Raw genomic sequence first — 54583 nt, 5'->3', positions numbered from 1 at the left:
ACTTTCTGGGCTTTGTCGGACAAATTCGCTGTCTTTTCAGTTGCTGAGGCCTCAAGTCGGCCTTAGACTGCCGCCCCTCGTAAATTGAGTGCCGGGTGGCGCTTGGAATTAGACGGCGCCTTTCCGATGACCAACGCAGGTCCGCCGGAACGCTCCCTTATTCGCCTTAATGCACGTTTTTTTATAGAGATATCAATGACAAAGGACAAGTTGCTGGCCATGCCGGCGGATGACTACATGAATGCCGAGCAACATGCTTTTTTCTCTGAGCTGTTGCAGAACATGAAAGTCGAAACCCATGAGCGCATCGAACAGAACCGCATCGCCATCGAAAGCCTGGACACCCCGGCTGATCCGGCTGACGCTGCCTCTGTTGAAGAAGAGCGCACCTGGCTGGTGAACGCGATCGATCGCGACCAGCGCATGCTGCCTCAGTTGGAGCAGGCTCTGGAACGCATCAAGGAAGACAGCTTTGGCTGGTGCGACGACAGCGGCGAGGCCATTGGCCTGAAGCGCCTGCTGATCAGCCCGACCACCAAGTACTGCATCGAAGCTCAAGAGCGTCACGAACAGATCGACAAGCACCAGCGTCAGGCCTGATTTCGTAATGCCCGCATCGCGGGCAAGTCTTGCTCCTACAGGAGCAGGGGGGGCGCCTAGCCCTTGCCCGCGATGCTTTTTTTCGTCTGCGAAAAACCCGTGCACTTCTATTGATCTGCTGCAACGCCCACTACTAATGGACCATAGATAATGGCCTTGTAGTGGCGTTTAATGCCGATACAACAATTAGAATTATTCGTGGGGTGACGAAGATGACGCGAGACGGATCGCTGGTTGCGGCAGTGCCTGCACCCGTGCTTTTGCCAAAAAACCTTTGGCTGACGCCGACCCTGCAAAGCATCGCCCTGATGCTTTTGTTGTTCGGTATGACGCTGGGGGGCTGGTCGCTTTACCTTGGCCTGCCATTGGCCGTGTTGATGATCTGGCTACCTCGCTTGCGCTCGCGCGCCATCCCGCAGGCAACCCCCGTCGACAGCGCCAGCGCGATTGCCGAGTTGACTCGCGATCTTTCCTATACAACCAGTCATAACGCTTTGTCCGCCGCCGGTGTGGCCTTTTCGGTCAAGCAACTGGCCGACAAACTGCAATCGCAGCTCGGTGCCGCGGCGCAGATCGTCAGCAACGCCGAAGTGATGATCGCTACCGAACAAGCCACCTCGAAGCTCAGCCGGGAAGCCCTCAGTGCGGCCAGCGAGGCTCATCAGAGCAGCGCGGCAGGGCGTACGGAGTTGATTGAGTCCATCGCCCGTATGCATCAACTCAGTCAGCGCGCCAGTAACAGCCGTGAATTGATCGAAGCCCTGAGCCTGCGCAGTGACGATATCCAACGGGTAACCCTGGTCATCCAGTCCATCGCCAGCCAGACCAATCTGCTGGCATTGAACGCGGCTATCGAGGCGGCGCGGGCCGGGGAGCATGGTCGCGGATTTGCGGTGGTGGCCGATGAGGTTCGCGGTCTGGCCGCGCGCACGGCGACGGCTACCGGTGAAGTGGGGGAAATGGTCGCGGATATTCAGCAGCGCACCGCGCAAGTGGTGGAGCAGATCCGTCAACTGTCCAGCGACCTCGACACCGGGGTCAAGCAGGTCGAGCACACCGGTGAGCACCTGGAGAACATTGCGCGTCTGGCCGCTGGCGTCGAAAGCCAGGTCGGGGAAATCGCCAGGGGTGCTGACACCAACCGCGAACAACTCGATAGCCTGTTTCACGCCATCGAACAGATGCGCAGCGACCTGGCAATCAGTGACCAACAGACGCAGCGTCTGGCCCAGGCCGCGGTGCAAATGGAAGGTCAGGCCGAAACCATCAGCGAACGCCTCGCGGAAGTCGGACTGGATGACTATCACCAGCGGGTTTATGACCTGGCCCGCGAAGGCGCGAGTCAGATTACGGCGCGCTTTGAAGCGGATATCGACGAGGGCCGCGTCAGCCTCGATGACCTGTTTGATCGCAATTACCAGGCCATTCCCAACACCAGCCCGGCCAAGTACCAGACTCGCTTTGATCGCTACGCCGATCAGGTCTTGCCGGCGATCCAGGAACCGTTGTTGCCGCGCCATGAAGGCCTGGTGTTCGCCATCGCCTGCACGCAGCAGGGCTATGTGCCGACCCACAACAAAGTCTTCAGCCAACCACTGACCGGTGATGCGCAGGTCGATACCTTGCAAAACCGCACCAAACGCAAATTCGCCGACCGCACCGGGATCCGCTGTGGCAGCCATCAGCAGGCCGTACTGCTGCAAACCTACACCCGCGACACCGGTGAACTGATGCACGACCTCTCGGTGCCGATCATGCTCAAGGGCCGGCATTGGGGTGGTTTGCGATTGGGCTATAAACCCGAGAATCCTCACTAGACGCGTGATGCCGGCTTTTGTAGCGAGGGGATTTATCCCCGTTGGGTCGCGAAGCGGCCCCAAAACATGGGCCTGCTACGCAGTCCAACGGGGATAAATCCCCTCGCCACAGTCAAGATATTTGGGCTAGTGGATCTGATGCATTCGCAAGTTCAGGTCGTCGACCACCCGTGCCCAATCGGCGTCTTCGCGCAATTGTTCTTTCAGGAAGCCGGCTTGCTGCGGGGTCCAGAACTCGGCATCAATGAGTTTCTTGTCGTCGGCCAGGGGGGAATGACGGGCAATAAAATCGTCGATGGCCTTCTCGCTGGAGTCCAGACCGAGTTGGTCGAACAAGCCTTTCAAGTCGTGTGTAGGTGAATCCATGTTCATCTCCTTGCGGGTCGCGTCGAGTGCGAGATCTGAGGGGCGGCTTCAACACATCTGAGGGACCGCGCTTCAGGAGTTCGATGGCGATGTTCGAAAGCAGAAGTGAGCATAGACTGCAAACCGACTATCAGGCTTTCAATGCCCCTTCATCGACCGCAAGCTTCAGCGCCTTGGCGGCTTCCTGGGCGGCAATGGCGGCGACGTCCGAGGTCTTGAACCAGCGATCCTTCTCGACCTGGTGATACGTCACGGTGGTCAGCGGTGGTTTGGCGCGCATGACAATGACTGCCTGGAATTCGCCTTCGATTTCTCTGGCTTCGCCCCGGATAAAAAATTCGCCGATATCAAATTCCGTCACGTTGCAGCCTTCCCTTGGAAATATTCTGTTGTTTTGAACGCCGCCCGCCCTGGGGACGGGTTTCATTGGTCGGGCAGTATGGCAGTAGTTGCATGCCGGCGGCTGAGATAAGTCGCCGGCATGACGAAGCGTCTATAGAAACGAATTCAGCGGGACCGTCAACTGCGTAACTCGAGAGAGCGGGCAAGGGCGCAGGCTTCGTTATGCTTGCTGCGGAAACCTCTGACGCGGCCGGTGGAAATTTCCTTGATATGGAAGAAGGCATTGCCGGCCAAAAACACCTGAAAGCGTGGCCGGGCGGGCTCTTCAGGGTGGTATTCATGCGGTTGAAACATCACCGAGTGCAGGGTCAGCGAGCAGTTTGTGTAAGGTGCCGGGGGGTGAGCGAAGTGTGTCAGCGTGCACATAGGAAGTCCTTTTCGTTGTTTTACCGACGTGTGTACGTCGTTTTGGGTAGTCTCGATGAGCATCGCTGCTCTAGAATCACCACCACTGGTTGGCGATTGATGCTTATCTAAAGCAATTTTCTGCGAGCGATATGTAGGAAAAGTGCTTTTATTAAAGAGTTTGCTCCCTAAGGTTGGTAGTCCGGTTTTATCTGGCCGTTAGAAGGGCGTTTTCCTTCAACCTCTGACGAATACCAGGCAAGACGACGTGAGTGACGTTCCAGTAGTCTTCTTAAACCTCGCGATGAATGAGTGCTCTGCTCGTTTCAGGATTTCAACCCGGGTCATTTGGCTACACCTTCGGCATTGCCGCTTTTTTCTGCTGTGCGCTATTTTCCTGCGTGCAGCATCATTTTCAGATGTGGGGATGTTTCCTTGGCAGTAAGTAATCTCGATATGCATGCATTGTTCGTGCTGGGTGATTTGCGCGCAAAGCTGGTTAAACAGTTCCAGTCACGTTTTGTTTACATCACCGAACAGAACGCTGAAGGCATCTACATTGCCGAGATCGACACCGAAGAAGCGCTGGTGGTTGATGACAAACCTGGGCTTAAACTCAAGGTCGGTGATCATTTCAGCGCCTCTGTATTGCCCAGTCGCGAAGGCGGCAAGCTGGACATCAAGTTTCGCGAAATCAAACTCACGGTTTACGGCCTGGGTGATTACGCGTTCGTCACCACCGCTGATGGCCACGGGATCGTGTTCAAGGAAGGTCATAGCGTGGTGATGGTGTTCGCCGCTCACCAACAGTTGCAGGAAGGCCTGACCAAAACCCTGAAAGCCGTTACCGCCAAGGCTGCCAAGTGGCGCAAAGGTGAACTGATCACCTTCAAGGCCAGCGAGTAATGACCCTGACCCGCGCCGACTTCCACGTACAGAACCAGGCCAGCGCGCAAGTCGAGGCTCGACGGCTGTTCGACCAGAAGGCTGTTTTGCAAGGTGCATGGCTCGGTTGGGTGGCGTCACAGATCTATACGTTGCGTCCGGCGGAGTACGCCAGCATGGTACGAAGAGAGCTGGCGCGCTTGCAGGAAACTTCCGAAAATTAGTTGACACCCCTCGAAAGCAGGAACCTCTACTACAGTCAGTTGACTGAGTATTCAGAGGCTTTGCGGTCTTCTGCCAGGCCATCCTGCTATTGCTGCGAACAGCACGAGGTGCAAAAGCATGAACGGATTTCGACGGTTGCTGGTCGCTACCCTGGCCACTTTCGGTTTGCTGGCTTCACCCGTTCCGGTGTTCGCTGCCCAGGCGCCGATCCACTTCGCCGACCTGAACTGGGAAAGCGGCAGCCTGATCACCGATATCCTGCGGATCATCGTCGAGAAGGGCTACGGGCTGCCGACCGATACCTTGCCGGGGACGACCATCACCCTGGAGACCGCACTGGCCAACAATGACATTCAGGTGATTGGCGAAGAGTGGGCCGGTCGCAGTCCGGTCTGGGTCAAGGCCGAGGCCGAAGGTAAAGTCGTGAGCCTCGGCGATACGGTCAAGGGCGCCACCGAAGGCTGGTGGGTGCCCGAGTATGTGATCAAGGGCGATCCTGCGAAAGGCATCAAGCCGCTGGCGCCGGACTTGCGCAGTGTCAGCGACCTGCCGCGCTACAAGGGGGTATTCAGTGATCCGGAAACCCCGGGCAAGGGGCGCTTCCTCAACAGCCCGATCGGCTGGACGTCGGAGGTGGTCAACAAACAGAAGCTCAAGGCGTATGGGCTGGACGACAGCTATGTGAATTTCCGCAGTGGTTCGGGGGCGGCACTGGATGCGGAGATCAGTTCTTCGATTCGTCGCGGCAAACCGGTGTTGTTCTATTACTGGTCGCCTACGCCATTGCTCGGCCGCTTCAAACTGATTCAGCTCGAAGAGCCGCCGTTCGACGCCGAAGCCTGGAAGACCCTGACCGACGCCGACAACCCGAATCCGAAACCGACGCGCTCACTGGCCTCGAAGTTGTCCATCGGCGTGTCCACGCCATTCCAGAAACAGTATCCGCAGATTGCCGAATTCTTCAGCAAGGTCGACTTGCCAATCGGTCCGCTGAACAAGGCGCTGGCCGAGATGAGCGAAAAACACACCCCGCCACGGCAGGCGGCAGAGGCGTTCATGAAGGCGCACCCGGACGTTTGGCAGGCCTGGGTGCCCAAGGATGTGGCGGATAAGGTGTCTGCCAAGTTGAAATGATGCGGTGAGTTTGATGGCCCCTTCGCGAGCAAGTCGGATCGCCGCACCGCCGCGTGCGATCAGTTCGGGCGAGTTTCATGGGGCGGCACTTTATCATTGCCGATGACGAATACCCTTACAAAATCGTTCAAGGAAGTTCATCCTGCTGCGACATTTCACGCTGGAAGTCCGAACATGAGCCTATTGATCGCGCAATGGATGGCTGCCATCTTCCTGTTGATCAGCCTGATCCACCTGTACTGGGCGGCGGGTGGAAAGTTGGGTAGCGAGGCGGCGATCCCGCGAATATCCACGGAGGGCGGCGGGGAATCCAGACCGGCCTTCAAACCTTCAGGCTTTGCCACGTTATTGGTGGCGGTCGGGTTGCTGCTGATTGCGATGCTAGTGTGCTTGCGGGTCGGCCTGTATTTGCCGACGGTGCATCACTCGTCGCTGCAATGGTTGATCAGCGCCATTGCGATGCTGATGTTCGCCAGGGCGATCGGCGATTCGAATCTGATTGGGTTCTTCAAACAGGTGAAGGATTCGAAGTTTGCACAGCTCGACACCTGGGCCTATTCGCCGTTGTGTGTGGTGCTGGGGGCGGGGTTGTTGGCCGTTGCCTGGATTTGATCTGAGGTAAAGCAAGGTCAAAAGATCGCTGCTTTCGGCTGCGATCTTTTTTTGCGTCTAACGCTCGCTCTCGGTGCGCCGACTACTCACCTCGGCCGGCACATCATCCCCCGCCATGCGCTTGCGAAACAGCGCCGCCCGCGCCAGCAGCAACGTGGTCACCGGCACCGTAATCGACAACAGGATCGGAATCAGCCAGGCATGCAACACCGGCCCGGACTGGAGTGCTGAAAAGTAAATGATCGAGGCCAACGCCACGCACCAGGCACCCAATGTCGACGCCAGCGCCGGCGGGTGCATGCGCTGGAAGTAATCTTTCATCCGCACCAGGCCAACGGCGCCGATCAGTGCAAACAGACTGCTGAGCAGCAGCAGGACCGCCACCGGAATTTCCACCCACAGAGACAGTTCAGCGTTCATTCGATCACCTCGCCACGCAACAGGAATTTCGCCAGGGCAAACGAGCCGACGAAACCGAACAGCGCAATCAACAGCGCTGCCTCGAAGTAAGTGTCACTGGCATAACGAATGCCCAACGCCAGCATCATCAGCATCGCAATGATGTACAGGTAATCCAGCGCCAGAACCCGGTCCTGGGCCGACGGCCCCTTGAACAGCCGGATCAGCGTCAGAATCATCGCCAGCGAAAAGATGAACAGGCTCAGCAGGATTGCGTTCGACAGCAATGCGCTCATTCGAAGATCTCCATCAAGGGGCGCTCGTAGGTCGCCTTGAAGTGCTGGATGAACAGCGCTTCGTCATCCAGATCGAAGACGTGCAGCAACAGAATGCTGCGGTCCAGTGCCAGTTCCGACCACACGGTGCCGGGAACCACCGTGCAGATCATCGACAGCGCGGCCAGGCCGTTGGCGTCACGCAAGTCCAGCGGCACCTTGATGAAGCGCGAACGCGGTGGACGGCGACCGGCGTTGAGCGCGCCCCAGGCCACGGCGAGGTTGGACACCACCACATCGCGACCGACCAGAAAGAACAAACGCACCATCACGCCCGGCCGACGAATGCGGATCGGCAGCGGTCGCAGCTTGCGCATCATCAACGGCGCGCAGAACCCCAGCACGGCGCCCAGCAGCAGATTGCCGGGGCTCATCGACAGGTTCAGCACCAGCCACAACAACCACAGCGCCAGCGACAACCACGGGGCCGGAAACAGACGCTTCATGGTTTGACCTCCGCGATCGCGGCTTTGGCTTCCGGGCTTGGAATCGCACGGGCACCGAGCACTGCCATCACGTATTGCTGCGGGTTGTTCAAGGCTTGGGCGGCCGCCTGGGTGTAGCGCAGCAGCGGTTCGGCCTTGAAAGTGAGCGCAATGCTCAGACCCAGCAACGCGATGATCGGCACACATTCGAATCGTCGCAACAATGGCGACGGCCGCTCCTCCGGAGTCCAGAAGCGCTGGATGCCCAAGCGCGAGAAGGCAATCAACGACGCCAGCCCGGAGAGGATCAACAACGCGAGCAAGCCCCACGCCGTGTTCGAAACCGGCTCATCGCTGCCATTACCCAGGCCCAACGGATTGAGCAGGGCGCTGAGTAAGCCAAGTTTGCCAATGAATCCTGAAAGCGGCGGCATGCCGATGATCAGCAGCGCGCAGGCAATGAAGCTCAATCCGAGGAACGCCATGGTCCAGGGAATCACTTGGCCGACCACGGCTTTCTGCTCGTCATCGAGGTTGATGCCTTTGGGTGGCTGCAAGGATTCCATCGGACGCGGGAGCAGATCGCTGTCATCGAACAACGGCATTTCATTCGCCGAACGCGAACGCTCGATCAACTCGGCCAACAGGAACAACGCGCTCAACGCCAGGGTCGAGCTGACCAGATAGAACAATGCCGCGCCGATCAGGTTTGGCTGGGCGAAACCGATGGCCGACAGCAGAATCCCGGCGGACACCAGAATGCTCAGGCTGGCCAGACGCTCCAGTCGTTGTGCGGCGAGAATCGCCACGGCGGCGCAGACAATGGTCGCCATGCCACCGTAGATCAGCCAGTCGCCGCCAAAATACGCCGAGGCGCCGGCCTGACCGGAGAACAGCAGGGTCCACAAGCGCAGCAAGGTGTAGACGCCGACCTTGGTCATGATTGCGAACATCGCCGCCACCGGCGCGCTCGCCGAGGAGTACGCCGGCACCAGCCAGAAGTTCAGCGGCCACATCCCGGCTTTGGCCAAAAACGCCACGGCCAGAATTCCCGCGCCGGCATGCAATAGGCCGCGATCGGCTTCCGGCACCAGCGGGATTTTCAGCGCCAGGTCGGCCATGTTCAGGGTGCCGGTGACGCCGTAGATCAGCGCCGCGCCGATCAGGAACAGCGACGAGGCCAGCAGGTTGATCGAGATGTAATGCAGCCCCGACGACACCCGCGACCGACCCGAACCGTGGAGCATCAGGCCGTAAGAGGCCGCCAGCAGCACTTCAAAAAAAACGAACAGGTTGAACAGGTCCGCCGTCAGGAACGCGCCGTAAAGACCCATCATCTGGATCTGGAACAGCGCGTGGAAACTTGAACCTGCGCCGTCCCAACGGGCCATGGCGAACAGCAGGGCGCAGACGCCGATGATCCCGGTCAGCACCAGCATCAGCGCCGACAGTCGATCGACCACCAGCACGATACCGAACGGCACTTGCCAGTTGCCCGGCAGGTACACGCCGATGGAGCCGGGGACGCCAGTCTCCTGAGTCCATTGCAGCAACAGCACGGCAATGCCCAGCCCCAGCAGACTGGAGAGGAGGTTGATCTTGGCTTTTAACGGCCGGTGTTTCTCGCCCAGCATCAGCATCACGGCGGCGGTCAGCAGCGGCAGCAGAATCGGTGCAGCGATCAGGTGCGGCATCAAATTCATTCTTTAGGCTCCCGGCCATCCACATGGTCGGTACCGGTCAGGCCCCGGGAGGCCAGAAGCACCACCAGAAACAGCGCAGTCATGGCGAAGCTGATGACGATCGCGGTCAGCACCAGCGCTTGCGGCAGCGGATCGGTGTAGTGCAACAGGTCTTGCGGCACGCCGTCCTTGATGATCGGCTCCTTGCCGATAAACAGGCTGCCCATGCTGAAGATAAACAGGTTGACGCCGTAGGACAGCAGGCACAGGCCCATCACCACCTGAAACGTTCGTGGCCGCAGGATCAGCCAGACCCCGGACGCCGCCAATACGCCGATGGCGATTGCGATGACTTCTTCCATCAGACGGCTCCTTTCGTGGCGACGGATCTAGGCAGGGCAGCGGTCTTGTGACCGCGTACCGATTGGTGAGCGAGGGCGGTGAGGATCAACAGGGTCGAACCGACCACCACGGCGTACACGCCGATGTCGAAGAACAGCGCACTGGCGATGTGAATATCGCCCAACACCGGCAGGTCCAGATGCCAGGTGTGGGTGGTCAGGAACGGATAACCGACCGCCATCGCCCCAAGCCCGGTGACCGTGGCGAAAAGCAACCCGGTGCCCATCCAGCGCAGTGGCCGCAGGCTCATTTGCGCCTCGACCCACTGGGTGCCGGCGACCATGTATTGCAGGATAAACGCTACTGACATCACCAAACCTGCGACAAAGCCGCCGCCCGGTTGATTGTGGCCGCGCATGAACAGGTAGACCGATACCACAAACGCAATCGGCAACAGCAGGCGCACCAGCACCGCCGGCACCATCATGAAACCGAGCGCGGTGTCGCTGGCCTGCCGCGGATTGACCAGGTCGGTGACCACGTCGGGTGCCAGCAGACGTTGCTGGGCGGGCAATTGCAGGCTTTCTTTCGGCGGTCGGAAGCGTCGGAGCAGGGCGAATACGGTCAGGGCCACGGCCGCCAACACGGTAATTTCACCGAGCGTATCGAAACCACGGAAGTCCACCAGCATCACGTTGACCACGTTGCTGCCGCCGCCTTCGGGCAGGGCACGGCTGAGGTAGAACGAAGAAATGTGGTTCGGCGTCTGACGCGTCAGCATGGCGTAGGACAGCAGCGCCATGCCGCCGCCGACCACGGTCGACAACAGCAAGTCGCGGATACGGCGGATGCGTGCCTTGCGCAGGGTGCTCGGCAGCGGCGATACCTCTTCGATCCGGCGCGGCAACCAGCGCAGACCGAGGAGGATCAGCACCGTGGTCACCACTTCGACCGCCAGTTGCGTCAGCGCAAGATCGGGCGCCGAGAACCAGACGAAGGTCACGCACGTCATCAGGCCGCAGACGCTAACCATGGTCAGGGCTGCGAGCCGGTGATACTTGGCCTGCCACGCCGCGCCGAGGGCACAGGCAATCGCCAGCAGCCAGAGGGTCACGAACACGATCGAGCCGGGAATCTTCGGCCGGTCGCCCCAGCTCAGGCTGCTGTGGAGCATCGGGATCAACCCGGCCAGCACCGCCGCCAGTACCACCAGGAACAATTGGGTTTGCAGGCGCTTGGTGCTGATCCGCCGCTCGAGACGACGGGCCAGGCGCATCATGATCACCAGGCTGCGTTCGAACAGGCGCTTGCCGTTGAACCGGCCAATGAGCGGCGGGTACTTGAAACGCCCGCGTTTGAGCTGATTACGTAGCAGCAGATAAAGCACGATGCCGCCGGACATGGCGATCAGGCTCATGATCATCGGGGCGTTCCAGCCGTGCCAGATCGCCAGGCTGTATTCAGGCAAAGTTCCGCCCACCACCGGCAGGGCAGCAGCGGCCAGCAACGGGCCGACCACCTGCGCTGGGAAAATCCCCACGACCAGGCAGGCGAATACCAGCAGTTCCACCGGCGCGCGCATCCAGCGTGGCGGTTCGTGCGGGGTGTGCGGCAGGTCGGTGGCGGTCGGGCCGAAGAACACGTCGACGGTAAAGCGCAGCGAGTAGGCGACGCTGAAAGTCCCGGCGATGGTCGCGACGATCGGCAGGGTCATCTCGATCCACGCTGTCGCGTTGATGAACACCGTTTCGGCGAAGAACATCTCTTTCGAGAGGAAGCCGTTGAGCAGCGGCACCCCGGCCATCGAGGCACTGGCGACCATGGCCAGGGTGGCGGTGAACGGGATCAGCTTGATCAGGCCGCTGAGCTTGCGAATGTCCCGGGTGCCGCTTTCGTGGTCGATGATCCCGGCGGCCATGAACAGCGAGGCCTTGAAGGTCGCGTGGTTGAGAATGTGGAACACCGCGGCCACGGCGGCCAGCGGGCTGTTCAGGCCCAGCAGCAGGGTGATCAGGCCCAGGTGGCTGATGGTCGAGTAGGCCAGCAGACCCTTGAGGTCGTTCTGGAACATCGCGCAGTACGCGCCCAGCAACAGGGTGCAGGCGCCGGCGCCGCTGACGATGTAGAACCATTCTTCACTGCCCGACAGCGACGGCCACAGTCGTGCGAGTAGAAACACTCCGGCCTTGACCATGGTCGCCGAGTGCAGGTAGGCCGAAACCGGTGTCGGCGCCGCCATCGCGTGGGGCAGCCAGAAGTGGAAGGGGAATTGTGCACTTTTGCTCAGGGCGCCGATCAGGATCAGGGGGAGCAGAATAGGGTAGAGGGCGTGCGCGCGAATCAGATCGCCGGCGCCCAGGACCTTGTCCAGGTCATAGCTGCCGACCACATGGCCGAGCAGCATGACCCCCGCCAGCAAGCACAAACCGCCTGCGCCGGTGACCATCAACGCCATATAAGCACCGCGTCGCGCATCAGCGCGGTGGTGCCAGTAGCCGATCAGCAGGAACGAGAAGAGGCTGGTCAGCTCCCAGAAAAACACGATCTGGATCAGGTTGCCGGAGATCACCAGCCCGAGCATGGCCCCCATGAACGCCAGGAAAAACGCGAAGAACCGCGGCACCGGATCGTCCGGCGACATGTAGTAGCGGGCGTACAACGAAACCAGCGTGCCGATGCCCAGCACCAGCATCGAGAACAGCCAGGCGAAACCGTCCATGCGCAGGACGAAGTTCAAGCCCAGGCTCGGTAGCCAGAAGAATTCTTCGCGGATCACGCCGCCATGGGCGATTTGCGGGTACAAGAGGGCGACCTGAACGGTGCCTATCAAGGCAACCAGACCCGCTAACAAAGATTCGGTGTTACGCGCGTTGTGCGGCAGCAAGGCTGCCAGACAGCTGCCGATAAAAGGCAGAAGCAGTAGAACTATCAGGGACATAGGCTTCTAATCTGCGGAAGTTTGTGAAGCATCATACGTGCCAGTTCCCGGATCGCCAAACGCCAAGCTGTCGCAGAATCCTACAAGGTAGACGGAAAAACCCTGATTCACATTGTTTCAGGAAGTGCGATTTCGCCTGTGCTGGCCCCATCGCGGGCAAGCCCGCTCCCACAGGAATTGTGGTTGTACACAAAACTCATGTACACCTTCAGACCCTGTGGGAGCGAGCTTGCTCGCGATAGCTATCTATCAGGCGCCGCAGATATGGCGGCTTATCGCTGTGTTTCCTGCTCCAACTCTTCCTCAGCCGCAGCAACCTTACCCTTGGTCTTCAACTCACTGACAATCACCGCCGCCACAATCAACCCCGCGCCGACCAGCGCAATGGCCGGCAACCGCTCCCCGGCGATCCGCCCGACAATCCCGGCCCACACCGGCTCACCGGCATAGATCAATGTCGCCCGGGTCGGCGAAACGCTCTTTTGCGCCCAGTTCATCGCCACTTGAATCGCAGCACTGGCCGCGCCCAACCCCAGCGCGCTGCACAACAACAGCCATGAGAAGTCCGGAATCGCTTCCTGAGTCGGCACCACCATCAAAAACGCCAGCACCGAAGTGACCGCCAATTGCACTACCGTCACCCGGCGCACATCGACCTGTCCGGCATAAGTGCTGATCAAAATGATTTCCGCCGCAATCGCCACGGCGCTGATCAGCGTGGCGATTTCACCGGGGCTGAAATTTAACGAAGCGCCGGCCGGTCCCGAAAACAGCATCAACCCGGTAAACGCCAACATGATCCCGATGCTCGGCATCAGACCCGGACGCCGACCCAGCACCAGCCATTGCAGCAACGGCACGAAGGGCACGTACAACGCGGTAATAAACGCCGACTGACTGCTGGCAATGCTCTGCAACCCGACGGTCTGCAAACCATAACCAAGCATGATCGCCACACCGATAAAGGCCCCGGCCTTCAATTCGAACAACGTCAGTTCACGCAGGTGACGCCAGGAGAACAGCGCAACAATGAGCGCCGCCGCGGCAAAACGCAGACCGACAAAAAACATCGGCCCGCTGACGGTCATCGCGTGCTGCACCAGCAAGAAGGTGCCGCCCCAGACCATGGTGATCAGCACCAGCACGCACTCGGCCTTGCTGAGCCGCGAGAAACGGGGGGAAGTGTGAGAGATATTCACCGACGTCATGACCTTGCGCGCTACCTGAGGGGGACGCACAATGCGTCGAATGTTGCGCAGTATACTGCCCAACCCCACCAAGTGAGCAATATAGTGCACAAAGATTCCACGCATCGGGCTTCGGTCCTCCAGCACGTCAGTCAAAACGTTCGACGCTTGCGCCACGCCGCCGACATGAGCCAGACCGCACTGGCCGAAAAGTCCGGAGTCAGCCGCCGGATGCTGGTGGCCATCGAAGCCGGCGAGAAGAACGTCAGCCTGACCACCCTCGATCGTGTGGCCGAAGCGCTGGACGTGGCCTTCAGCGACCTGATTCAGGCCCCGGATGCCCGCGACCCGAGCCGCATTAACGAACTGGCCTGGGCCGGGACTATTCCTGGCAGCAAAGCCGTTTTATTGTCCAAAGCCACCGCCACCCGTGAGGTGGAACAATGGGAATGGTGCCTGCAACCGGGGGAAATTTACCCGTCGCAACCGGACGCCGAGGGCTGGAGTGAACAAATCTACGTCTTCGAAGGTTGCCTGACGTTGATGCTGGGCGACACGCCGCATGAGATAGTCGCCGGCGAGTTCTACATGTTTGCCAGCAACCAGCCGCATGCCTATCGCAACGATGGGCCGGTGGCGGCGCGGTTTGTGCGAAACGTGGTGATCTAACTGTTTGCCGATCAATACTGGATTGTGGGCGATCTGCACGCCTTGTTTTTAGGTAAACACTGATCAGTGAGAACGGCATGAGTGAAATTCAAAGCGGCCAGGCGACCGACGCCATCCGCCACGCAGACATCCTGATCGTCGGCGGCGGCCTCAGTGGCGCAATGCTTGCGGCGCAGTTGCTACGCCTGCCGGGCAAACGCCAGGTGCTGGTGATCGAACCCCGCGCCGAACTGGGGCGGGGCGAGGCCTATAGCGCGGTTGAGTTGGGCCACACGCTCAACGGCAATGCGGCGCGGATGAGCGTCGACCCGGACAACGCCGACGACCTGACCCAATGGCTGACCGAGTACATCGCGGCCGGCGGCTGGTCGGAGTCTGACGAGCAACAGGTGCCGGTCAGCGAATTGTTCCCGCCTCGGGGGATTTTCGGTCTGTACGTGCAGCAGCGCCTGTCTGAAGCGCAAGCGGTGGGCGCCGTGAACGGGTCAACGGTCGAGCATGTCCGGGCCGAGGTGGTTGACCTGCAAACCCGGGACGATTCGGTGCTGATGACGTTGAGTGACGGGCAACGCTTGCAGGGCGTTTATGCGGTGTTGGCGACCGGGATGTTCCCCGCTGCGCGCACGCCCCAGACCGAGTCCAGCGGCTTGAACGGCGCTGCGCTTGATCCGTGGGATGTCGCCGCCATGCAACAACTCGATCCGCAGTCGACCGTGCTGATCATCGGTTCGGGCCTGACCATGGTCGATGCCGTGGTGTCGCTGGAACAGGCCGGGCATCGGGGGCCGATCGAAGTGTTTTCCCGTCATGGCTTGCTGCCTCACGTGCGTCGACAGCCACCGGCCTGGGTAGATTTTCTCGCCGAGGATCAGAGCATTCGTACCCCACGTCAGCTGATGCGCGAACTGCGTCGGCATTGCCGAGACGCCATCGCTCAAGGCATCGACTGGCAGGCGCCGCTCGACACCGTACGGGCGCACATCGGCCGTTTGTGGAATCAGGCGACGGACGTGCAGCGTCGGCAATTCGTGCGGCATGTACGGCCGTGGTGGGAAAGTCACCACCACCGCTCGCCGCCGTTGAGTGCAGAGTTGGTGGAACGCTTGCACAAGGAAGGGCGATTGCGGATTCAGGCGGCGTCGTTCAAAGGGCTGGAGCCTTCAGTGGACGGAGCAGTGAGCATCCGCATTCGGCGTCGTGGTGAATCAGAAATCACCGTTGTCAGCGCCGCGGCGTTGATCAATTCCAGCGGCATCGAATACGACTGGCGACGGGTCGCCCGACCGTTGCCACAGCAACTGCTGGCGCGCGGACTTGTCCGGCCGGGTCCGTTGGCGCTGGGGATTGCGGCGGCGGTGGATGGCGCGGTGTTGGGCGCCGATGAACACGTCGCCAGCCGTCTGTTCGCCATGGGACCACCGTTGCGTGGGATGTGGTGGGAAAGCACCGCAGTGACCGACGTGGCGAGTCAGGCCAAGGCGCTCGCCGTTCGCCTGACAACAACGCCGCTTCTGTAGCATGTGGTGAGGGGATTTATCCCCGTTCGGCGGCGAAGCCGTCGTAATCCATTGGACGCGGTGTGGCCGGAAAAACAGGGGCCGCTTCGCAGCCCAACGGGGATAAATCCCCTCGCCACTGGCCGTTGATCAATAACGCTGATACTTCGAACCGAACTCAGGGCGGTTTTCAGCGACGTAGAGTTTGCTCGCCTGGCTGTCTCTGTGATCAACGCTGACGGTGTTCACGTTCAGTGTGGCTGGTTGGCTGACTTTAGCGGCCGCAACGATTTGCGAGGTGGCATGTGGGGCAGCAATGGCGGAGGTAGCGCCAAGAACCGACAGGGCGAAACCAAGACTGATTATGCTTTTCATGATGTTGCTCCAGAGAGTGGGGAGAAGATGTGGCCACTGTAGTGCTGGAGCGTCGTGATGAAAAAACACCCTGACGCATAGTTGTTATCGAGTGCGTTGATCCGTCGTCAGCGGGGTGTGTCAGTCTACGGGCAATCAACACCGCTGATAATTCGAACTGAATTCAGGACGGTTTTCAGCCACGACCACACCGCCGCGTACTTCATTGCTTGGGCTGATCAGCGCGACACGTTCGCGCAGTTGTACTGTCGCGGGTGCTTGTCCAGAGGGATACAAAACCCTATGAAGAACGCTCCTCAGGTAATGCTGAATTCCACCGGGTAGGAGAACACGTAGCCTTCGCTGCGCACGGTTTTGATGTAGGTCGACTCGCGCGAATCATCCATCAAGCGTTGGCGCAAACGACTCACCAGCAAATCGATGGAGCGGTCGAACAGGTCGGCGTCGCGTGACCAGCGCCGGCACCCTGAAAGCGGACTCGTTCGGCCCGCTGAAGCATGTCAACGCCGGGTTGCTGAATGTGGCTTACGCCGAAGTCGGCCCCGCCGATGGTCCGGTGGTGATTCTTCTGCACGGTTGGCCTTACGACATTCACAGTTATAGCGAAGTGGCGCCCTTGTTGGCGGCCAAGGGTTACCGGGTGCTGATCCCGTATGCACGGGGCTACGGCGACACGCATTTCCTGTCCGACAAGACTGTTCGCAACGGCCAGCCCGCAGCGCTGCGGCCCTGGATAACCCGGACCATGTGGCAATCACGATTTTCAACTATCGCTGGCGGTTGGGCATGGTTCAGGGCGAACCTCAATACGAAGCGCTGAAGCAACGGCTGGCAAAGGCCCCGGTTACTACGGTGCCGACCATCACGATGGAAGGTGACGCCAACGGGGCGCCGCACCCGGCGGCCGAGGATTATGCCAAGCGCTTCACCGGCAAATATGAGTACCGACTCATCAACGGCGGCATTGGCCACAACTTGCCGCAGGAAGATCCGCAGGCCTTTGCCAAGGCAGTGATCGACGCGGATCACCTCTGAGCATTAGTGCCGCGAATAGTGTGCTTTAGGCATTAAGCAATCCCCACATTAGATTATTTTTATTGGCCAGGCACTGGTGAGGCCTGTTCCACCATTTGGATCAGGTTTTCTGGCCAGACTGTTTCAGCGGTTTCTTTCAACTCGGCGATTGACCACCATTTGTGTTCAGTCATCACCCGGGCTTCATCGGCAGTCCAGCCATCACGCGTCAGCCGTTCTTCATCGGTGCAGACGACGAAGTAGCGTTCCACGGAAAGGACGGTTTCGCCGCTGGGCAACATCATCGAAAAGCTGCGCTCTGCCACGCTAGTGCCCACCGTGTTGGTGTGCAGTCCGGTTTCTTCATGCAGTTCGCGTATGGCGGCGGCTTCAAAGGTTTCACCTTCCTCAAGGCCTCCACCCGGTGTGGCCCAATAGTCGCGTCCGTCCAAGGCATCTCCCTTGTGCTGGAAGCGAAACAGCAAAACCTGACGGGCGGGATTGATCACGAGGAGTCGAGCGGCGTTGCGTTGGCGCATGGTTGTTTCTCTTTCCATAGAAGGCAGCAAGCCGAAGCATTTGCTTCGGCTTGCTGTGTTACAGCTTACGTTAGCTTTGTTACGCAACCACTTGATAACACGGCACATACGCCGCGCCACCGGGCAGTTTCATCCGGTGCTGGGCGACGAAGGCTTTGAGCAGTTGATCCAGCGGTTGCATGACGGCTGCATCACCACGTATCTGGTACGGCCCGTGCTCTTCGATCAGGCGGATGCCCTTGTCCTTGACGTTGCCGGCGACGATGCCGGAGAACGCACGGCGCAGGTTGGCGGCCAGTTCGTGGGCGGGCAGGTTGCGGCTCAGTTTCAGGTTGGCCATGTTTTCGTGGGTCGGATCGAACGGGCGCTGGAAGCCTTCGTCGATCTTCAGCAGCCAGTTGAAATGGAATGCGTCGTTGCGCTCGCGGCGGAACTGTTTGACCGCTTTGAGGCCTTGAGTCATTTGGCGCGCGACTTCAACCGGGTCGTCGATGATGATCTCGTAATGTTGTTTTGCCGCTTCACCCAACGTGGCGCCGACAAACGCGTCCAGTTGCTCCAGATACGGCGCGGCATGTTTCGGTCCGGTGAGGACCACGGGGAAGGGCACTCCTGCATTGTCCGGGTGCATCAGGATGCCGAGCAGGTACAGGAACTCTTCGGCCGTGCCGGCACCGCCCGGGAAAATGATGATGCCGTGGCCCACGCGGACGAAGGCTTCCAGACGTTTTTCGATGTCCGGCAGAATCACCAGTTCGTTGACGATCGGGTTGGGCGCTTCGGCGGCGATGATGCCTGGCTCGGTCAAGCCGAGGTAGCGGCCGCCGTGGATACGCTGCTTGGCGTGGGCGATGGTCGCGCCTTTCATCGGGCCCTTCATCACGCCAGGACCGCAACCGGTGCAGATGTCGAGGCTGCGCAGGCCCAGTTCGTGGCCGACTTTTTTGGTGTATTTGTATTCTTCGGTGTTGATCGAGTGGCCGCCCCAGCACACCACGATCTTCGGCTCGACGCCGGGGCGCAGGGTGCGGGCGTTGCGCAGCAGGTGGAAGACGTAGTCGCTGATGCCCTGGGAGGTACTCAGGTCGATGCGTTGGGCGTCGAGTTCGTTTTCGGTGTAGACGATGTCGCGCAGGGCGCTGAAGAGCATTTCGCGGGTGCTGGCGATCATTTCGCCATCGACGAAGGCGTCGGCCGGGGCGTTCAGCAGTTCGAGACGTACGCCGCGATCCTGCTGGTGAATGCGGATTTCAAAGTCCTTATAGGCTTCGAGAATGGTTTTGGCGTTATCAACATGGGCGCCGGTATTGAGGATGGCCAGGGCGCACTGGCGGAACAAGGTGTAAGTGCTGCCGGATCCGGCTTCGCTCAGTTGCTGTACTTCACGTTGAGAAAGGGTTTCCAGGCTGCCTTTAGGGCTGACCGAGGCGTTGATTACTTGTCGTTGGGTCATTCAATGATCCTTAAAACGATGCCATTCATACAGGCAACTGGCATCCGAATGGTATGTATCCATGAAAGAAGATGGCACGAACTGCGCTGTATCGCCATTTCCCCGTTTGACGATGAAAAGATGAAAAGCAGCCCCAGCATAGCTAAATCCCCTGCAGAGGCGATAATGCCCCGCAGTCTTTTTAGCCATGCCCTCAAGGAAACCCGTCGCGATGTTCGAAATACAGCCGCAGAACCCCGAACGCTATCGAAGCCAGACGCGACGCAGCACAGTGATCATAGCCCTGATTTTCCTGGTCCTGGCGATGGTGCTCTCCACCGTGGCGGTGACGCTGTTCGGTGAGCCCGACGGCGACAATCTGCGCTTTAACGTCGGTGGCGTGTTTTTGGCGGTACTGCTGATGGTAGCGCTGATGCGTGGCACGTTCTGGACCCAGCAATGGATGGCCCCGGCAGTTTACGGCTGGCAGCTCAAGCGCAGTTTGATGAGCATTACCAACGTCATGCATCAGGTGACGGCGGCGGTGGAGAAGGAGGATCCGAGCGCCATGAAGCTGCTGCGTTTCTATCATCTGGGGTTGAGCCAGATGCATGAGTTGGACGGCAACTCCAGTGATCACAGCCAATTGACCCGCGAGATGGATCAGCACAAGGCACGGATGGAAGCGCTGGGTATCGAGACTGATCAGACGCAATTGAATCCGGCCTGGATCGAGGCCGTGAAGCGGGTGCCTCGGTAGGACCTCTGGTGTGGGCAGAAACCGCTCAGTTGGGGCTAATGCCCATCAGCTAAGTCATTTCAGCTGCTACGGTTCGCGGTTAAACTGACTGGCATTACGCACCCTACGGGGTGTTTGATGAGGCATAGTCGCCTGCCACCAGGCGGCTCATACCCGCCAGGGGTCAAAAAAAGGGCGAACGGGATTCGCCATGTGGTCAGAATTCAGGGAGCGTCATGGGTCATCCGTCCGTTAAAGATCGAATTGAACAGGCCCGCCACGGCATGCCCTTGGTAGCCGAGCAGGTCGGGGTAACGCTCAAGGTTCGCTCTGCGGTGTTTCTGCTGGTCGCGGTGTGCCTGTCCATGACGGCTATCGTGATGTGGGAGGCCTGGAACTCGCGCCAGTACCATCTGCATGACAAGGCAGTGGCGATGTCCAACCTTGCGCAGACCCTGGCCTCGCAGGCGCAGGCGTCGATCAAGCAAGCCGATACGCTGCTGTTTACCCTGGTGGATCGCCTCGAAAGCGACGGTTTCGACCAGGCCCGGGTGCCCGGACTGGAGCGATTGCTCAGGGCCCAGCGCAGCGAGTTGGGCCAACTCCATGGCTTGTTCGTGTATGACGAAAAAGGTCGCTGGGTTGTCAATTCCAATGGTGCCGTCGTGCCCGATGCGAACAATGCCGACCGTGAATACTTCATCTTCCATCGTGATCATCCCGATCGAGGGCCCCACATTGGCCCGTCGATCAAGAGCCGTTCGAGCGGTGAATGGATCATGACGGTTTCCCGCCGGATCAATCATCCGGATGGCAGCTTTGCCGGCGTGGCGCTGGCAAGCCTCTATCTCAGCCACTTCCTTGCGCTCTACAACAGCATCGATATGGGCGGTAACGGCGTGATCAACCTGATCGCCGACGACGCCACCATCGTCGTTCGCCGGCCGTTTAAAGAAGCTGAAATCGGCATCAGCGTCGCCAAGGGGCCGCTGTTTACGCAACTGTTGCCCAAGGGCGATTCGGGCACGGCAACGGTCCCGTCCTATGTGGATGGGGTGGAGCGTGTGGTTGGGTTTCGCAGGGTCGCCGGTTATCCGCTGATCATCTTTGCTGCGCTGAATAAAGATGAAGTACTGGCAGCCTGGCGTAAGGAGGTACTGCTGAGTGCCGGGATCGTCTCGTTATTCCTGGGGTTTCTGGGCGTACTCGGTTATCGCCTCATTCGGCTCATGACGCAGCAGAATCACGTGCAGAACGTATTGCTGGATGCGCAGGAAAAACTGCTCGAGGTCAACCGCAGTCTTGAGATGCTGGCCCTGGAGGATGCACTGACCGGGCTTTCCAACCGGCGTCAGTTCGATCATTTCATCCTTGCCGAAATGGGTCGCGCCAGGCGCAACCAGACCCACCTCGCGCTGCTGATGATCGATGTCGATCACTTCAAGAGCTTTAACGATCTTTACGGCCATGTGGCCGGCGATGAGTGTTTGCGCAACATCAGCACGATCATCAGGGACAACATCAAGCGCCCTGGCGACCTGGCTGCGCGCTATGGCGGCGAAGAGTTTGCGGTAGTTCTGCCCGGAACCGACTATGTGGGGGCGTTTATGGTGGCGGAAAAAGTCCGTCGCGCGGTTCAGCAGGCAGGCATCGAGCACAGTGAAGGTGCTGAAGGCTCGGTGACGGTCAGCCTGGGCGTCGCCGCTTACGATCCGGCGTCCCAGGCCCAGCCCGATGACTTAGTGGGGGCCGCCGACAAGGCGCTTTACGTGGCCAAGGCCAGCGGCCGGAACATGAGCGTCATTGCCAACTGAATTCAAACAAACCGGTCATAGGGGAATCCTTGAGCGGAAAAGATCAAAAGATTGTCCGAACGCGGCGGCAGCTACGCGCCCGTTGGGCGCTGCCACAGCCTGATCACCCGAAGGTAGACCAGCACGTTGATCGCCAGCACCACGCTGCCCAGTCCTAGTTGAATCGCCGGCGTCAGGCCCGCCGGGTAAATGACCGGCCACACGTAATGTTCGATGAAACCGCCGCCATAGCCGGTTTGCCCGGCCGCGTGACGCATCAGGTTTTCCCACTCTGTCAGCGGGCAGGTCAGGTGGAAGACTTCCACCGATATGCCCCACGCAGCCACGGGCAGGTGCCACCAGATCAGAGGGCGCCATTTGAGTACCAGCAGCCCGCCGAACAGCACGAACAGAATGAACAACAGATGAAACAGCACCAGCCCGTCGGCGGCGATTCGGTACAGCATGTCGACTCCCTGACGCGTTATCGGAATCGCTCCATGGTACTCGGGCGGGTTGCTCCTGCTCTATCGATTGTTTGCGGTTGCGCGCTGCGAGCGGCCCTTCATCAATCGCGAAAGTCAGCCAACTCCGCACGTATCCTTCCGTTGTGCTTGGCGAATCAAGCGTGCAGTCGATGAATGGCACAAGTTCGCAGCAGTGCGCAGATTGTTCAAGCCATCGGCCGCGACTGCTGGCACAGTCTGAGGTCTTTCCCTGGTTGTAGAGCGTTATGTCCAATTCACTCATGCCGCGCAGTGCCTTTCTTCGCGGCGCTGCGGCGATCATGCCGTTGTCCCTGGCGACCGCGCCCTGGGGACTGCTGGCCGGCTCCATGGCCATCGAGGCCAATCTCACGCCCCTGCAAGGCCAGGGTTTGTCGAGCATCGTGTTTGCCGGGGCGGCGCAACTGGTGGCTATCGGCATGCTCAAGGGCGGTGCCGGGATCTTTTCGATTCTGCTGACCACGCTGCTGCTGACGTCCCAGCATTTGCTGTACGGCATGAGCCTGCGTCCGGTGATTTCGCCGTTGCCGGGTCGCTGGCGTGTGGGGTTGGGCTTTTTGCTCACCGACGAGCTGTTCGCCCTGACCAGTCAGCATGACAAGCAGCAGTTCAACCGCTGGTACGCATTGGGTGTCGGCCTGACGTTTTACATCGCCTGGAACCTCTTCACCTTCGCCGGCATTGTGCTGGGCAGCAGTATTCCGGGACTGGAACATCTGGGGCTGGACTTCTCCATTGCGGCGACCTTTATTGCCCTGATCACCCCGGTGGTGCGAAACGTGCCGACCGTGGTTTGCGTGGCGGTGTCGCTGTTCTGCTCGGTGCTGTTCAGCTACTGGCAATGGGGCTCGGCACTGGTGCTGTCGGGGTTGGCGGGCATGACCGCAGGCTTTATCTGCAACAAATTCTACGGTGGACGCACATGATGGTCTGGGCGGTTATTGTCGGCATGGGGATACTGGTTTTCCTGAACCGCTATGTGTTTCTGGAGCCTCGGTTGCCCGTGCGCTTGAGCAGTAATGCGCGGCAGTTCCTGGGTTTTGCGGTACCGGGCATGCTGACCGCGATCTGCGGGCCGATCGTGTTCATGCCCGACAAGCAGCTGAATCTGCAGTGGGACAATCCGTACCTGATCAGTTCGCTGGTGGCGGTGGGGCTGGTGCTCTATACCCGCAATACCTTGCTCAGCATGGTGTTGAGCATGGGGTTTTTCTTTTTGCTGCGAGTGTGGCTCTAAATCGTTCCCGTCGAAACTGTTCTACGCTAAAAGGAGATTCCTTCAGGAATAGAGGTGAGCATGGCAAATGATCCAAAGCGACCGGACCCGGATGAAGAGCTGGATGAACCCACGGAAGAGGAGCTCAAGCGACAGCGGCGTTCGACGCCGGACTGGAAGCACCCCGACGACGGTAAAGAGCTGTCAGATCGCGACCAGGAGCGTCCGCTGAAGCCTTGACCGATTTGCACACCTGTCTTTTGTTGGTCGTGTACATATCCGTTCCTGTGGTCACGGCGGCTTAGGGTTCCGCCCTTATGTGGTTGATCAACGCGTCGGGGATGCTCAGCGCCGCGACAAAATCGTGAATGCCACGGTACTGCGACAGGCGTCCGCACATAGGCCGATCCTCCGATGAAGAGCGCTGACTGGAGATTTCAGCGTAGTTGCTCAGATCACATGGGCGCGCTGCAACTCGGTCAGCGACAAGGCCTTGAGGCGAGCGAGCAGCGGGTCCCGCCGGTCACGGGGATGGGCCAGTTGCACCGCAAGCTCCTGACGAATGCTGCTGGGGCGATTGTCCATCACCAGCACCCGATCGCTGAGGTACAGCGCTTCATCCACGTCGTGGGTCACCAGCAACAAGGCGATGGCGTGACGTTCGGCCAGTTGCAGCAGCAGGTCCTGCAATTTCATGCGGGTGAAGGCGTCGACCGCGCTGAAGGGTTCGTCGAGCAACAGCACTTGCGGTCTCGAGTAGAGTCCGCGAGCGATCGCCACCCGCTGCGCTATGCCGCCCGACAGCGCTTTGGGCAGGGTTTGAGCAAAACCACCGAGGCCCACTTCGTCGATCAGTTGGGCGACCCAGGCTTTGTCGTAATGGTTGCCGGCGCTGAAACCGATGTTCTGTTCGACCGTCAGCCAAGGCATCAGTCGCGGCTCCTGGAACACGAAAGCGACTTCCCCGGCGCTGCTGCGCAGTTCGCCCTCAAAGTCCTTTTCCAGGCCGGCGATGATCCGTAACAACGTGCTTTTCCCGCAGCCGCTGGGACCCAGCAGGCTGACGGCTTCCCGGGGCTGCAATTGCAGATGGATGTTCTTGAGGACGGTGGTGGTGGCGAAGGTTTTGCGCTCGACGCGAATGTCCAGCAGGTGGCCGGTCATGGCTCATACCGCTGCGCAACCCGGTGAATAGGCCGGGCAGGGCCGCGGGCAGCAGAATTCGGCGGACCAGTCGCGGCCGGCTGAAACCGTACATCTGCCCGACTTCCACCAGTTTGCGATCGATGTCGCGGATCGCCGCGACGCCATTGAGGTATACCGGGAAGAAGGCACCGATGGCGATCAAGACGATTTTCGAAGTCTCGTCGATGCCCAGCCACAGCAGCAACAGGGGCACCCAGGCCAGGCTCGGAATCGAACGCAGGCCGGCGAACGTCGGCTCAAGCCAGGCTTCGGCTTCGCGGCTCAAACCGACCCACGCGGCGAATACCAAGGCCAGACTGGCACCGATGGTGAAACTCAACAGCACCCGCAACAGGCTGGCGCTGATGTGCTTCCACAGCGCGCCTTCGGCGAGGTCTCTCAAGGTCAGCGCGATTTCGCTGAGGGCCGGCATTTGGTAGGACGGCAACCAGCCGATGCGCACGACGAATTCCAGCACCGGCAAGGCCAAGCCTTTGAGGCGCAGGCGCCATGCGTTGTTGTGGGAAGCGCTTGCTCGCCGTGGCGCAGGCAATGCTCGCCCGTGAGCCTGGTGCTCAAACACTTCGGCTTCGACCACTCGTTTCAGCAGGCGTTTACCCAGTAACCCACGATGCCGTGCAGCACTGGAACCAAACACTGTGTACCCTTATCCAACCTCGGCCCGCAGCGACAGGCGGGTCGACGAAGGATAAATGGGCGAAGGATTTTTGCCCTTTGACGTGTTGACCATAACGGTCTGACCCAAGGCAAAACATGAAACGGCTGTTCAAGGTTCTCTCTGCACTCATCATCGCCACAGGGCTGGTTGGGTGTATCGCTTCTCCCATCGAAATGACGCCGCAGACCGAGCAGCGTCTGAGCGCGCAACCACCGATCCGTTTTCTGCTGACCTTCGACGACGGTCCCAGCGCATCGAGTTTCTGGAATCCGACAATGACGGTGCTCGACAGTCTGGCGACGAACCCGGTGCAGCCGAACCTCAAAGCGGTGTTTTTCGTGCAGATCCGCGCCTCACGGGCCGGCGGCAGTGAAATAGGGCGCCAGGTCATGCACCGTGAACAGGCCGAAGGTCAGATCCTGGGTTTTCACACGGCCACGCCCGGGCACACCAACCATCGTTCCCTGGACCCGCAAGCACTGGAGCAGTCCCTCACCCACGGCAGCGCCGACATCGCCGCGATCACCGGCGCGCCGCCGACGCTGGTGCGCCCGCCATTCTGGAGCTACGACAAACGCACTTTCGCGGCCTATCAGCAACATGGCATGCATGTGCTGCTGACCGATTTGAGCGCCAATGACGGCAAGATCTGGGGTTTCAACGCCAGTCCCCGGCGGCGCGCCCACCTGCTGCGCAGCCTGTCCGAAGTACGCGAGCGCATCGCCCTTGGAGAGTTACCGGTGGTGGACGGGGTGATTCCGGTGGTGGTGACCTTTCACGACCTCAATCGCTACACCGCCCGGCACACGCGGGAGTACCTGCAAATCCTCCTCGACAGTGCACAGGCTACCGGTGTGAAAACCGCAGAAAAGCCGTTTTACGACGACACGGCAGCGCTGCAACGGGCCGCCATGGCGCGTACTGTTCGCGACAGTTCACAGGCGGTTGAATTACCGGGGCTCTGGAATTGGATCTGGGGTGGGGATTCTCACTGAAAAGGCTTCAAAGTGAGAAACAGCTAACACATATTTTGAGCATTGGCGGCGCAGGATGGGAAATGTGCATCTATGCTGAGCAAGTTGGATCCGATTAACTGCCACGGAGGCGCCAGTCATGGTTTCAGTTCCTGAGCTTTGCCGCATTGTTGAGTCTGGTTTTCAACCGCTGTCCTGTGCCTGCACGGTGAATCCCGACGCAACGTTACGAATTAAGGTCTACGAACCCGCCACCGGGCGAATTGATTTGTTGATTACCGGTGTATCACCCGCACGGCTGACCAGCGTTCGCGATATCTCCAATCTGATTGGCGAGTTGCGCATCGAGATGCGCGCCGGGCGCCGGGCGTTTGCCGGCTAGTCCCGCGGCAGCAGCTCATCAATCATCTGCAAGCAATGATTCAACCCCGGTGAAACGTCGCCCACGCGCCGGCTGAGAATAATCGGCGAGGTCGCGTTGCCTTCCAGCAGCGGCGTGAAACCAATGTCGTCGCGGTGCAGCAATTGCACCGAGGCCGGCACCAGGGTGACGCCGATTCCTGCCCCCACCAAGCCGATGGCTGTTTGCAGCTCGTTGGTCCATTGCGCCACATGGATGCTCACGCCATAGGATTCGAACAACGCGATCACATGGTCGGCGTAGCTGGGACGCGGGTTGCCGGGGTACAACACAAAAGGTTCTTTCGCCAGTTCGCGAAGGCTGATCGGCCCGGCCAGTAATGGGTGACCAGCGGGCAGGGCGGCGACCAGCCGATCTTCGGTCAACACCGTCTGGATGATGGCCGGGTCGTCGATGCGGATTCGGCCGAAACCGATATCGATACGCCCTGCCTTGAGCGCCTGAACTTGCTGCAACGTGGTCATTTCCGAGAGACCCAGTTCAAGTTCCAGGGGCTCGCCACTGCGCAAACGGCGAATCAGTTCCGGTAGCACACCGTAAAGCGTCGACGGTGCGAAACCGATGCCCAGCCAGGTCTTTTCGCCCAGACCGATCCGTCGCGTGTTGTCGCACACCTTGCTCAGTTGCTCGAGCAGCGCGGTGGAGTGTTCATGGAAAAACCGCCCGGCTTCGGTCAGCTTCAGCGGCCGCCCGCGTTCCAGCAACAACACTCCGAGTTCATCCTCCAGTTGCTGCATCTGCCGGCTCAAGGGTGGTTGGGCAATGTGCAGGAGCTCGGCGGCACGGGTGAAATTGAGGGTTTGAGCCAACACCTGAAAATACCGCAGGTGACGCAGTTCCATGGAGCCTCCAGACACAAGTCGTTTGCATACCTTAAAGGTATCAAGTCAGACCAATTCTATATTGGCTTCCCGAAAAAAGCCGTACCAGAATCGGTTCCAGAACTTTAAGAACCTGACGGGTATCGACATGCTTGCAACAGCCATTGAATCGATCGAGACGATCATCGTCGATCTGCCGACCATCCGCCCGCACAAGCTGGCGATGCACACCATGCAGAACCAGACCCTGGTGATCATTCGTGTGCGCTGCGCCGATGGCATCGAGGGCATTGGTGAGTCCACTACTATCGGCGGATTGGCTTATGGCAACGAAAGCCCTGACAGCATCAAGACCAACATCGACCGACACTTCGCGCCGCTGCTGCTGGGCCAGGACAGCGCCAACGTGAACGCCGCGATGTTGCGCCTGGAGCGCAGCATCCGTGGCAACACCTTCGCTAAATCAGGTATCGAAACCGCCTTGCTCGACGCTCAGGGTAAACGCCTTGGGCTGCCGGTCAGCGAACTGCTGGGTGGCCGCGTTCGCGATGCCCTGCCAGTGGCGTGGACCCTGGCCAGTGGCGACACCGACAAGGACATCGCCGAAGCGGAAAAAATGCTCGACCTGCGCCGCCACCGGATCTTCAAATTGAAAATCGGTGCGGGTGAGGTCAACCGCGACCTGGCCCACGTCATTGCGATCAAAAAAGCTTTGGGAGACCGCGCCAGCGTGCGGGTGGATGTCAATCAGGCCTGGGATGAAGCGGTCGCGCTGCGCGCCTGCCGGATCCTGGGAACCAACGGCATCGACCTGATCGAACAGCCGATCTCGCGCAATAACCGCGCCGGCATGGCGCGCCTGAACGCCATGAGCCCGGCGCCGATCATGGCCGATGAATCCATCGAATGCGTGGAAGATGCGTTCAATCTGGCCCGTGAAGGCGCGGCCTCGGTGTTTGCTTTGAAGATCGCCAAGAACGGCGGCCCGCGCGCCGTGCTGCGAACCGCTGCGATTGCCGAAGCGGCCGGTATCGGCCTGTATGGCGGCACCATGCTCGAAGGCGGCATCGGCACCCTGGCCTCGGCCCATGCCTTTATCACGCTGAACAAACTGGCGTGGGACACCGAGCTGTTCGGCCCGCTGCTGCTGACTGAAGACATTCTCAGCGAGCCGCTGGCCTATCGCGATTTTGAGTTGCACGTGCCGAAAACACCGGGGCTGGGCCTGAGCCTCGATGAAGAACGTCTGGCGTTCTTCCGCCGTGACAAAACGTCTACTGCCATTCATCAAGCCTGAGGAGAGCATTATGCTATTCCACGTAAAAATGACCGTGAATCTGCCGGTCGACATGAACCCGGAAACGGCCACAAAGCTTAAGACCGACGAGAAAGCCCTGGCCCAGCGCCTGCAAGAGCAAGGCAAGTGGCGTCACCTGTGGCGCATCGCCGGGCACTATGCCAATTACAGCGTTTTCGACGTCGACAGCGTTCAGGAACTGCACGACCTGCTCATGCAATTACCGCTGTTTCCGTACATGGCGATCGAGGTCGACGCGATGTGCCGGCATCCTTCTTCCATCCGCGAGGATGACCGCTGAACCCAGCCTGTTCAGTTCGCTACGCTAATAATTACAAGATGAGGAACCCACCAAAATGAACGTCAAGATTTCCCACACTGCCGGTGTCCAGAAGTTTCTCGAAGAGGCCAGTGGTCTGCTCAATGAAGCCGGCGACCCACGGGTCAAGGCCCTGGTTTACCGTATCCTGCGTGATTCGGTGAACATCATCGAAGACTTGGCCGTCACCCCGGAAGAGTTCTGGAAAGCCGTCAACTACCTCAACGTGCTGGGTGCGCGTCAAGAGGCTGGATTGGTGGTGGCCGGGCTCGGTCTGGAACATTACCTCGACCTGCTGATGGACGCCGAAGACGAGCAGGCCGGCAAGGCTGGCGGCACACCGCGGACCATCGAAGGCCCGCTGTACGTGGCGGGCGCGCCACTGTCGGAGGGCGAGGCGCGACTGGATGACGGTGTCGATCCGGGTGTGGTGCTGTTCATGCAGGGCCAGGTCAAGAACACCGCCGGCGAACCGTTGGTCGGCGCGGTGGTGGATGTCTGGCACGCCAACACGGGCGGCACTTACTCCTACTTCGATACCACCCAGTCGGAATTCAACCTGCGTCGTCGTATCGTCACCGATGCCGAAGGCCGTTATCGCTTCCGCAGCATCGTCCCGTCGGGCTATGGCTGCCCGCCGGACGGTCCGACCCAGCAACTGCTCGATCAACTGGGCCGTCATGGGCAACGGCCGGCGCACGTTCATTTCTTCATTTCCGCGCCGGATCATCGTCACCTGACCACCCAGATCAACCTCGATGGCGATCAGTACCTGCACGACGATTTCGCTTATGCCACACGGGATGAGCTGATCGCGAAAATCACCTTCAGTGACGATCAAGCGCGTGCAGCGGCTTACGGTGTCAGCGGCCGTTTTGCTGAAATCGAATTCGATTTCACTTTGCAGTCGTCTGCCCAGCCTGAGGAGCAGCAACGCCACGAGCGGGTTCGCGCACTCGAGGACTGATCACCTCGAACAGCGGAGCCCGACCACGAGATAACCGACCGTTTATCTCGTGGTTTTCTGCGTTCCCGGCGTTGCCCTAGAATGGCCCGACGCGATCTATAACAACAATGAGAGTGACCCGATGATGCAAGCGCAACTGTTGAGTCAGCGCAGCACCGTATTCGACCAAGCCGATCCTTACGCGGTGTCGGGCTACGTCAATCAGCATGTCGGTAACCATTGCATTCTGATGCCCCGGGCCGGGCGACCGCTGGCCAGCCTCAATCACCGAAAATTTGCCAGCCTCGACCTGTGCCGCATCAGCTATGGCGGCAGTGTACGGGTCACCTCCGGCGCCCTGGAAAGCATCTATCACCTTCAAGTCTTGCTGCGCGGCCACTGCCTGTGGCGCGGCCACGGTCAGGAACACTACTTCGCGCCCGGCGAGTTGCTGCTGATCAATCCCGACGATCCGGTGGACCTGACCTACTCTGACGATTGCGAAAAATTCATCCTCAAAGTCCCCACCCCGTTGCTGGAGTCAGTGTGCGACGAGCAGCGCTGGCGGTATCCGGGGCAGGGCGTGCGGTTTCTGGAGAACCGCTATCAGCTCGATGACCTGGAAGGCTTTGTCGGTCTGTTGGCGATGATTTGCCAGGAGGCCGAGGCCACCGAGCAGATTCCCAAGGTCCAGGAGCACTACGCACAGATCATCGTCAGCAAGATGCTCAGCCTGATGAAGACCAATGTCAGTCGAATCAGTCTCGGCTCACAGACGGCTACGTTCGAGGTGATTGCCGACTACATCGCAGGCCACCTCAAACAGGACATCGACAGCGAAGAACTGGCACGCCAGGCGCGGATGAGCCTGCGCTCGTTGTATGGATTGTTCGAACGCAATGCCGGTACCACGCCGAAAAGCTACATCCGGCAAAAACGCCTTGAGCGCATCAACGCCTGCCTGAGCGACCCGACCTGTAACGTGCGCAACGTCACGGAAGTGGCGATGGATTACGGCTTCCTGCACCTGGGCCGGTTCTCCGACAGCTACCGCAAACAGTTCGGCGAATTGCCTTCCGATACCCTCAAGCGCCGCCACTGAGCCTTCAAGTTAGATGTTGTCTGGTCTGGCGCCATCGCGAGCAAGCTCGCTCCCACAGTGTTATTGGCTGAGCGCGATATTTGCGATCAACCGATATCCCTGTGGGAGCGAGCTTGCTCGCGATGGGGCCGTCACATTCACCATTGACGGCGCCTGACACACCGCCAGCGCCTGCACAAAACGGATACAGGTCTGCACCCATCGGATAGTCCGCCACATCCCCCCGTCCTAGCATGGCCCTGCCTGAATAAAAACAATGGAGGCGGCGGCCATGACCCTGCGACCCGAATACCTTCACTCCCTGCTCGAAGATGACAAAGAACAGGGCATCTATCGCTGCAAGCGCGAGATGTTCACCGACCCGCGGCTGTTCGATCTCGAGATGCAGCACATCTTCGAAGGCAACTGGCTGTACCTGGCCCACGAAAGCCAGATCCCCAACAAAAACGACTTCTACACCACCACCATGGGGCGCCAGTCGATCTTCATTGCGCGCAACAAGGACGGTGAGCTGAATGCGTTCCTCAACGCCTGCAGCCATCGTGGCGCGACGCTGTGCCGGCACAAGTCCGGCAACAAAAGCTCGTACACCTGCCCATTCCACGGCTGGACCTTCAACAACTCCGGCAAGCTGCTCAAGGTCAAGGATCCAGCCGAAGCGGGCTACCCGGCGAGCTTCAACTGCGAAGGCTCCCACGACCTGACCAAAGTTGCGCGTTTCGAATCCTATCGTGGCTTCCTGTTTGGGAGCCTGAAGGCTGACGTCGTGCCGTTGGTTGAACACCTTGGCGAGTCGGCAAAGATCATCGACATGATCGTCGACCAGTCCGCTGATGGTCTGGAAGTGCTGCGCGGATCCTCGAGCTACATCTACGAAGGCAACTGGAAACTCACCGCCGAAAACGGCGCCGATGGCTATCACGTCAGCTCCGTGCACTGGAACTACGCGGCTACCCAGAACCAACGCAAGCAGCGCGAGGCCGGCGATTGCAATCCGACCATGAGCGCCGGGTCCTGGGCCAAGCAGGGCGGGGGCTTCTACTCGTTCGACAAGGGCCACATGCTGCTCTGGACCCGCTGGTCCAACCCCGAGGATCGTCCGCTGTACGAGCGTCGCGATGAATTGGCTCAGGATTTCGGCAAGGCTCGCGCCGACTGGATGATCGAGAACTCGCGCAACTTGTGCCTGTACCCGAACGTGTACCTCATGGACCAGTTCAGCTCGCAGATCCGTATCGCCCGGCCGATCTCGGTCGATCGCACGGAAATCACCATTTACTGCATCGCCCCCAAAGGCGAAAGCGACCACGCCCGTTCGAGCCGGATTCGTCAGTACGAAGACTTCTTCAACGTCAGCGGCATGGCTACCCCGGATGATCTGGAAGAATTTCGCTCCTGCCAGACCAGCTATCAGGGCAGCGTGACCGCCTGGAACGACATGTCCCGTGGCGCCGAACACTGGATCGAAGGCGCCGATGACGCGGCCAAGGAAATCGACCTGCATCCATTACTCAGCGGCGTGCGCACCGAAGACGAAGGTCTGTTCGTGCTGCAACACAAGTATTGGCAGCAGACCATGCTCAAGGCCCTGGCCGCCGAGCAGTCCGAACTGATTCCTGTGGAGGCCGTGCAATGACCATCACCTATGACGCCGTACGCGATTTTCTCTACCGCGAAGCCCGCTACCTCGATGACCGGCAATGGGACGAATGGCTGGAGTTGTACGCCCCGGACGCGACGTTCTGGATGCCGTCCTGGGACGACAACGACGAGTTGACCGAAGACCCACAACGGGAAATCTCGCTGATCTGGTATGGCAACCGCACCGGCCTGGAAGACCGCGTCTTCCGCATCAAGACCGAGCGTTCCAGCGCCACCATGCCGGACACCCGCACCTCGCACAACATCAGCAACATCGAGCTGCTCGAACAGGCCGACGGGCTCTGCAAGGTGCGCTTCAACTGGCACACCCTGAGCTTTCGCTACAAGACCGTCGACAGCTATTTCGGCAGCAGTTTCTACACCCTCGATGTGCGCGGTGAGAACCCGCTGATCAAGGCCAAGAAAGTGATCCTGAAGAACGATTACGTTCGTCAGGTCATCGATGTCTACCACCTCTGAGGCGGCCGTCATGACTCATTCCATTGCATTCAATTTCGAAGACGGCGTCACCCGATTCATCGACGCCAACGCCGGCGAAACCGTGGCCGATGCCGCGTACCGCCAGGGCATCAATATTCCGCTGGACTGCCGCGATGGCGCCTGCGGTACCTGCAAATGCTTCGCCGAGGCCGGTCGTTATGATTTGGGTGAGGAGTACATCGAAGACGCCCTCAGCCCGGAAGAAGCCGAGCAAGGTTTCGTCCTGACCTGCCAGATGCGCGCCCAGAGCGATTGCGTGATTCGCGTGCCGACCTCCTCGCAGGTTTGCCGTACCCGTCAGGCCAACTATGACGCAACCATCAGCGCCGTGCGCCAGCTGTCCGACAGCACCATCGCGCTGTCAATCAAGGGCGAAGCCCTGAGCAAACTGGCGTTCCTGCCGGGGCAATACGTGAACCTCGGGATTCCCGGTAGCGAGCAGACCCGCGCTTATTCGTTCAGCTCGTTGCAGCGCGACGGCGAGGTCAGTTTCCTGATCCGCAACGTGCCCGGCGGCTTGATGAGCAGCTTCCTTACCGGCATGGCCAAGGCCGGCGACAGCATGAGCCTGGCTGGGCCGTTGGGCAGTTTCTACCTGCGCGATATTCGCCGTCCGTTGCTGCTGCTGGCCGGCGGTACGGGGCTGGCACCGTTTACGGCGATGCTGGAAAAAATCACCGAGCAGGGCAGTGAACATCCGCTGCATTTGATCTACGGCGTGACCAACGATTTCGATCTGGTGGAACTTGATCGACTCGAAGCCTTTGCCGCACGAATCCCGAACTTCAGCTTCAGTGCGTGCGTGGCCAACCCGGACAGTCAGCACCCGCTCAAGGGCTACGTGACCCAACACATCGAGCCGCAGCATTTGAACGAAGGCGACGTCGATGTCTACCTGTGCGGCCCGCCGCCGATGGTCGAAGCCGTCAGCCAGTTCATCCGCGAGAAAGGCATCGCGCCGACAAACTTTTACTACGAGAAATTTGCCGCCAGCGCGGCCTGAGCCGCACTGTTGTGGGAGAGAGACATGAACAGATTTCACGAAAAAGTCGCGCTGATTACCGGCGCCGCCCAAGGCATCGGTCGGCGCGTTGCTGAACGCATGGCGGCAGAAGGTGCGCGGTTGATTCTGGTCGACCGCTCCGAGCTGGTATTCGAGGTGCAGAAGGAATTGGGGGTGGTAAGCCAGGTGCTGGCGTTGACCGCTGATCTTGAGCAATACAGCGAATGCAGCCGCGTAATGCAAACCGCTTTCGAGCGTTTCGATCGTCTCGACATTCTGATCAATAATGTCGGCGGGACGATCTGGGCCAAGCCCTTCGAGCACTACGACGCGCAGCAGATCGAGGCTGAAGTCCGCCGTTCGCTGTTCCCGACGCTGTGGTGCTGTCATGCCGCGCTGCCGTTCATGCTTGAACAGGGCAGCGGCGCCATCGTCAACGTTTCGTCCATCGCCACTCGCAGTGTCAATCGCGTGCCGTACGGTGCGGCAAAGGGTGGGGTCAACGCGCTGACTGCTTGCCTGGCATTCGAAACCGCCGGTCGTGGGATTCGGGTCAATGCCACTGCGCCGGGTGGCACCGAAGCACCGCCGCGGGTGATTCCGCGCAACAGCGCCGATCAGAGCGCGCAAGAGAAGGTCTGGTATCAGCAGATTGTCGACCAGACGCTCGACAGCAGTTTGATGAAGCGCTACGGCACGCTGGATGAACAGGCAAGCGCTATTCTGTTTCTGGCCAGCGACGAAGCGTCTTATATCACCGGCATGATCATGCCGGTCGGTGGCGGCGATCAGGGCTGACACGCAAACAACCCATCCATAAATGGAGCCATCGTGGTATCAGGTTTCTACGGATACCCTCCTGGCGCGACGTCTGGTCGGCACTTCAATGAAGGTCGGGTGTAAGGTATTCAGGTGAATTCAGGATCATCACTGCCGAAATGGAGGAGACTATGAGCGTTCCGATGCTGACCAAAATGCACATGAACGGTTATGACGTACTCAGCGTGAACAATGGCCCGTGGCGGGTGTGCACCAAAGGTGACCGGCTTGGAGCCTTTGGCAGCAGAGAGGAAGCACTGGCCTTTGCGGCCTCTCTTCCCGGCTACAAGGCCAAGTCAAGTCGGCCTGCACATAGCCAAAAGTCAGATTGATAGTGCGCTTGCAGCCCCGGTTCGCCGGGGCTTTTCTTCGCATGGCACTGAGGTCTTAGGCTAATAGCCACCGCCGGAGCTGCGGGAAGGCTCTCGGGCTTTTTGCTGCATGCGACTCCATTCCGCGCAAGTCATGAAGCTTTTATGGTCGACCTTGCCCATGCCATCGAAACTGACGTTGTACGTTTCCTGATGGCCGGCCTGCGTCAGCTTGTAGTCAAAGCACGTGCCTGGCTCAACGGTGCGATCCGTTATTGATAAAGGCTGGCCGCCGATCTGCTGGACTTGATCCTTGCTCATGCCGGTCTCCACCTTTGCGACCAACGGCTGATCCCGATAGATGCGCGACTCAGTGCTGCAGCCACTCGACGCTGCCAGTACGACGACCAGCGCGCATATCGGCTTGTTCATGGCAGCGCTCCTGCTAATGGGCTTTCGTTCGAGTGATAACCTTGGCCTTCACTTCCTCGGCATAACCCTTCAGTCGTTCTTCATCTCCCTGAAACAACTCGCACAGCTTTTGGGCTGCTTGCGCATCCACATCATTGCCGAGCTGGCGTAGCTGCTCTGCGATGCGCAAAAGCTCTACCGCTGACCATCTCAAATCCGACGCAACGCCTTGCAGGTCACGCCGAAGTTCGTTTTCAGATTCGTTGAGCCACATGATGACCTCCTGAAAGTCTCTGCTACGAAATTTTAGTCCCATTTCCCAAGCCATGGCGTTTCGTTCGTCCGGGCCGTTGGCGTAGCCTTTTGTCGGGAAAATGAACGCGAACGAGCAGATCTGATGTCGTAGTGAGGTAGTGAATTTTCGCTAGGGCGAGGCAACTTCCAATGACGACCACCGATGACTTTCGATTTCATGCCCATGAGCTGATGGTTGACATGGACGCGGCTACCACGGAAATGATGAAGCTGATTTCCGCGCATCAGCTGAGCGGCCCGGAATGGGAGCGGGTCACTCAATGGCAGCATGAAGCGTACGAAAGATGGATGACCTATCTCAACAAGAGGTCGTACCCGGATCCGGGCGATAACAACGCGCCTCGCTGAGTGCTGTTCAGTGGATGGATGTCTGGGCAGCGACGCGCTACATTCCTCTTTTTCGGGATAAGGAAGTGTCATGCGCAAGTTGATTGGGGGAGCAGGGTTGGCGTTGCTGGCGGGCTGTTCGTTGCCCGCTTCTTTAGTGCCTGGTGAGCCAAATGTCAGCAAGTACAGCAACAAGGTGCCAAAAGACTATGCGGCGTGTGTTCTGCCAGCGTGGCAGCAGGAAATACCCTACACGACCCAATCGGCGATTTCCAACGGCTACAGGATCACGGCGCCGAGCATCATTACGGCCGACGAGATCGTAGATATCGTGAAATCGAAGGATGGCAGTCACGTATCGCTTTATCAGGGGCCGCCGTGGGCGAAATCAGGGGCGCTGCGCAAGGCAGTGCGTGATTGCCTGTAAGGTTTAGCCGGTGATTCCTCTCGCCTGAAACGTCGGCAGCGTTGCTTTAATAACGCTGTCTGTTTAAAAAGTCCTGCCCAGGTTCTCTTGGGCGGGATTTTTTTTGCGCCTTGAACGGTTGCGGATGTGAAATTTAACGTGTACTTTTTCATGAAATAAAAAGTATAAAATTTCACGGAGCCCGCATGTTTCAACAATCTACCGAGCACGTCGCCAGTTATTACGCCCACACCTGCGCGGATCGTCTGTTGGATCGAGCCCCTTTGCAGGGCGAGCAGTACACCGAAGTGTTGATCATCGGGGCCGGCTTCAGTGGATTGCATACGGCGTTGCGCCTGGCCCTGGCCGGTAAGCGCGTGACGTTGCTGGAAGCCAGTCGGGTGGCCTGGGCCGCCTCGGGCCGCAATGGAGGTCAGGCCATTCTCGGTTGGTCGTGTGACATGCCGCCGCTGGAGGCGGCGCTGGGTTATGAGCGCGCACGCCGGTTATGGGACAGCATGCGCTGGGCTGCACGGGAGTTGCGAGATTTGCCCGCGCGCCATGGTTTTGATTGTGACTATCGGCCTGGCCACCTCTGGACGTCGGTGATGCCGCGTCGGGTAAGTCTGCTGACAGAATGGCAACACGAGGCCAGCCACAAGTGGGGCCACGATGGTTTGCAGTTCATTTCGCGCGAAGCGTTACCTGATTGGGTCGCCAGTGAGCGCTACCAGGCGGGCCTGTTCGATCCTGAAGGCGGGCATCTGAATCCGCTGAAACTGGCGCTCGGCCTGGCCGCTGCGATTGAACAGGCTGGTGGACGCATTCATGAACAGAGCAAGGCGCTGAGTTATCGCGAAGAGGGCGGTCAGTACGTAGTCACCACTGAGCGCGGTCGCATTCGCGCCGACGTGCTGGTGCTGGCGTGCAATGCCTACCTTGATCGGCTTGATCCGCAACTGGCGAGTTGCGTGTTACCGGTTGGCACTTATCAGGTGGCCACCGCGCCACTTTCAGAGCAACAGGCGACCGCGTTGCTACCCAGCAATGTGTGCGTCACCGACAATCAGTTTGTCCTCGATTATTTCCGCCGTACGCCGGACAACCGTCTGCTGTTCGGCGGTGGTTGCACCTATCTGGGTGGCATGCCAAAGGACATCGCAGCCGCGACGCGGCCTTATCTGGAGCGCGTTTTTCCCCAGCTCAAGGGCGTCGAGCTGGATTTTGCCTGGGGAGGGCATATCGACCTCACCCTCAAGCGCACGCCTGACATCGGTCGACGTGGCGATCTCTACTGGCTACAGGGTTACTCCGGGCACGGGGTGCTGCCGACATTGGCCGGTGCACGCGCCGTGTCCGACGCGATACTGGGCCGGCCGGATGAGCTGGCGTTGTACCAGGGCTTGATCAACGGCAGTTTTCCCGGTGGCAAGTATTTGGCAGCACCGCTGGAAGCCATCGGCAAGGCCTGGTATCGGCTGCGCGACAGCCTTTGAAGCATCAATTTCTGGAAGCCTTTATATGGACATGCAGGAAGAAATCTCGGCGCTGGCGATCTTGATCCAGGACCTGCGCAAACACAAAAAATACACGCTGAAAGACCTGGCGGACAAAATCGGTCGTTCGGTCGGCTTTCTCTCGCAAGTCGAGCGGGGGCTGTCGCGTCCCACGGTGGCGGACTTGACCGCCATCAGCGAAACCCTTGGCGTGCCGACCACTTATTTCTACAGCTTGCCCAAACCCATGGCATTGCCTTGGGTGACCCGCCCGGATGAGCGACGCACGCTGTATTACGCCGACGGGATTACCGACATCCTCGTTTCTCCAAAGATGAGGGCGTCTTTTTCAATGCTTGAAAGCCAATTGGAGCCCGGCGCCAGCAGTGGCGATCGGCACATGAATGACAGCTCGGAGCAGGGTGGCTATGTCCTCGAGGGGGAGCTGACGCTGTGGCTGGATGACGATCAACCGGTGACATTACGTGCCGGCGACAGTTTTCAGCTGGCCAGTCACACGCATTGTCGCTACGGCAACCTCACGGATCAGCTCACCCGAGTGCTTTGGGTTTACACCTGATAAAAACAACAAGGAACACTAACGATGGATGCTGTCTGCTCTGATCTGGTTGCTGAGGTTCGCGCGTTTCGTCAGCGCTTCCCGCAGGTGCGTTACGTTGACCTGATTTCCCTGGATATTCCCGGGCATTTTTACGGTAAGCGCTACCCGATAGAAATGCTTGAGAAGGTCGCCGCCGGCAGCGTGCTCAAGCTGCCGCAAAACTGTGTGTTGCTGGGCACGCAGGGCGGTCTGTTCAAAATCGGCGACTACTGTTTTAACGACGGTGATCCGGATGCTCCCCGCCGACTGGTGCCCGGTACGCTCAAGCCAGTGAGCTGGGAACAACAACCGCTGGGGCAGATGCTGATTACCTCAAGCGGTACTGAAAAGCCTATCGTCTTCGAGCCGCGGGAAGTGTTGGCGCAGGTCCTCGAGCGTCTTGGCCGAAAAGGGATTTTCCCCGTGGTCGCGTTCGAGCTGGAGTTCTATCTGTTCGATCGCCAGTTGCGTGACGGCTTGCCACAGTTCCCTCGCGATCAGCTGACGGACGATGCCGATGATCAGCCGAATATGCACATCGAACGGCTGTCGAGATTTTCACCGGTACTCGATGACATGGTCGAGACCGCGCGGGCGCAAGGCATCGACGCCACGGTGATCACTGCGGAGCTGGGCCCCGGCCAGTTCGAGATCAATTTTGGTCACCTTGACGACGGCCTGCGTGCGGCCGACTGGGCGGCCCTGTTTTGCCGCAGCACACGGGGGGTGGCCCTCAAGCACAACCACCGCGCCAGCTTCATGGCCAAACCCTACTTGCAGCACCCCGGTAGCGGTATGCATGTGCATGTGAGCCTTTATGACGAGGCGGGAAACAACCTGTTGGCGGCTGACAATCAGCAGGCGTTGCGCCATGCAGTGGCCGGTTGCCTTGAAGTGTTGCCGCATTGCATGCCGATCTTTGCACCGAATCACAACGCTATGCGTCGCTTGAGCGGCACGGTGAACGTCGCGACGCGCGCCAGTTGGGGGTTTGAAGATCGTGACGCTTGCCTGCGGGTGCCTGAGTCGGACGCTAAAAATCTGCGCATCGAACATCGCCTGGCGGGCGCGGATGCCAACCCTTATCTCGTGTTGGCGGCGATTCTGGTAGGGCTGGAGCAAGGGCTGGAAGTGGGTCGTGAACCGATTGCATCCCTCAACGAAGATCGTGGCAGCGGAATCGACTTCCCGCTGGAGATGCTGGAGGCCGTGCGTTCGATGCAAAACAATGCGCAGCTGCGCGAAGGTTTGGGGGCGGAGTTTGTGGATGTCTACTGTGAAAACAAGCGCCAGGACCATTTGGCATTCCTGCAGGACATCAGTGCGCGGGAGTATCGCTGGTACCTGTAAAGGCGGACTTTTCGGCGCTCGTCCATAAAAATTGTGTGGATATTTAATGAGTTAGACGTTTTAGTAACCGGATAGTGAATCAAACTATCTTGTTGCAGGCAGAAATATTAAGTAATATTCGCCCCGCGTTCACCACCACGGTTTATGCATTTTGAGTCCCAGGCGTCCATCAGCTGCCTGGGATTTTTTTTGCCTGAAATTCGGGCCGGTGCGCGCAACTTGCTCCAGCGCAGCACCAGGATCAGCGGCCAATGATCCCTATCCGCTACCGAGAGATGATCCCGTGATCGATCGCGTATTTGACCAGAGCCGCCGGTTTGTCGATGTTGAGTTTGCGACGGATGCTCAGGCGATGGGTTTCTACAGTGCGAACGCTGATGTCAAGTTCGCGGGCCATCTCCTTGTTGTTCAACCCCTGGGCCATCTTGTACAACACCTGGCTTTCGCGCGGTGTCAGCTCGTTGTCGGTACTTTTATCGGCGATGAGCCGCTGGGCGATCTCGGCGCTGTAGAACGTGCCGCCACTGGCGATGGCTTCGATGGCCGCAATGATTTCCCGCGACGGTGAGTTCTTCAGTACATAGCCACTGGCACCTGCGCGAACGGACTCACTCACGTATTCATTGTTGTCGTACATGCTGAGCACCAGCACCTTGAGCGACGGGTACTGGCTGCGTAACACCCGGGTCAGCTCAAGCCCGTTCATGTCCCGCAGACTAATGTCGACCAGCAACAGGTCTGGCTGGCAGCGCCCGACCATTTCAATGGCATCCGCGCCATTCTCGGCTTCGCCCACCACTTCCAGGGGGGCCATGACCGCCAGCAGCGCTTTGATGCCGTCGCGGACCAAGGAGTGATCGTCGACCAGGGCGACGCGGATCGGGTAGGGCAGGTTCATCGCGGGCATTCACTCTTGTTGTTGTGGGGCGCGTCAGCGTTTTGCGCCGGGGATTTTCATCGGCAGCAGAACGTCCAACTCACTTCTTCCCGGCATTGAGATCAGGTCGAATCGTCCACCAAAATGCTCGACTCGCTCACGAATATTACGCAGGCCAATGCCCGCATGACGACGTTCGACCTGAGCGACGTTGAAACCGATACCGTCATCGACCACCGTCAACCGTACGGACTCTTCAGACCCGTGCAGGGTAATGGAGACGTTTTTTGCCTGGGCGTGGCGTTCGATATTCGTCAGTCCTTCTTGCACGATGCGAAACAGCGCGACCGCTGCCCCATCGACCCAATGACAGTCGAATTCGTTGTCGTTGTAGGTCACCACCAGGCCGCTGCGTTGCTCGAATTCAGCGGCGAGTTGACCGATCGCCGCCGGCAGGCCCAGGGTGTCGAGCAGCGAGGAGCGCAGGTCGTGAGAGAGGCTGCGAACCTCGCCAATCGCCTCCCCCAGGCGTTCCGTGGCGTCCCTCAACGTGCTCAAACCCTTGTCTTGTGCTTGCCCGTTCTCGAGCAGATGGCTGGCCAGTTCGAACTGAAATTTAATGGAGACGAGCAGCTGGCTGATGCCGTCGTGCAGTTCACGGGAAACCCGTGATCGTTCTTCCTCCTGCAAACTGACGATACGCTGAGTCAGGCGCTGAAGTTTTTTGTCGGCCAGACGATGCTCGCTGACGTTGAGCGTCATGCCGCTGGCGAAGACAAACAGCACCGCCACGAGGGCCACCGCGGCAATCGCCAGCATGGTTTTACGAATGCCCTGTGCCACTTCGTCACGCGCCTGTTGGGTCGCACGCTCAACGTCTTCAAGGTAGATGCCGGTGCCGAGCATCCAGCCCCAACGATCCAGCATCACCACATAGGCGAGCTTGTCGGTCACTTGGCCTGAAGAAGGTTTGTTCCAGGCGTAGCGTTGAAAACCTTCGCCTGATTGCGCACTTTTGAGCAACGCCTGGATCACTGGCAAACCGTGAGGGTCCTTCATGTCCCACAGGTATTTGCCCACCAACTCTGACTGGCGCGCGTGCATCAGGCTGCGACCTTCGTGGTCGTAGACGAAGAAGTAGCCATTGATGCCAAAGCTGAGCTTGCGCAGTTCTTCCAGCACTTGTTGCTGTGCGTGTTCGTCACCGTGGCCGTCGTCGTACAGCGGCTCAATCAGGCTTTGCGCCATTTCGACGTAGTTCTTAAGTTCTGCGCGCTTGCTCGCCAGAATGCTGTCCTGGATCAGTTGCGCCTGTTGTTCACCCAGTTGTCGGTTCATCGAAATCACCAGCGCGCAGATGACGGCGATGGCCAACACCAGCGGCAGAATCCCGAGCGCGACGATTTTGTGTTTGAGCTGCATCTCTGCTCCTGTCCGGACCGAGGGAAGGCGAAGGCCCGGCATCATATGCCAAAGATACGCGCGTCCAGTAGCGGTGCTGGACGGGATGACAAACCGTCTACGTAGAACTACGTAGGCGCCGCGTACGTAGTAACGCGGATTTATTTGTAGACGGTATGCGGGGATATTGGGCCAGCTCCGCACAGCGGACACAATTATAAAAATTACCGCCGCAGTCCACTGGCTGTCGGCAGGAGACACGCTATGCCCCGTCTGGCTAAACACCTCGCCTGGTTTGCCGTGGCTGTCCTGGGAGCGTTTGCGCTGAGTGTCGTGGCCCTGCGCCGCGGCGAAGCGATCAATGCCCTCTGGATCGTAGTCGCAGCAGTCGCTATCTATCTCGTCGCTTATCGCTACTACAGCCTGTTCATCGCCAACAAGGTGATGCAACTCGACCCCAATCGTGCCACCCCCGCCGTACTCAACAATGATGGTCTGGACTACGTCCCGACTAACAAACACGTCCTCTTCGGTCACCACTTCGCAGCCATCGCTGGCGCGGGGCCGCTGGTCGGTCCGGTTCTGGCGGCGCAAATGGGCTACTTGCCCGGTACGCTGTGGCTGATTGCCGGCGTGGTGTTGGCCGGTGCCGTTCAGGACTTCATGGTCCTGTTCATGTCCACCCGCCGCAACGGCCGTTCCCTCGGCGACATGGTTCGTGAAGAAATGGGCCGTATCCCCGGGACCATCGCGCTGTTTGGTTGCTTCCTGATCATGATCATCATCCTCGCGGTGCTGGCGCTGATCGTGGTCAAGGCCTTGGCCGAGAGCCCGTGGGGGATTTTCACGGTGATGGCGACCATCCCGATCGCGATGTTCATGGGCATCTACATGCGCTACATCCGCCCGGGCCGCATCGGCGAAATCTCCGTGGTCGGCGTGCTTCTGCTGCTGGGTTCGATCTGGCTGGGCGGACAAATTGCCGCTGATCCGGTCTGGGCCAAAGCCTTTACCTTCACCGGTATCCAGATTACCTGGATGCTGATCGGCTACGGTTTCGTCGCTGCGGTATTGCCCGTGTGGCTGATTCTCGCGCCGCGCGATTACCTGTCGACGTTCCTGAAAATCGGCACCATCGTGGCCTTGGCGATCGGCATTCTGATCACCATGCCCGACCTGAAAATGCCGGCACTGACCCAGTTCATCGATGGCACCGGACCGGTGTGGAAGGGCGGTCTGTTCCCGTTCCTGTTCATCACCATCGCCTGTGGCGCGGTGTCGGGTTTCCATGCGCTGATCGCTTCCGGCACCACGCCGAAACTGTTGGCTAACGAAGGTCATGCCCGTTACATCGGCTACGGCGGCATGCTGATGGAATCCTTCGTCGCCATCATGGCCATGGTTGCCGCGTCGGTAATCGAGCCAGGCGTGTATTTCGCCATGAACAGTCCGGCGGCGATCGTCGGCGGTGACGTGGTGGCTGTGGCACAAACCGTCAGCAGCTGGGGCTTTGCGATTACGCCGGAAGCGCTGCAAGCGGTGGCCAAGGACATCGGGGAAACCACCGTCCTGGCCCGTGCCGGCGGTGCGCCGACCCTGGCGGTCGGCATCGCGCAGATCCTGCACAGTGTCCTGCCGGGTGAAAACACCATGGCGTTCTGGTATCACTTCGCGATCCTGTTTGAAGCGCTGTTCATCCTGACCGCCGTCGACGCCGGTACCCGTGCCGGACGGTTCATGCTGCAAGACCTGCTCGGCTCCTTCGTGCCAGCGCTGAAGCGTACTGATTCCTGGACCGCCAACCTGATCGCAACCGCAGGATGTGTGGCGATGTGGGGTTATCTGCTGTACCAGGGCGTGATCGATCCGCTGGGTGGCATCAACACCTTGTGGCCGCTGTTCGGTATCTCCAACCAGATGCTGGCGGGTATCGCACTGATGTTGGCAACTGTTGTGCTGATCAAAATGAAACGCCAACGCTACGTCTGGGTCACCATGCTGCCAGCGGTGTGGTTGCTGATCTGCACCACCACCGCAGGCTTCATCAAGCTGTTCGATGCCAACCCGGCGATCGGTTTCCTGGCGTTGGCCAAGAAGTACAGCGATGCCCTGGCCAACGGTCAGATCCTCGCGCCGGCCAAGAGCATCGACCAGATGCATCACGTGATCTACAACGCCTACACCAATGCAACGTTGACGGCGCTGTTCTTGCTGGTGGTCTTCAGCATCCTGTTCTTTGCACTCAAGGTCGGTATTGCCGCCTGGGGCACCAAAGAACGTACGGATAAGGAAGCACCGTTCCAGGCTATTCCGGACGCTTGATCGAGGAGGGCAGCATGTTCAATGACCTGAGTCGCCTCGGTAAATACCTCGGTCAGGCCGCGCGCCTGATGGTCGGGATGCCCGACTACGACACGTACGTCGAACATATGCAAAGCAAGCACCCGGACAAACCGGTGATGAGTTATGAGGTGTTCTTCCGGGAACGACAGGAAGCTCGTTACGGAAGCAAGGCTGGGCCGAAGTGCTGTTGAGGGTCGGTGGCAGTGATGCCATCTAAATAGCAAATTAAAGAACCCGGCTGATGAGGCCGGGTTTTTTATTAAGTGAATTCCATTGGCCGATCCGTATTTAGTCAGGAGGCGGGGATGGTTTCGAGCGTTTCGAGATTCAGCAGGGTGAAATAGCCACGGTCCGGCCTCCAGCCAGCCGTATCGATGTGAATCACATTGCCAAGGCTGACAGGCATAAAAAGCGGCGTATGCCCTACGACGAGTGCGCGTAGGCCATCAACGCCATGCTTTTGCATCTGATCGATCCGCCGTCGTGACCACATGCAGGAGTGCTGGACCACTTGCAGCTGCTCGTTGCTTTGTGGCGATTCCAGTTCCTTACGCAACTGTTCCCATGATGGAAATGGACAATCGGCGTGCACAATGCCGATCAGGCCGTGTGCTGTTTCAACTTCGATCGCGATAGGGAGCTTGGCGAACTGCGCCGCGAATGCTTGCTTCTCGAACGGCGACAGGTCCGTGAACCATGAGCCGCCGTTGCCGATCCAGCTGTCGAGGTCGCAGGTGTCGAAACACACCACGTAGTCGTCATGGTTGCCCCGCACTGGGTGGAACCATGGTTTGTCCAGCCAATCGAGCGCGTCACGGCACTCGGGTCCACGGTCAATCAGATCGCCAACACTGAACAGGCGATCTACTGAGGGGTTGAGCCCGACTGCGTCCAAAGCGGCCTGCAACCGAGTGAAATGGCCGTGAATGTCACCGACCGCGAAATCTCGGCCGGCAACGTTTGCGGCGAAGCGCTTCACGCGCGGCATCTCGATAGCTTCGAGCATGGGAATACCTCTCCCGCAGCTCCCCAACGGGCTGGTAGTCAGTTGAGTTTAGGCCAGGAAGTGCTGGTCGACGACTACCGCGGCGGCAAGAAGACTTTACCGCCTGCGCGACAGGCTTCCCGGATCCAGCGCGGTTAGAGTCAGTAGCCAGTTGCTTGCCCGAAGTGGTTGTCCTGCACTCCGGCGATGAGGTGCAGGGGTACGTGTTGCGCATCAATCGATGGGACTTCGAAAGTGTCCACTATTTGGGTTTGGCGCTCACTCAGCCCGGTCGACTCTTCTGCAAGAGCCTTAGCCATTCTCGCGTGGTTCGCTGCGATTTCATTGAGAGTTGACACGTTACATCTCCCGGTGACTGACCAAGCGTATCGCTGGAGTCCTTAAGCGTTAATTAAAGTGCCGCCGCGTCAGAATTACGTCGTTCTGGGGCCGCTACGAGCGTCTTTTGCAATCCTTAAGCCAGGAATAGTCAATAAATTCGCGCCGCGTTTCTCATGCGACGAATGGTTGCGCGAGGCTTTCGCCTCCTTTAGCTGGGATATTTCCTGAGCCTATAAGGGCGGGGAAAAGGTGATTAGACGTGCAGCCATTGTTTTGCTAAAAAAATAGTGCATGGCTGCTGTTCAGGCGCCAATGCATCTCCATTTCAGTTAAATGGAAATCGCCCAACATTGAGCTGGGCAACGATCAATGAGTCTGATTGCCAATACAGGGATAAGTAACTGCGACTTTGGCCAACTGCTCGCGCACCAAGGCATTGGGCTCATTGATCCCCTTTCGCTTTCGCAGGCTGATCCTTTCCGCATCCCGCTACACCCTGTTGCCAACGTGCAGCAGTGATGCTTCCTTGCAGCCTGTGTCGCTAGTCAGGCCGAGTAGGAGGTATCAGGCGTGAGTGATGGACAGATCGCTGATGACGCAGACTGAACCGTCTTCCGGGTCCGTGGTTTCGGAGTAATCGATCTGGTTGTACACGCACCGTGGAAGGCGAGTGTTTTCGTGTCCCAGGTGCTGTCGAGGCGCATGATCGCCGAAGTCGATTTGACGCCGTTACAGCTTGCCGATACGGAGACAGCGCCGCTCGAATTAGCGTGAATGTTGATTTTGAAAGGCGTACCGAGCGGCACATTCTCCAAAACCGTCGAATTGACCGGATCGTCCTGGAGGTAACTTGATCGGAAACCCATGGTGATTTTTCCTTTGTTCCAGAACACCTTTACCGGAGGTCGCTCTGAACCCTTCACATGAATCTGGCCGATCACAACTTTCTGCAGCGAGTTGACCTTCGTCAGTCGCATTTCTTGTCGGTTCCAGTGGTCCGCTGCGCTGGAGAACAGCCAGTAACCTGGCTCCTTCCACTCGCAGCGAGTCCGTTGCGTGCTCTTGCTCGAAGCTCCCAGTGTCGGTGCCGTCATCTGCAGCGAACCATCGTCAAGCATCTTGACGACGTCGGGGCATTCGATGAGCGCCCGCCAACCGATGAGCTCAAGCGCGATCGGGTTGGTGTCGGAGATTGGAAGCGAGGTAGCGATGGTGAAGTTGCTGATGTCTACAGTCATGGTTTTTGCCTCATTCCGTTGATGTCGTTTTTGCCTTGGTGATACTGTTTGAATATACAGTGGTCTAGGCATGACGATTGGGCAAGGCGCAGGCGAGGGGTTGCATCGTTTCGTAGGTGTGCTCGGTCGGCGAGACGCCGCAGGAAGGGGCAAAATGGGCTGAATACGTGTCCATAATAGTTACAGGCTTCATGTCCACCGACACCAGAGGCTTGAGTTTCTTCGGGGCATGATCCGGGGCACACGACTTACAAAAGCGTGTGTGTCCGACATCGGCGCCGATGTACTGGCGCTCTTGGATCGCTGCGTTGTTCTCGCAGGGCGTATATTGATAATGTCGATCCAAGTAGTTGAGGCGATAGCAGATCGCTTGTGGTGTGACGTGCGAGAGAACTGGGGGAGCGGAGCAGATATCCCAGAACGTTTGGAGGTGCTACATGAGCGAATATCAACGACTCTTTCTGATAGCCGGTTCAACCATGCATCACACGCCGGCGCTGCAGCGAGCGGTCGCAATTGCCGAAGCCACAGGCGCAGCGCTACATATCACGGTATTTATCGAAGACTTCGACTTCATGGGTTTGATAAGTGGAAGTGGGAAGTTTCGTGAGACCTGTCAGCAAGAGAACCAAAAGTGGCTGAAGGATGAGGCCGATCTAATACGCGGACGCGGTATCAAGGTGAGCACTGAAGTGCTGGTAACTCGCAACGCGCTGCAAGAGATCCTTCGGCACGTGGAAGAAATGCAGCCGGACCTGGTTATTAAGGACGTGCAACACGAGTCAGCGCTCAAGCGCGTATTCATCACTCCTTTGGATTGGCACCTCTTGCGCGAATGTCCGGTGGCTTTACATCTAGTCAGCGAAGTTAGGTGTCCGCTTCCGCGGGTGATAGTGGCTGCAGTTGATCCGTCGCAACCAGAAACTCAGATCACCGGAATTAACGACCGTATCATCCAGGCTGCGAACGGATTGGCAATGCAATGCAATGCCGAGTTGCATCTGCTGTACGCCTACGATCTATCACTGACACATATCTCTGACGCAGGTGCGGGTGCAGTGACGATGCCAGGCTTCAGCAGCGACGTTCGTCGGTCGCTGCATAAGTCATTCATGGCATTGGCCGATCACTACGGCGTGCCACCTGAGCGACAGCACTTCATTGCAGGACCACCTACGAAGGCGATGGCTGACTTTGCAGCCCACAACCGAGCCGATGTAATCGTAATGGGAAATGCGCATCGCAAAGGGCTGGATAAGTTGGTTGGCAGCACTACAGAGCATGTCCTGTTCCAGGTGCCCTGCAACGTTTTCGCAATTCAGGGGCAAGCTGATCAATAAATGGATCGACTGTTAAGTGTAGGGCTTCCAAGTCTGTCGTCGGAAACAAAAGCTTTCCAGAAAGCATTCACTGAATGCTGCCTGGAGAGCATCCGGCCCGCGATTGGCAGGCCGGTTAGCTCTTCTCATTGCACAGGCTAACGGTCGATTTCCCGTCCGTGACTTTCCAGGCGCCGTTAGGGCCAAGCCGCTGTACTGATCACCACGCAGCTTCTCCAGCTACGCCCTCCGAATGAGGTCTCCTGCATAAGGCCGAATCGCTGCGTACCGTTGCGCGGTACGTCCGCTGGCTATGCATCGGCTACTCGACATGACAAATGGAGTTCACGCTGGATCACCGACAGGCTGGCATCGGTTCCAGTTGCATCGAAGCCCTAACTGTAACGGTCACAGGGCAATGCTTGGGCCGCGTTGACGGTGTACAGCAGCGGCTTGTTCGCCTGAGCGTGTTGAACGCAGAGCAGGCACGCAGTCAGGCTCGCAAACGCCAGCCACTTTTTTGGCAACGATATCAATAATCTCAAAATTCCAGAGTGGTGGAGGGGATTGGTTTGGGCGCGGAGGGCAAAGCCACTGGCACCACATCGATCACGCAGGTGTGGTACGCACCGAGGCTTTCGCGATGGCCGATGCTGACCAGCGTAATGTCGGCTGCCGCCAGCGCTTCGTACAACCGTCGCTCGGCACTGTCGTCAAGGCCCGAAGTGGCTTCATCGAGGAACAGCAATGGTGGCCGAATCAGCAAGGCGCGGGCCATGGCCAGGCGCTGTTGTTCTCCGGGGCTCAAACGCCGGCTCCAGTCATCGGTGCTGTGCAACGGCAAGTGCTGCAACTCTGTCAGTTTGAGCACGGCTTCCAGGCGTGCTTCATCGATTTCGATAGCACCGGTCTCGCCGATTTGATGCAACAGTTCATGCAACGAACCATTGGGCAGATAAGGTCTCTGCGGCAGGATAAGTAGACCCTCGCGGTCCAGTTCGACGCTGCCCTGGTGCCTTGGCCACAATCCCGCAAGCGAGCGGAGCAGGGTGGTCTTGCCCACGCCGGAAGGCCCACGCAGCAACAGTCGTTCGCCGGGAGCCAAGGTCAGCGTCAGCGGTTCGAACAGCGGTAAACCGTGCTCGTTCAGCGGTGCAAAGTCTTGCAACCGCAGGCCGGGAGTACGACGGGTGACGGGGTCGACCGGGGCGGGCAATGCCTCGAGTTCACGCCAGAAACTGCACAAGCGAGTCTTGGTCGCACGCCATTCGGCGATTTGCGGGTAGCTGTGAATCAGAAACGACAGTGAGGACTGTATTTCGCCGAACGCCGAAGCAATCTGGGTCAGTTGCCCCAGTTGAATTTCCCGCGAGAAGAAGCGCGGTGACACCAGCAGCAGCGGCAAGGTAAAGGCGAATCGCTCATACGCTGCATTAATCCCCAGCAGGTGTTTTTTCGAGCGGACCAGCCTCGAGTAGTTGCTCAGCAGCAGTCCCAACTGTCTCAACAATTGCTTGCTTTCCCAACCCTGGCCACGGGAAAGGGCGACATTTTCTGCGTCTTCGCGCAAACGCGTCAGACCGAAGCGAAAATCCGCCTCACGGCGTTGTTGCAGAAAATTCAGCCCGATCAGCGGTTTGCCGATCCAGTGCGCAATACCACTGCCGATCACCGCGTAAATCAACGCCAGCCACAACATGTAGCCAGGGATGGCGACGGCATGTCCGGCGACTTCGAACTCCAGCGTGCCGGAAATGCGCCACATGATCATGCTGAACAGCACCACCAGAATGACCGCCTGAAGCAGGTTCAGGCCCAGGTCCAGGGTCTGCTCGACGAAGATCTTGCAGTCCTCGGCAATGCGCTGATCGGGGTTGTCGTAAGTCACGCTGTGAAAGCGGCTCCGGTAGTAGCGTTGGCTGTCGAGCCACTTGCCGAGAAAGGCCTGGGTGAGTTTTTCTCGCCAGCTGATCAGCAAGCGCTGCTGCACTTGGAACTTGGCCATGGTGCAGGCGATGAAGGCGACGTCGAGCACCAGCAACTCCACGACGTGATAACCGAACGCAGCGGCGTCCAGACTTTGCAACGAGTTGTAAAAGCCCAGGCTCCACTCGTTCCAGCGCACCTGGATCGCAATGATCCCGGCCACCGCCAGCATGGCCAGGGCGAGTGTCAGCCACGCGCGACGACGGCCTTGAGCCGACCAGTAAGGCGCGGCCAGCAACTTCATATCTTGGATGAACATCTGAGCGTCCTGCCTGGCAAACTCGGGGGTTGACCCGCCGTGATGAGTCTTCGGAATTCAAAAAACGTGGTAGGTTAACAGTTCTCAAACTCAGTTACGAAGCCTCATGACGCCTCTTCAAACCACCGCCCGAATGCTCGACGAAACCCTGCTCGATCAGTTGTTTCGTTTCGAGGGCGCCTTTCTGCGCAGCACGTGCCGGCTGAGCAGCCGGGCCGAAGGCCGTGGGCTGATTGAGTTTCGCGACCCGCAAACCTGCACTGAGCTGTTGGGCTTGTACACCCACTACTATCCCGCCGCGCCTCGGGCTGCACTGGTGTCGCAATGGTCGATGGACTTGATCTGCGTGACGCTGGCCTTACCGCTGGCCGCCGCTGCGCAGCATCTGCGTTGTATCGTGCATGATCCCCATGTGGTGCTGGAAAACGGAATGCCCGTGGCTCAGGTGTTTGCTGCCGGTGAGGTGCTGCCATTGAACAATCCGCTGGCCTTCGCGCAGCACCTGTTGACCGAAGACATGGCGCCTCTGGTGCAGGCACTGGCCAGCGCCGGGCGGGTGGCCCAGCGCTTGCTATGGAACAACGTGACGGCCGCCATCGATGTCGCGCTCGATTACTTCCAGATGCCGAACGCGCCGCAGTGGCGTGAGAGGCTGTTCCGGGAGCGGCACTGGGCCGATGGAACGCGCAATCCGCTGTACGGCTTCCTGCAACTGGCCCCCGGTCCGAGCGGCGTCCCCTTGCTGATGCGCAAGGTGTGTTGCCTGCACCACCAACTGGGTGACGCGCGCCCGTACTGCGACAACTGTCCGCTGGTGCCGGGCGCTGACATCACGCAGCCTCATCAGGCATAAGCCGCGTGGGCTTCGACCTGGGTGAGGCGGCCGTTCTCGACTTTCAGTACCCGGTCGGCCTGTTGGAAGTAAGCGTCGTCGTGGGTGATCACGATCACGGTCTTGCCCCGGGCTTTTAACTCCGGCAACAGCTCCATGTAGAACACCCGCTTGAAGGTCGGATCCTGGTCGGCAGCCCACTCGTCGAACAGATAAAACGGCTTGTCGTCCAGGTACGCCGACACCAGCGCCAGTCGCTTGCGTTGGCCCGTGGACAGCTCCACAGTGGAAAAACGGTCGTCGACGATGCTGACTTTATGCCCCAGCCCCAAGGCCTTCACATAACGCGTCGCTTCGGCGGTGCGGTGCTCGGCGTCCGGTCCGTCGTCGCCCAGCAAATGTTCGAACAGGTGGAAGTCAGCGAATACCGCGGCAAAGTGCTGGCGGTATTGCTCGCGGTTATCGTCGTCCACTTCCACGCCGTTGAGCACCACGCAACCGGTTTCCGGCGCATACAGCCCGAGCAGCAGCATCGACAGCGTGGTCTTGCCACTGCCGTTGCCTCCCACCACAAACACCAGTTCGCCCTGTTCCAGCGTCAGATCCACCGGCCCGAGCATGAAGGGATGATCTTCGTGTTCGCCGGGATAACGGTGGCACACGCCGTTGAGCAACAGGCGCATCGGACCTTCACTGGCGAACACATTGCCGAGCGGCGCAGCTATCTGAGCTTCGGTGCTCAGCTCCGCGTCCAGTTGGCGGATGCGATCCAGGGCTATGCTGGCCTGACGCAACGAGGGCAGTGCGATCATCAGGTCGGAAATCGGCCGCACCAGGTACAGCAGGGTGATGGTGAAACTGGTCAGCACGGTGATCGGCTGCGGCAGCCAGAACGGCACGACGAACAGCAGCACGCCGAGGTTGAGGTAAAACAGCAGGGTGCCAAGGTTGGCCACCACCGAATACCCGGCCATGCCGCGCAGGAACCGCACGCGGAACTCGTCGGCGCCCGGACGGATGACCCGCTCGACGAAGGCTTCACCACGGGCGTTGTTCAGCTGCAGTTCTTTGCTGCCTTCGATCAGGCTGCGAAAGTGCTGATAGAGCACATCCTTTTGTTGTCGCACCCGTTCCAGATGGCTCAGCGGCCCGCGTTCGGCCAAGTGAAACGCCACCAGCCCCACCAACAGGAACAACGCGAGAATCGCCAGCAGCGACCACGACAGCCAGGCCAGGTAGGCGAAGCACGCCAGGGTCACCACGGCGTTGACGAACAGCAGCGGCACCCACTCGAACGCGGCGGTAAAGGTGTGCACGTCTTCGGTGAGGATCACCAGCAAACGGTGTTTGCCCATGCCTTGCAAGCGTTTGAGCGGGGTGGCGAGCAGCTTGCGCGACAGGTCGATGCGCAGCTGGAAAATCGCGCTTTGGGTCAGGTGCAGCAGCGACAGTTCCGAGCAGAGTTTGCTCAGCAGCATGCCGACGCACAGCCCGAAGAACCCCAGGGCCAGTTCTGGCAATTGCTGCGGGTTGGCCAGCCCGCGGTTGATCAGGATCACCAGCCCCGCACTGGCCAGACCGCCCAGTGCACCGGTGATGGAGGCCAGCGCCAGCAAGCGTGCCGATTGGCGGTAGAGATAGAGAATCAGGTTCATGCGACGGTTTCCGTCGAGGCCACGGCCAGCGACTTGTTGAGTTGTTCATGGAAGGCGGATTGCCCGAGGATAGTGTCGTGATCGGCGGCGACCTGATGATGACAGGTTCGCTGGCTGATCGCGTCCCACTGCGCAGGCAGGGTCGGGCGCTCGACGAGGGTCTGTTCGGCCCACCACAGGTGCAGGGTGGCACGCACGGCGGGCACCGAATAGCCATTGACCCAACGACGCGCGTCGGCCATCACACTCAAGGTCTGCTCCACGTAGGCTTGCGGTGCGTTGAGGCTCAAGCCGTTGGCAGTTGACCATTGCAGCAAGGCGCAACGCAATTGCTCCACGCGACCCAGCCCGGCGGTGGCCGTGCGCAGTTCCGTCAGACGTTCCGGGGCGAGCGAGGCCAGTCGCTGGCGACTGTCGCTGCTCAGTTCTTGCTGCATGATTGTGCACAGCGCATCCCACTCCAGCGCCTCGTCCTCGGCGTGGAAGGTGCTGTCGAACAACCCCAGCCATTCGACCCTTTGCCCTTGCGCTTCCAGTTGCCGGGTCAACTCCAGCGCGAGCAATCCGCCCATGGACCAACCGCCCAGGCGATATGGACCTTGCGCCTGAATCTGCTGGATCTGCGGCACATATTTGCTGGCCAATGCGGCGAGGTCTTGGCTGCGCAGCGATTCGGGCAGCGGGATGCCGTACACCGGCAGTTCATTTGGCAAGCCGGCGACCATCGGCACATAGTGATGCACCCCACCCGAGGGCTGGTGCAGGCAGAACAGCGGCGTCTGTCCTGCTTCGCCGGCCTGCAAGGTAATGACGGCTGCGCGGTTGTGGGGTTGGGTGATCTGCTCTGCGAGCCGGATCAGCGTCGGGTGCTGGAAGATGATGTTGACCGGCACTTCAATACCGAGCGTGGCACGCAGCCTTGCGGTCATGCGCACCACCAGCAACGAA

General features: G+C 59.2%; 58 protein-coding genes and 5 pseudogenes (1 of these 63 cut by a window edge). 34 read left to right on the top strand and 29 right to left on the bottom strand.

All coding sequences use genetic code 11. From position 1 onward, the window contains the following. Window positions 1-195: 195 nt before the first annotated feature. Both ACYZT7_RS20305 and ACYZT7_RS20300 read left to right on the top strand, forming a co-directional pair. A complete protein-coding gene (locus ACYZT7_RS20305) occupies window positions 196-600 on the top strand; it encodes a TraR/DksA family transcriptional regulator (RefSeq protein ID WP_007907888.1) in 405 nt (134 codons plus the stop codon). Window positions 601-812: 212 nt separating this feature from the next. Further along, the gene (locus ACYZT7_RS20300) at window positions 813-2417 is read left to right on the top strand and encodes a methyl-accepting chemotaxis protein (protein WP_462037963.1); all 1605 of its coding nucleotides are present in this window, start codon (window positions 813-815) and stop codon (window positions 2415-2417) included. A gap of 126 nt (window positions 2418-2543) precedes the next feature. Here the strand turns inward: ACYZT7_RS20300 and ACYZT7_RS20295 are convergent, their stop codons facing one another. The 3 genes from ACYZT7_RS20295 to ACYZT7_RS20285 form a co-directional block, all read right to left on the bottom strand. Beyond that, window positions 2544-2783, bottom strand: a complete 240-nt coding sequence (locus tag ACYZT7_RS20295) for a DUF2789 domain-containing protein (RefSeq protein ID WP_461963583.1) — start codon at window positions 2781-2783, stop codon at window positions 2544-2546. A 130-nt stretch (window positions 2784-2913) separates the two neighbouring features. Further along, entirely contained in the window at window positions 2914-3144 is a 231-nt protein-coding gene (locus ACYZT7_RS20290; protein ID WP_462037962.1) for a hypothetical protein, read from the bottom strand. A gap of 158 nt (window positions 3145-3302) precedes the next feature. Beyond that, window positions 3303-3551 (bottom strand): hypothetical protein, encoded by a 249-nt coding sequence (locus tag ACYZT7_RS20285; RefSeq protein ID WP_462041836.1) that lies wholly within the window; start codon window positions 3549-3551, stop codon window positions 3303-3305. A gap of 414 nt (window positions 3552-3965) precedes the next feature. On the opposite strand from ACYZT7_RS20285, the gene ACYZT7_RS20280 reads away from it, so the two are divergent. From ACYZT7_RS20280 to ACYZT7_RS20265, 4 genes are all read left to right on the top strand, one after another. Then, window positions 3966-4436: a hypothetical protein gene (locus ACYZT7_RS20280; protein ID WP_461979049.1), complete on the top strand. Its 471-nt coding sequence runs from the start codon at window positions 3966-3968 to the stop codon at window positions 4434-4436. Beyond that, window positions 4436-4639, top strand: a complete 204-nt coding sequence (locus ACYZT7_RS20275) for a hypothetical protein (protein WP_449643925.1) — start codon at window positions 4436-4438, stop codon at window positions 4637-4639. The genes ACYZT7_RS20280 and ACYZT7_RS20275 overlap by 1 nt, the downstream gene beginning before the upstream one ends. 118 nt (window positions 4640-4757) lie before the next feature. Then, complete coding sequence (locus tag ACYZT7_RS20270) at window positions 4758-5774, top strand: ABC transporter substrate-binding protein (protein ID WP_462037961.1); 1017 nt, start codon at window positions 4758-4760, stop codon at window positions 5772-5774. Window positions 5775-5948: 174 nt separating this feature from the next. Continuing rightward, window positions 5949-6386 carry a DUF3995 domain-containing protein gene (locus tag ACYZT7_RS20265; RefSeq protein WP_462037960.1) on the top strand — a complete coding sequence of 146 codons (438 nt, stop codon included), beginning with the start codon at window positions 5949-5951 and terminating at the stop codon, window positions 6384-6386. A 57-nt stretch (window positions 6387-6443) separates the two neighbouring features. On the opposite strand, the gene ACYZT7_RS20260 is transcribed toward ACYZT7_RS20265, so the two are convergent. From ACYZT7_RS20260 to ACYZT7_RS20230, 7 genes are all read right to left on the bottom strand, one after another. Continuing rightward, the gene (locus ACYZT7_RS20260; RefSeq protein ID WP_462037959.1) at window positions 6444-6806 is read right to left on the bottom strand and encodes a Na+/H+ antiporter subunit G; all 363 of its coding nucleotides are present in this window, start codon (window positions 6804-6806) and stop codon (window positions 6444-6446) included. After that, complete coding sequence (locus ACYZT7_RS20255) at window positions 6803-7081, bottom strand: K+/H+ antiporter subunit F (RefSeq protein ID WP_008151692.1); 279 nt, start codon at window positions 7079-7081, stop codon at window positions 6803-6805. Before ACYZT7_RS20255 ends, ACYZT7_RS20260 begins: the two co-directional genes overlap by 4 nt. Further along, entirely contained in the window at window positions 7078-7566 is a 489-nt protein-coding gene (locus ACYZT7_RS20250; protein WP_462037958.1) for a Na+/H+ antiporter subunit E, read from the bottom strand. The genes ACYZT7_RS20255 and ACYZT7_RS20250 overlap by 4 nt, the downstream gene beginning before the upstream one ends. Then, the gene (locus ACYZT7_RS20245) at window positions 7563-9248 is read right to left on the bottom strand and encodes a monovalent cation/H+ antiporter subunit D (protein WP_462037957.1); all 1686 of its coding nucleotides are present in this window, start codon (window positions 9246-9248) and stop codon (window positions 7563-7565) included. Before ACYZT7_RS20245 ends, ACYZT7_RS20250 begins: the two co-directional genes overlap by 4 nt. After that, window positions 9245-9589, bottom strand: a complete 345-nt coding sequence (locus ACYZT7_RS20240; protein ID WP_007986256.1) for a Na+/H+ antiporter subunit C — start codon at window positions 9587-9589, stop codon at window positions 9245-9247. Before ACYZT7_RS20240 ends, ACYZT7_RS20245 begins: the two co-directional genes overlap by 4 nt. Beyond that, window positions 9589-12507: a monovalent cation/H+ antiporter subunit A gene (locus ACYZT7_RS20235; RefSeq protein WP_462037956.1), complete on the bottom strand. Its 2919-nt coding sequence runs from the start codon at window positions 12505-12507 to the stop codon at window positions 9589-9591. Before ACYZT7_RS20235 ends, ACYZT7_RS20240 begins: the two co-directional genes overlap by 1 nt. Before the next feature lie 272 nt (window positions 12508-12779). Next, the gene (locus tag ACYZT7_RS20230) at window positions 12780-13820 is read right to left on the bottom strand and encodes a DMT family transporter (RefSeq protein ID WP_462037955.1); all 1041 of its coding nucleotides are present in this window, start codon (window positions 13818-13820) and stop codon (window positions 12780-12782) included. On the opposite strand from ACYZT7_RS20230, the gene ACYZT7_RS20225 reads away from it, so the two are divergent. Both ACYZT7_RS20225 and ACYZT7_RS20220 read left to right on the top strand, forming a co-directional pair. Beyond that, complete coding sequence (locus tag ACYZT7_RS20225; RefSeq protein ID WP_449643936.1) at window positions 13800-14363, top strand: helix-turn-helix domain-containing protein; 564 nt, start codon at window positions 13800-13802, stop codon at window positions 14361-14363. The two genes, ACYZT7_RS20230 and ACYZT7_RS20225, sit on opposite strands and share 21 nt — an antisense overlap. Window positions 14364-14440: 77 nt before the next feature. Beyond that, the gene (locus ACYZT7_RS20220; RefSeq protein ID WP_462037954.1) at window positions 14441-15880 is read left to right on the top strand and encodes an FAD/NAD(P)-binding protein; all 1440 of its coding nucleotides are present in this window, start codon (window positions 14441-14443) and stop codon (window positions 15878-15880) included. A 129-nt stretch (window positions 15881-16009) separates the two neighbouring features. On the opposite strand, the gene ACYZT7_RS20215 is transcribed toward ACYZT7_RS20220, so the two are convergent. Beyond that, window positions 16010-16234, bottom strand: coding sequence for a hypothetical protein (locus tag ACYZT7_RS20215; RefSeq protein ID WP_462037953.1), 225 nt, complete (start codon window positions 16232-16234; stop codon window positions 16010-16012). 296 nt (window positions 16235-16530) lie between these two features. Next, window positions 16531-16683: pseudogene (locus ACYZT7_RS20210) on the bottom strand (winged helix-turn-helix domain-containing protein); the annotation flags it as partial. 5 nt (window positions 16684-16688) lie between these two features. Here ACYZT7_RS20210 and ACYZT7_RS20205 point away from each other — a divergent pair. After that, window positions 16689-17269 (top strand): annotated as a pseudogene (locus ACYZT7_RS20205) (alpha/beta fold hydrolase); the annotation flags it as partial. A gap of 59 nt (window positions 17270-17328) precedes the next feature. Here ACYZT7_RS20205 and ACYZT7_RS20200 read toward each other — a convergent pair. Beyond that, the gene (locus ACYZT7_RS20200) at window positions 17329-17787 is read right to left on the bottom strand and encodes an NUDIX hydrolase (RefSeq protein ID WP_462037952.1); all 459 of its coding nucleotides are present in this window, start codon (window positions 17785-17787) and stop codon (window positions 17329-17331) included. A 79-nt stretch (window positions 17788-17866) separates the two neighbouring features. Continuing rightward, window positions 17867-19240, bottom strand: a complete 1374-nt coding sequence (gene ppnN / locus ACYZT7_RS20195; protein ID WP_282377853.1) for a nucleotide 5'-monophosphate nucleosidase PpnN — start codon at window positions 19238-19240, stop codon at window positions 17867-17869. 211 nt (window positions 19241-19451) lie between these two features. Here ppnN and ACYZT7_RS20190 point away from each other — a divergent pair, with 211 nt between their 5' ends. Further along, window positions 19452-19979, top strand: coding sequence for a DUF3087 domain-containing protein (locus ACYZT7_RS20190; RefSeq protein ID WP_462037951.1), 528 nt, complete (start codon window positions 19452-19454; stop codon window positions 19977-19979). A 215-nt stretch (window positions 19980-20194) separates the two neighbouring features. After that, a complete protein-coding gene (locus ACYZT7_RS20185) occupies window positions 20195-21772 on the top strand; it encodes a sensor domain-containing diguanylate cyclase (RefSeq protein WP_462037950.1) in 1578 nt (525 codons plus the stop codon). A gap of 71 nt (window positions 21773-21843) precedes the next feature. Here ACYZT7_RS20185 and ACYZT7_RS20180 read toward each other — a convergent pair whose 3' ends face one another. Continuing rightward, the gene (locus ACYZT7_RS20180) at window positions 21844-22218 is read right to left on the bottom strand and encodes a DUF2784 domain-containing protein (protein WP_449643941.1); all 375 of its coding nucleotides are present in this window, start codon (window positions 22216-22218) and stop codon (window positions 21844-21846) included. A gap of 266 nt (window positions 22219-22484) precedes the next feature. Here ACYZT7_RS20180 and ACYZT7_RS20175 point away from each other — a divergent pair, with 266 nt between their 5' ends. The 3 genes from ACYZT7_RS20175 to ACYZT7_RS20165 are packed head-to-tail and all read left to right on the top strand — an operon-like array spanning window position 22485 to window position 23713. Next, window positions 22485-23183, top strand: coding sequence for an AzlC family ABC transporter permease (locus ACYZT7_RS20175; protein ID WP_449643942.1), 699 nt, complete (start codon window positions 22485-22487; stop codon window positions 23181-23183). Then, entirely contained in the window at window positions 23180-23494 is a 315-nt protein-coding gene (locus ACYZT7_RS20170) for an AzlD domain-containing protein (RefSeq protein WP_449643943.1), read from the top strand. The genes ACYZT7_RS20175 and ACYZT7_RS20170 overlap by 4 nt, the downstream gene beginning before the upstream one ends. A 60-nt stretch (window positions 23495-23554) precedes the next feature. Continuing rightward, a complete protein-coding gene (locus ACYZT7_RS20165) occupies window positions 23555-23713 on the top strand; it encodes a hypothetical protein (RefSeq protein WP_462037949.1) in 159 nt (52 codons plus the stop codon). A gap of 64 nt (window positions 23714-23777) precedes the next feature. On the opposite strand, the pseudogene ACYZT7_RS20160 reads toward ACYZT7_RS20165, so the two are convergent. The 3 genes and pseudogenes from ACYZT7_RS20160 to ACYZT7_RS20150 form a co-directional block, all read right to left on the bottom strand. Beyond that, a pseudogene (locus tag ACYZT7_RS20160) lies at window positions 23778-23873 on the bottom strand (DUF159 family protein); the annotation flags it as partial. Window positions 23874-23923: 50 nt separating this feature from the next. Next, window positions 23924-24637, bottom strand: coding sequence for an ABC transporter ATP-binding protein (locus tag ACYZT7_RS20155; protein ID WP_462037948.1), 714 nt, complete (start codon window positions 24635-24637; stop codon window positions 23924-23926). 1 nt (window position 24638) lies between these two features. Further along, window positions 24639-25211 (bottom strand): annotated as a pseudogene (locus tag ACYZT7_RS20150) (ABC transporter permease); the annotation flags it as partial. A 221-nt stretch (window positions 25212-25432) separates the two neighbouring features. Between ACYZT7_RS20150 and ACYZT7_RS20145 the strand changes: the two are divergent. Further along, window positions 25433-26332, top strand: a complete 900-nt coding sequence (locus ACYZT7_RS20145) for a polysaccharide deacetylase family protein (protein WP_462037947.1) — start codon at window positions 25433-25435, stop codon at window positions 26330-26332. 118 nt (window positions 26333-26450) lie between these two features. Then, window positions 26451-26693 carry a DUF1652 domain-containing protein gene (locus tag ACYZT7_RS20140; protein WP_449643945.1) on the top strand — a complete coding sequence of 81 codons (243 nt, stop codon included), beginning with the start codon at window positions 26451-26453 and terminating at the stop codon, window positions 26691-26693. Here the strand turns inward: ACYZT7_RS20140 and ACYZT7_RS20135 are convergent. Then, window positions 26690-27574 carry a LysR family transcriptional regulator gene (locus tag ACYZT7_RS20135; protein ID WP_462037946.1) on the bottom strand — a complete coding sequence of 295 codons (885 nt, stop codon included), beginning with the start codon at window positions 27572-27574 and terminating at the stop codon, window positions 26690-26692. The two genes, ACYZT7_RS20140 and ACYZT7_RS20135, sit on opposite strands and share 4 nt — an antisense overlap. A 127-nt stretch (window positions 27575-27701) precedes the next feature. Here ACYZT7_RS20135 and ACYZT7_RS20130 point away from each other — a divergent pair, with 127 nt between their 5' ends. The 9 genes from ACYZT7_RS20130 (at window position 27702) to ACYZT7_RS20090 (ending at window position 35513) form a co-directional block, all read left to right on the top strand. Beyond that, the gene (locus tag ACYZT7_RS20130; RefSeq protein ID WP_462037945.1) at window positions 27702-28850 is read left to right on the top strand and encodes a muconate cycloisomerase family protein; all 1149 of its coding nucleotides are present in this window, start codon (window positions 27702-27704) and stop codon (window positions 28848-28850) included. Between the two features lie 10 nt (window positions 28851-28860). Beyond that, window positions 28861-29151 (top strand): muconolactone Delta-isomerase, encoded by a 291-nt coding sequence (catC, locus tag ACYZT7_RS20125; protein ID WP_462037944.1) that lies wholly within the window; start codon window positions 28861-28863, stop codon window positions 29149-29151. A gap of 55 nt (window positions 29152-29206) precedes the next feature. Beyond that, the gene (catA, locus tag ACYZT7_RS20120; RefSeq protein ID WP_462037943.1) at window positions 29207-30136 is read left to right on the top strand and encodes a catechol 1,2-dioxygenase; all 930 of its coding nucleotides are present in this window, start codon (window positions 29207-29209) and stop codon (window positions 30134-30136) included. 121 nt (window positions 30137-30257) lie between these two features. Then, a complete protein-coding gene (locus ACYZT7_RS20115; protein WP_462037942.1) occupies window positions 30258-31217 on the top strand; it encodes an AraC family transcriptional regulator in 960 nt (319 codons plus the stop codon). A gap of 271 nt (window positions 31218-31488) precedes the next feature. Further along, entirely contained in the window at window positions 31489-32853 is a 1365-nt protein-coding gene (gene benA, locus ACYZT7_RS20110) for a benzoate 1,2-dioxygenase large subunit (protein ID WP_095129741.1), read from the top strand. Then, window positions 32850-33338, top strand: a complete 489-nt coding sequence (gene benB, locus ACYZT7_RS20105; RefSeq protein ID WP_462037941.1) for a benzoate 1,2-dioxygenase small subunit — start codon at window positions 32850-32852, stop codon at window positions 33336-33338. The genes benA and benB overlap by 4 nt, the downstream gene beginning before the upstream one ends. Before the next feature lie 10 nt (window positions 33339-33348). After that, entirely contained in the window at window positions 33349-34362 is a 1014-nt protein-coding gene (benC, locus tag ACYZT7_RS20100) for a benzoate 1,2-dioxygenase electron transfer component BenC (protein ID WP_462037940.1), read from the top strand. A 24-nt stretch (window positions 34363-34386) separates the two neighbouring features. Next, the gene (locus tag ACYZT7_RS20095) at window positions 34387-35160 is read left to right on the top strand and encodes a 1,6-dihydroxycyclohexa-2,4-diene-1-carboxylate dehydrogenase (protein ID WP_462037939.1); all 774 of its coding nucleotides are present in this window, start codon (window positions 34387-34389) and stop codon (window positions 35158-35160) included. Between the two features lie 152 nt (window positions 35161-35312). Next, window positions 35313-35513, top strand: coding sequence for an SPOR domain-containing protein (locus ACYZT7_RS20090; protein ID WP_462037938.1), 201 nt, complete (start codon window positions 35313-35315; stop codon window positions 35511-35513). Between the two features lie 60 nt (window positions 35514-35573). On the opposite strand, the gene osmE is transcribed toward ACYZT7_RS20090, so the two are convergent. Together osmE and ACYZT7_RS20080 are read right to left on the bottom strand one after the other, a co-directional pair. Next, window positions 35574-35924 (bottom strand): osmotically-inducible lipoprotein OsmE, encoded by a 351-nt coding sequence (osmE, locus tag ACYZT7_RS20085; protein WP_462037937.1) that lies wholly within the window; start codon window positions 35922-35924, stop codon window positions 35574-35576. Window positions 35925-35937: 13 nt separating this feature from the next. Next, window positions 35938-36177: a hypothetical protein gene (locus ACYZT7_RS20080; RefSeq protein WP_461970523.1), complete on the bottom strand. Its 240-nt coding sequence runs from the start codon at window positions 36175-36177 to the stop codon at window positions 35938-35940. Window positions 36178-36347: 170 nt separating this feature from the next. On the opposite strand from ACYZT7_RS20080, the gene ACYZT7_RS20075 reads away from it, so the two are divergent. The 5 genes from ACYZT7_RS20075 to ACYZT7_RS20055 all read left to right on the top strand — a co-directional run bounded on the left by ACYZT7_RS20075 (window position 36348) and on the right by ACYZT7_RS20055 (window position 40398). After that, window positions 36348-36566, top strand: a complete 219-nt coding sequence (locus tag ACYZT7_RS20075) for a hypothetical protein (RefSeq protein ID WP_462037936.1) — start codon at window positions 36348-36350, stop codon at window positions 36564-36566. Window positions 36567-36636: 70 nt separating this feature from the next. Then, the gene (locus tag ACYZT7_RS20070; RefSeq protein ID WP_462037935.1) at window positions 36637-36972 is read left to right on the top strand and encodes a hypothetical protein; all 336 of its coding nucleotides are present in this window, start codon (window positions 36637-36639) and stop codon (window positions 36970-36972) included. A 185-nt stretch (window positions 36973-37157) separates the two neighbouring features. Further along, window positions 37158-38447: an NAD(P)/FAD-dependent oxidoreductase gene (locus ACYZT7_RS20065; protein ID WP_462037934.1), complete on the top strand. Its 1290-nt coding sequence runs from the start codon at window positions 37158-37160 to the stop codon at window positions 38445-38447. A gap of 25 nt (window positions 38448-38472) precedes the next feature. Continuing rightward, window positions 38473-39027, top strand: a complete 555-nt coding sequence (locus tag ACYZT7_RS20060) for a helix-turn-helix domain-containing protein (protein ID WP_033057731.1) — start codon at window positions 38473-38475, stop codon at window positions 39025-39027. 24 nt (window positions 39028-39051) lie between these two features. Further along, the gene (locus ACYZT7_RS20055) at window positions 39052-40398 is read left to right on the top strand and encodes a glutamine synthetase family protein (RefSeq protein ID WP_462037933.1); all 1347 of its coding nucleotides are present in this window, start codon (window positions 39052-39054) and stop codon (window positions 40396-40398) included. Window positions 40399-40663: 265 nt separating this feature from the next. On the opposite strand, the gene ACYZT7_RS20050 is transcribed toward ACYZT7_RS20055, so the two are convergent. Both ACYZT7_RS20050 and ACYZT7_RS20045 read right to left on the bottom strand, forming a co-directional pair. Then, the gene (locus ACYZT7_RS20050) at window positions 40664-41296 is read right to left on the bottom strand and encodes a response regulator (RefSeq protein ID WP_461970536.1); all 633 of its coding nucleotides are present in this window, start codon (window positions 41294-41296) and stop codon (window positions 40664-40666) included. Window positions 41297-41329: 33 nt separating this feature from the next. Then, the gene (locus ACYZT7_RS20045) at window positions 41330-42697 is read right to left on the bottom strand and encodes a cache domain-containing protein (RefSeq protein ID WP_462037932.1); all 1368 of its coding nucleotides are present in this window, start codon (window positions 42695-42697) and stop codon (window positions 41330-41332) included. A gap of 243 nt (window positions 42698-42940) precedes the next feature. Here ACYZT7_RS20045 and ACYZT7_RS20040 point away from each other — a divergent pair, with 243 nt between their 5' ends. Together ACYZT7_RS20040 and ACYZT7_RS20035 are read left to right on the top strand one after the other, a co-directional pair. Continuing rightward, the gene (locus tag ACYZT7_RS20040) at window positions 42941-44998 is read left to right on the top strand and encodes a carbon starvation CstA family protein (RefSeq protein ID WP_462037931.1); all 2058 of its coding nucleotides are present in this window, start codon (window positions 42941-42943) and stop codon (window positions 44996-44998) included. 14 nt (window positions 44999-45012) lie between these two features. Continuing rightward, window positions 45013-45210, top strand: a complete 198-nt coding sequence (locus tag ACYZT7_RS20035; RefSeq protein WP_109631600.1) for a YbdD/YjiX family protein — start codon at window positions 45013-45015, stop codon at window positions 45208-45210. 101 nt (window positions 45211-45311) lie between these two features. On the opposite strand, the gene ACYZT7_RS20030 is transcribed toward ACYZT7_RS20035, so the two are convergent. The 3 genes and pseudogenes from ACYZT7_RS20030 to ACYZT7_RS20020 form a co-directional block, all read right to left on the bottom strand. Next, entirely contained in the window at window positions 45312-46025 is a 714-nt protein-coding gene (locus ACYZT7_RS20030; protein WP_462037930.1) for a metallophosphoesterase, read from the bottom strand. Between the two features lie 140 nt (window positions 46026-46165). After that, a complete protein-coding gene (locus ACYZT7_RS20025) occupies window positions 46166-46363 on the bottom strand; it encodes a hypothetical protein (RefSeq protein WP_462037929.1) in 198 nt (65 codons plus the stop codon). A gap of 547 nt (window positions 46364-46910) precedes the next feature. Next, window positions 46911-47584 (bottom strand): annotated as a pseudogene (locus ACYZT7_RS20020) (polysaccharide lyase family 7 protein). Between the two features lie 437 nt (window positions 47585-48021). Here ACYZT7_RS20020 and ACYZT7_RS20015 point away from each other — a divergent pair. Continuing rightward, window positions 48022-48924, top strand: a complete 903-nt coding sequence (locus ACYZT7_RS20015) for a universal stress protein (protein ID WP_462037928.1) — start codon at window positions 48022-48024, stop codon at window positions 48922-48924. 520 nt (window positions 48925-49444) lie between these two features. On the opposite strand, the gene ACYZT7_RS20010 is transcribed toward ACYZT7_RS20015, so the two are convergent. Further along, window positions 49445-51148, bottom strand: coding sequence for an ABC transporter ATP-binding protein/permease (locus tag ACYZT7_RS20010; RefSeq protein WP_462037927.1), 1704 nt, complete (start codon window positions 51146-51148; stop codon window positions 49445-49447). A 106-nt stretch (window positions 51149-51254) separates the two neighbouring features. Between ACYZT7_RS20010 and fhuF the strand changes: the two genes are divergently transcribed. Beyond that, window positions 51255-52001 (top strand): siderophore-iron reductase FhuF, encoded by a 747-nt coding sequence (fhuF, locus tag ACYZT7_RS20005; protein WP_462037926.1) that lies wholly within the window; start codon window positions 51255-51257, stop codon window positions 51999-52001. On the opposite strand, the gene ACYZT7_RS20000 is transcribed toward fhuF, so the two are convergent. Together ACYZT7_RS20000 and ACYZT7_RS19995 are read right to left on the bottom strand one after the other, a co-directional pair. Continuing rightward, window positions 51992-53635 (bottom strand): cyclic peptide export ABC transporter, encoded by a 1644-nt coding sequence (locus ACYZT7_RS20000; RefSeq protein ID WP_462037925.1) that lies wholly within the window; start codon window positions 53633-53635, stop codon window positions 51992-51994. The two genes, fhuF and ACYZT7_RS20000, sit on opposite strands and share 10 nt — an antisense overlap. Then, on the bottom strand, window positions 53632-54583 hold the 3' portion of the coding sequence (locus ACYZT7_RS19995) for a non-ribosomal peptide synthetase (RefSeq protein ID WP_462037924.1). It continues 2873 nt past the right edge of the window; only the last 952 of its 3825 coding nucleotides appear in the window; its start codon lies off the right edge, out of view — the gene reads right to left on this strand; the stop codon is at window positions 53632-53634. The genes ACYZT7_RS20000 and ACYZT7_RS19995 overlap by 4 nt, the downstream gene beginning before the upstream one ends.

The organism is Pseudomonas sp. RT4P38 (assembly GCF_054897765.1).
This window is presented reverse-complemented; position numbering and strand designations above follow the sequence as displayed.

Bases quoted from the DNA above. Each gene is read 5' to 3' on its own strand.
- ACYZT7_RS20305 (WP_007907888.1), top strand. From the start codon at position 196: ATGACAAAGGACAAGTTGCTGGCCATGCCGGCGGATGACTACATGAAT.
- ACYZT7_RS20300 (WP_462037963.1), top strand. From the start codon at position 813: ATGACGCGAGACGGATCGCTGGTTGCGGCAGTGCCTGCACCCGTGCTT.
- ACYZT7_RS20295 (WP_461963583.1), bottom strand. From the start codon at position 2,783: ATGGATTCACCTACACACGACTTGAAAGGCTTGTTCGACCAACTCGGT.
- ACYZT7_RS20285 (WP_462041836.1), bottom strand. From the start codon at position 3,551: ATGTGCACGCTGACACACTTCGCTCACCCCCCGGCACCTTACACAAAC.
- ACYZT7_RS20275 (WP_449643925.1), top strand. From the start codon at position 4,436: ATGACCCTGACCCGCGCCGACTTCCACGTACAGAACCAGGCCAGCGCG.
- ACYZT7_RS20270 (WP_462037961.1), top strand. From the start codon at position 4,758: ATGAACGGATTTCGACGGTTGCTGGTCGCTACCCTGGCCACTTTCGGT.
- ACYZT7_RS20265 (WP_462037960.1), top strand. From the start codon at position 5,949: ATGAGCCTATTGATCGCGCAATGGATGGCTGCCATCTTCCTGTTGATC.
- ACYZT7_RS20260 (WP_462037959.1), bottom strand. From the start codon at position 6,806: ATGAACGCTGAACTGTCTCTGTGGGTGGAAATTCCGGTGGCGGTCCTG.
- ACYZT7_RS20255 (WP_008151692.1), bottom strand. From the start codon at position 7,081: ATGAGCGCATTGCTGTCGAACGCAATCCTGCTGAGCCTGTTCATCTTT.
- ACYZT7_RS20250 (WP_462037958.1), bottom strand. From the start codon at position 7,566: ATGAAGCGTCTGTTTCCGGCCCCGTGGTTGTCGCTGGCGCTGTGGTTG.
- ACYZT7_RS20245 (WP_462037957.1), bottom strand. From the start codon at position 9,248: ATGAATTTGATGCCGCACCTGATCGCTGCACCGATTCTGCTGCCGCTG.
- ACYZT7_RS20240 (WP_007986256.1), bottom strand. From the start codon at position 9,589: ATGGAAGAAGTCATCGCAATCGCCATCGGCGTATTGGCGGCGTCCGGG.
- ACYZT7_RS20235 (WP_462037956.1), bottom strand. From the start codon at position 12,507: ATGTCCCTGATAGTTCTACTGCTTCTGCCTTTTATCGGCAGCTGTCTG.
- ACYZT7_RS20230 (WP_462037955.1), bottom strand. From the start codon at position 13,820: ATGCGTGGAATCTTTGTGCACTATATTGCTCACTTGGTGGGGTTGGGC.
- ACYZT7_RS20220 (WP_462037954.1), top strand. From the start codon at position 14,441: ATGAGTGAAATTCAAAGCGGCCAGGCGACCGACGCCATCCGCCACGCA.
- ACYZT7_RS20215 (WP_462037953.1), bottom strand. From the start codon at position 16,234: ATGAAAAGCATAATCAGTCTTGGTTTCGCCCTGTCGGTTCTTGGCGCT.
- ACYZT7_RS20200 (WP_462037952.1), bottom strand. From the start codon at position 17,787: ATGCGCCAACGCAACGCCGCTCGACTCCTCGTGATCAATCCCGCCCGT.
- ppnN (WP_282377853.1), bottom strand. From the start codon at position 19,240: ATGACCCAACGACAAGTAATCAACGCCTCGGTCAGCCCTAAAGGCAGC.
- ACYZT7_RS20190 (WP_462037951.1), top strand. From the start codon at position 19,452: ATGTTCGAAATACAGCCGCAGAACCCCGAACGCTATCGAAGCCAGACG.
- ACYZT7_RS20185 (WP_462037950.1), top strand. From the start codon at position 20,195: ATGGGTCATCCGTCCGTTAAAGATCGAATTGAACAGGCCCGCCACGGC.
- ACYZT7_RS20180 (WP_449643941.1), bottom strand. From the start codon at position 22,218: ATGCTGTACCGAATCGCCGCCGACGGGCTGGTGCTGTTTCATCTGTTG.
- ACYZT7_RS20175 (WP_449643942.1), top strand. From the start codon at position 22,485: ATGTCCAATTCACTCATGCCGCGCAGTGCCTTTCTTCGCGGCGCTGCG.
- ACYZT7_RS20170 (WP_449643943.1), top strand. From the start codon at position 23,180: ATGATGGTCTGGGCGGTTATTGTCGGCATGGGGATACTGGTTTTCCTG.
- ACYZT7_RS20165 (WP_462037949.1), top strand. From the start codon at position 23,555: ATGGCAAATGATCCAAAGCGACCGGACCCGGATGAAGAGCTGGATGAA.
- ACYZT7_RS20155 (WP_462037948.1), bottom strand. From the start codon at position 24,637: ATGACCGGCCACCTGCTGGACATTCGCGTCGAGCGCAAAACCTTCGCC.
- ACYZT7_RS20145 (WP_462037947.1), top strand. From the start codon at position 25,433: ATGAAACGGCTGTTCAAGGTTCTCTCTGCACTCATCATCGCCACAGGG.
- ACYZT7_RS20140 (WP_449643945.1), top strand. From the start codon at position 26,451: ATGGTTTCAGTTCCTGAGCTTTGCCGCATTGTTGAGTCTGGTTTTCAA.
- ACYZT7_RS20135 (WP_462037946.1), bottom strand. From the start codon at position 27,574: ATGGAACTGCGTCACCTGCGGTATTTTCAGGTGTTGGCTCAAACCCTC.
- ACYZT7_RS20130 (WP_462037945.1), top strand. From the start codon at position 27,702: ATGCTTGCAACAGCCATTGAATCGATCGAGACGATCATCGTCGATCTG.
- catC (WP_462037944.1), top strand. From the start codon at position 28,861: ATGCTATTCCACGTAAAAATGACCGTGAATCTGCCGGTCGACATGAAC.
- catA (WP_462037943.1), top strand. From the start codon at position 29,207: ATGAACGTCAAGATTTCCCACACTGCCGGTGTCCAGAAGTTTCTCGAA.
- ACYZT7_RS20115 (WP_462037942.1), top strand. From the start codon at position 30,258: ATGATGCAAGCGCAACTGTTGAGTCAGCGCAGCACCGTATTCGACCAA.
- benA (WP_095129741.1), top strand. From the start codon at position 31,489: ATGACCCTGCGACCCGAATACCTTCACTCCCTGCTCGAAGATGACAAA.
- benB (WP_462037941.1), top strand. From the start codon at position 32,850: ATGACCATCACCTATGACGCCGTACGCGATTTTCTCTACCGCGAAGCC.
- benC (WP_462037940.1), top strand. From the start codon at position 33,349: ATGACTCATTCCATTGCATTCAATTTCGAAGACGGCGTCACCCGATTC.
- ACYZT7_RS20095 (WP_462037939.1), top strand. From the start codon at position 34,387: ATGAACAGATTTCACGAAAAAGTCGCGCTGATTACCGGCGCCGCCCAA.
- ACYZT7_RS20090 (WP_462037938.1), top strand. From the start codon at position 35,313: ATGAGCGTTCCGATGCTGACCAAAATGCACATGAACGGTTATGACGTA.
- osmE (WP_462037937.1), bottom strand. From the start codon at position 35,924: ATGAACAAGCCGATATGCGCGCTGGTCGTCGTACTGGCAGCGTCGAGT.
- ACYZT7_RS20080 (WP_461970523.1), bottom strand. From the start codon at position 36,177: ATGTGGCTCAACGAATCTGAAAACGAACTTCGGCGTGACCTGCAAGGC.
- ACYZT7_RS20075 (WP_462037936.1), top strand. From the start codon at position 36,348: ATGACGACCACCGATGACTTTCGATTTCATGCCCATGAGCTGATGGTT.
- ACYZT7_RS20070 (WP_462037935.1), top strand. From the start codon at position 36,637: ATGCGCAAGTTGATTGGGGGAGCAGGGTTGGCGTTGCTGGCGGGCTGT.
- ACYZT7_RS20065 (WP_462037934.1), top strand. From the start codon at position 37,158: ATGTTTCAACAATCTACCGAGCACGTCGCCAGTTATTACGCCCACACC.
- ACYZT7_RS20060 (WP_033057731.1), top strand. From the start codon at position 38,473: ATGGACATGCAGGAAGAAATCTCGGCGCTGGCGATCTTGATCCAGGAC.
- ACYZT7_RS20055 (WP_462037933.1), top strand. From the start codon at position 39,052: ATGGATGCTGTCTGCTCTGATCTGGTTGCTGAGGTTCGCGCGTTTCGT.
- ACYZT7_RS20050 (WP_461970536.1), bottom strand. From the start codon at position 41,296: ATGAACCTGCCCTACCCGATCCGCGTCGCCCTGGTCGACGATCACTCC.
- ACYZT7_RS20045 (WP_462037932.1), bottom strand. From the start codon at position 42,697: ATGCAGCTCAAACACAAAATCGTCGCGCTCGGGATTCTGCCGCTGGTG.
- ACYZT7_RS20040 (WP_462037931.1), top strand. From the start codon at position 42,941: ATGCCCCGTCTGGCTAAACACCTCGCCTGGTTTGCCGTGGCTGTCCTG.
- ACYZT7_RS20035 (WP_109631600.1), top strand. From the start codon at position 45,013: ATGTTCAATGACCTGAGTCGCCTCGGTAAATACCTCGGTCAGGCCGCG.
- ACYZT7_RS20030 (WP_462037930.1), bottom strand. From the start codon at position 46,025: ATGCTCGAAGCTATCGAGATGCCGCGCGTGAAGCGCTTCGCCGCAAAC.
- ACYZT7_RS20015 (WP_462037928.1), top strand. From the start codon at position 48,022: ATGAGCGAATATCAACGACTCTTTCTGATAGCCGGTTCAACCATGCAT.
- ACYZT7_RS20010 (WP_462037927.1), bottom strand. From the start codon at position 51,148: ATGTTCATCCAAGATATGAAGTTGCTGGCCGCGCCTTACTGGTCGGCT.
- fhuF (WP_462037926.1), top strand. From the start codon at position 51,255: ATGACGCCTCTTCAAACCACCGCCCGAATGCTCGACGAAACCCTGCTC.
- ACYZT7_RS20000 (WP_462037925.1), bottom strand. From the start codon at position 53,635: ATGAACCTGATTCTCTATCTCTACCGCCAATCGGCACGCTTGCTGGCG.